Genomic DNA, 57,671 nt, shown 5'->3' with positions numbered 1-57,671 from the left:
GGCTACCGCCAGTGCCTGAGCTTGAGGCAGAATCTTTGCGACCGGCGGGGCGCTCGTGGGCTGGAGAGTGGAATCGGGGGTCGGAACTATTGTGGGAACCTCCACAGGTGCCGGAACATTCGTCGGCTCGGCGGGCGGTGCGGCCGTGGCCAGATCGTCGGCAGGAGCCGGGGTGCTGCTTGCCGTGGCGGGCGGCGCAGCTGGCGCCTGTTCGCCGGCAGCCGGGACATCCGCAGCTGGAGTGGCCTCGCTTGCCGGGACAAGGGCCGATTCCGTGGTCTCGGGAGCGGCTGTCAGTTCAGTTGCCGAAGCGGAGGCCACGGCACCGGCGCCTGCGCTGGCCACCAGGGCCAGGCCCAGCAGGCCGGCGGCGATCCGCAGCATGGCGGGCTTGGCTGGAACACGCGATGTGTCCGAAAAATGCTGGCCTTCGCGCCGCCGTCGGGCAGACGTGGGTAAACGCATAACAACTCCCCCAGAGAAATGTTGGTCGGCGCGGTGATGCGCAGGATCAACATTAGGGAGGCACCGATCATCAAAACACGAGTGGTGGACACCTCAATTTTTGGCGTCCGCCACTCCAATTTCTGCCCAAGCACTCACAAATTTGTGCCCCACCACTTAGTTTTTGAAAATGTGTCATTAGAGTGGTGTGGACCTGAACATGGCCGGATTTCCTTGCGGGGCCGCGGAAAAATCCCGGATACGCCAAACGCCCCACAGCATGTATTTGCTGCGGGGCGTTACGGTTAAAGTTATGACATTCGATCTGAGCTCGTCCCCCATTGTCCGGCTGGCGTGGGAGCGCGGCCTGAATCTGCCCGCGGACTCCTTGGTCAACGGCAACCAAAGCGGCCGCATCACCCACGCAGTCCAGAGCCCGTCCCTGACCTTCATCAGATTGTGGGATCAGTCAATCCTCACGGGCCCGCAGCATTTGTTGGACGTGGCGGAATCCTTGGACGACGACGAGCTCAGCGACCACTCGATCATGCTCCGTTTGACCAAAAACGACGGCGGACGAGGCTTGGGCACCCAGGGCCTGTACTACGCGGACGATCTGGCGCTGCACCAGCCCGCAGATACCGTCCACGTTTCAACCTCCAGCCAGGCGGCGCAAGAGCTGGAGGCTCTGTGCCCGCCCGACGACGTGAATGACGTGGGGCTCGCCCACCGGGCCCACAAGTTCACACTCATGGCCCATGGGGAGCCCGACGCCGGGCCGTTGGCTTGCAGCGCCTACTCCGAATACCAGGGGCTGCTGGCACAGGTGGGAACCTTGGTGTCGCCCGACTTTCGCCGGCAGGGCTTGGGTCGGCTGGCCACCAGCATTGCAGCCCATGAGGCCCTGGCAGCGGGCCTCATTGTGCAATGGCGGGCGGACATCAACAACGCCGCCGCCCATGCCCTGGCAACGTCAATGGGCTTTAGTGTTGCTGGCTTGCAGACGCAGGTTTCCCTGCAGACGGATCAAACTCGGCGTAAATAGCATCCACGGGGCGCGGCTTGGCAAACAAGATTGCCATGGCGGCACCCAGCAGCACCACGGCCGCCGGCAGGATGGTTGACTGAGCCATGGCCGTTGAGAACCCCGCATGCAGGGCCTCGGGCAGTTGACCGCCCATCCCCTGGGCGCCTTCGGCGGACCCTGCCGGCAATTCGGCGCTGAGCCGGGCGGTGATGAGCACGGCAATGGCCGCGCTGCCCAGGACCGCTCCGATCTGCCGGGTCGTGTTGTAGATGCCTGCACCTGCGCCTGCCTCGCGCGGCCCCAAGTTGCGGGTGGCCGTGGTCGAAAGCGGCGCCCAAATACCTGAACTGGCAATGCCCAACAAACCACTGGGCAGCAGGAACAGCCAGATGGGGGTGTCGGCGCTCATCAGGGCAGCCGTCCACAGCAGCGAGACGGACATCAGGATGAAGCCCGTGAATGCCACGTAGCGCGGGTTGACGATGTCCACCAGCTTTCCAACGAAGGGCGCGAGGATGCCGGAGAACAAGGCCATGGGGATCATCATGAGGGCCGACTGGGTGGGCGTCATGCCGCGAACCAGCTGGTAGTAAAAGAACAGCGGCAGGCTCATGGCCGTGATGCTGAAGCCCATGGACATGATGGCCACATTGGCCAGCGAGAAGTTGCGGAACTTGAACAGGTGCAGCGGCACCAGCGGCTCGCCCTTGGTGACAGCCTGCCAAATGACGAACAGCACCAACACCACCACACCAGCAATGATCAGGCCCCAGACGGAGAAGGGTCCGGCAATGGTGCCCCAGTCGTACTTTTCGCCTTCCTGGATGCCAAACACCAGCATGAACAAGCCCACGGAGCTGAGCAGGATGCCCAACAGGTCAAACGTGTGGTTGTGTGTCGCCAGCTTGGGAACCAAGCGCCATGCCATGACAAAGGCGACGATACCCACCGGAACATTGACAAAGAAGATCCATTCCCAGCCAAGGCCGTCCACCAGCACGCCACCGAGGATGGGCCCAACCAGCATGGCAACACCTGCCGTGGCTCCCCAAAGACCCATGGCGGGGCCGCGCTTGTCCGGGGCGAAGATGCGGGTGATGACTGCCATGGTTTGCGGCGTCATCATGGCCGCACCCAGCCCCTGTACCGCGCGGGCCCAGATCAGCATGCCAATGTCGCCGGAGAGGCCGCACCAAAGCGAAGCCAGGGTGAAGACGCTCAGCCCCACCAGGTAGAGGTTCTTGGGCCCGTACTTGTCCCCCAGTCGTCCCGTCACCAGCAGCGGCACGGCATAGGCCAGCAGGTAGGCGCTGGTGACCCAGATGACCGAGTTGATGTCAGTGTTCAAGCCTTCCATGATCTTGGGATTGGCCACCGAGACAATGGTGGAATCGACAAGGATCATGAAGAAACCCAGAACAAGTGCCCATAACGCGGGCCACGGTTTTGCCACGATTTCCATGGGTGTTCCTTAATCTAAAAGAAGTTTTTGCTGTGCTTGCTCACCAAGGAATGGTGCCATGGGCGATGTTGGCCCGCAGGCCGCCCACCCATTGAATTTCTGCTCGCAGTTGATGTTGTTGATAGCCCACATCGATCCAATATTTTTCCGCCACTCCCCGGGATGTGGCCTGTGCGGCGTCGGCGTTCAGGATGGCAAGTCCAGCTTCCAGTGCTGTGAGGCGCGTTTCCAAAAGTCCAAGCACGACGCCGGACGGAAGATTATGTGCCTCACCCAGCGCCTGCGGGAAACAGGGATACTCATTGACGGGCGTCGACAAGAGTTCCTTGATCCGGCCCTCCAGCGCTGCTTTCCCTTCAGGGCAGACAGCATAGGTGGTCCGCTCCGGACGATTGCCGTCCCTGTCCGTGCCCGTCGGCTCCACCAGCCCGGCAGCCGCCAGGCGGCCCACCATGTGGTAGAGCGTGCCACGGCGGATTTTCACCAGCCGGTCCTCGTGGCGCTGCATAAGCAGCTGATACATCTCATAAGGATGCATGGGACGCTCCACCAGCAGCCCCAGGGCCGCCACGCCCAGTGGTGTCAACGGAGTTTTCCGCGCCACACGCACCACCTTTCCGCCCAAATAGTCCACATGAAGTATTCCACGTGGACTATTTGGGGGCAACGGTTTCCAGTCGTGAACTGGATCTCATTTAGCGTGGTGCGCGCAGGAAACCGGTTTGGCGGCCAACCACTTGGCCAGCGTCGGTGGCCACGATGATCTCCTGGCTGGCAGGATACTTCTCGCCGTCGTCGTCAACCATCAGCACAGCATCAGGGTCAACCGTCCGCTTGATGAGGGCAAGGGCAATGGGGCCCATTTCAAAGTGCTGCGCCACGGAGGTAACCCGCCCCACTACTCGGTCCTCCAAATACACCTCACTGCCGGGGGCTGGCAGCGTGTGCAGGGAACCATCCAACTGCAGGAACACCAGCCGTCGCGGCGGGTGTCCCAAATTGTGCACCCGAGCCACCGTCTCCTGGCCCTTGTAGCAACCCTTGGACAGGTGAACGGCCGTGCGCATCAGATCGAGTTCGTGCGGAATGGACTTCTCATCGGTTTCGGCTCCACGGCGCGGACGCCATGCAGCCAGACGGAGGGCCTCTGCAGCCCACACACCTGCGAGGGGGCGCTGGCCCACTGCCGTCTCCAGCTCGGCGGCAGGTACCAAGTATTCACGCCAGGGGCGCTCCAGCCCGGGGTGCTGGTCCTCGGCAATGGTGGCGTAGCTGTAACCGCCCACAGCAAGGTGCGGCCACGGATCAACCCAGACCAGGAGTTTGTCCCACTCGGGCACCTCGGTGACCGAGCCAAGCACCGCCCAGTTGGCGGAAACGTCAGTGATTTCCACGCGCAGCATGAACTTCATGGAATTGAGCCACTGCGCCAGCGGTTCCGCCTCAGCGGTTTCCACCACCAGCCAAGTGGTCTCACCGTCGTCCACCACCCGGGCGTCATACTCGATGCGCCCCTGGACCGTCAGCAGCAAAAGCTCCGTGCCAGTATTGGGTGCCAGATTTGTCAGTTGCTGGGACGACAGTGTGTTGAGCCAGCTCAGCCGGTCCGGTCCGGACACGGTCACCACGCCCCTGTGGGAAAGGTCAACCAGAGCACTGCCGGGCTTGCCCAGATACCCCGCCAACAAGCGCTGCTCACGGTTGGGATCCCCATAATGGGCGGCCACACCAGCATCAAGGCCGCCAGCCTGCACGGCACCTGATCGGTTCAACAAAGGACTCAAATAGCTCATAACGGGTGCAACGCCTTCTTTAGGTGACCTATTCCGCGCCCGTCGCATCGCGAGTTCTTGTGCCGACGCGCAGCGACGGTGGGGGCTGGCGGCGTGGTGGGCGCCGCCGCGGACACACCGACGAAGTCGTGTGTGGCCCGGTGCGGGCACCAGCCCCCACCGCGCGAAAGCGTCGGCACAAGACCTCGACCGACAGGGTCCGGCGCCGGAAGTGTTACGGCGTGACTTTTTTCAGGGCTGCTGATGCGTGGGCGTCGAGGGATTTGCCGTTGGCGGCGACGTCCCAGCGCCAGTACAAATCGCCGTTGACCAGGCCGAAGATGCGGGTGGCAGCGGTGTAGTCCTTGGCTCCTGCACCGCGCATAACGGCGTCGGTGGAGAGCCGGATTTGGGGGCCTTTGATGGAGCCGTAGTACAGCTCGGAAATGCCGCCGGGGTGGACAATGTTGACCATGATATCGAAGCCGCCATCGGCGTTGCGCAAGGCTTCTACATCGTCGGCCGTTCGCAACGCGGGCACAATGTCCGCGGGAATCAGGCCAGGGCCGCCGTCGGCGTCGTTCAATATCCTGTCAAGCTGCCAAAAGCCAGTCTCAACGGACAGGGGACGCAAAACAGTCCCCTCCTCATCGGTGAGCCACGACTCCGCCGTGTACTTCAGATACGGCAGGCCGTTGGCCTTGAAGGTGACGGTTTGGGTGAAGTATTCGGAGTCTTCTTCGCCTGAACCGAGACGACCAGCGCCAGTCCAGGTGCCAAGGAGCCAGGAAAGTGGCACCAGCTCCGGAGTCAGGTCCGAGGGAATTTCAATAGGCATGGCGAATTACTGCTGGCCCTTGAAAAGGCGCCACACCACCAGACCCGCGAACCAGGCCATGGCCACGCCGGCCAACACCAAAAGGCAAATGAAGAAAATTTCCAAGGCAAGTATGCTCATGATGCCATCCTACAATGTTCCTGACGGGGGATATCGACGAAGTGACGCGCCGGTCCTAGGACAAGAGCATTTTTTCTACGAAATACACCAGTGCACCCATCGACAATACGGGCGCCAGCGCCGCAGCCACCGAACCGAAACTTAGCTTCTGGTGGCCGGTGAGTGTCCGCAGTCGCCGGAAAGCTGCCACTACTGCTGCCACCAGAACGCCCAGCACAATGGCCGGAAGAATGCGCACATCGGAGAACATGAGCGCTGCCATGGGGCCCGCCAAAGCGGCCAGCACAATGGCCAACGGTGCCACCACCCTGTCCGGCCACGGCAGCATTCCGACCATGAGGGCCACTGCGGCACTGACGGCCACGATCAGCGTCATTCCGGGTTCACCCAGGAACCTGAACGAGGCCACCCAGCCGCACGTAAACCCCGTGATGACCACGCCAGCGCCGGAACCCAGGGTGGATTCCAGCCGGTGCTTTTGTCCTGTGCCGCGAATCAGTTGCACCACCATGATGGCGCCGAATCCAACGGCGATGAAGATGGGCGTCCACACCAGATAGTCGACGCCGCTGGTGAGTCCCGCCGTCAGCGCGGCAACCGCTCCGGTCAGAGCGATGACAGTGCCCAGTGTCTTCTTGGCCGGGATCCCCAAATAGTACGGCCAGCCATAACCAAAAACGGCGGCCAGCCCAATGCTGACTCCCACTGCATAGCCAAGCCCCAAATAGTGCCCGGCCACCAGCAGAGCTAGTGCAAGGATTCCAATAAGACCGGCTGTAGATGACTTCACACATCAATCCTGCCCTATTCTGCCGGTACACTGTGGAACAACCCCGTGGCGGAGGCGTTTAGTTTTTTGCCCCACACCCCGCAGGGCTCGTCAGTGGTTCGTCGCTCAAAGATGCGCATACACAGCACTTTGTTAGGAATACATGTCGCAGATTTTATTGCTGACCAATAACCACGGTTCGTCCGTGGATGTTTTGCCTGCGCTGGAACTTTTGAGCCACCACGTACACATTCTCCCCGCCGTACCAACGGCCCTGCTGGATGCCAAGCCCTCCGACCTGATCATGGTCGACGCCCGAAAAGACCTTGTTGGTTCCCGTTCCTTGACCCAACTTTTACGCGCCACAGGAATCAGCGTGCCGTTGCTGCTGGTGTTGACCGAAGGCGGAATGGCCGCCGTGACGGCCTCATGGGCTGCCGACGACGTCATCTTGGAATCCGCGGGACCGGCTGAAGTTGAAGCACGGATTCGCTTGGCGTTGACCCGCGCGGCGAGTGCCGAAGATGGCACCCATCAGGAAATCCAGGCCGCCGGGATTGTTATTGACGAAGACAGCTACACAGCCCGAGTGCACGGCACGGCATTGAATTTGACCTACAAGGAATTTGAACTGCTGAAGTACCTTGCCCAACACCCGGGACGGGTCTTTACCCGGGCCCAGCTGCTCAATGAGGTGTGGGGCTACGACTATTACGGGGGCACCCGCACCGTGGACGTTCACGTTCGGCGCCTGCGCGCCAAGCTCGGCTCCGAGAACGAGAGCCTGATCAGCACCGTTCGCAACGTTGGGTACCGGCTCACGGTTTCACGCCAGCCCGACGGCGACATGGCTGACGTTTAGCGCTTGCGAACTGTTGGGCAGAACGCAGAAGGCCCGCAGCAATTGCTGCGGGCCTTCACTATTTGGTGGAGGACATACGGGTCGAACGTATCGAGGACACCCCACTGGTGCATCCCCCCAGTCAAACAACAAGCTGCATGGGTTTCCCCGTCCAGCTGCCCTCAAACTCTATGCCACCACCTTGCCCGCATGCAAACCCGCACCCATCGCAGGCAGCCTTGCACCCGCCCCAGACTCCTCTGCCCGAGAACTATTTACGCGGAGTCTCGCGCTAGCTGACATAGGCCTACTAGGCTGTTGCTATGAGCCCCGCAAAGACTGACAGCTGGCCAGTGACCATAATCGCAGGAGCCCCCGGCCCTGAGATTCGCCGAGAGATCCAGACGGTGATTGACGCGGCCGAAGACGCCGACGGCAACCCGCCATTCTCGGAACAAACACTGGTGGAACTCAAATCCACCCAGGCAGGCCCGCACAGCGTCCTGACGCTACTTACCTACGCCCCCGAGGACGCCTCCCCAACTGTGGGCGAGGACCTGGCCGGCGTTGCCATTGTGGTCCTCGATGGCAATGAGGGCGTGCTGGAGCTGGTGGTGCACCCTGCCTACCGGAACGACGGTGTGGGCGCTATTTTGGCGGACAAGCTGGTTGAGGTCCGTGGGTTGCAAGGCATCAAAGCCTGGTCCCACGGCGACCATGAGGCCGCCGCCGATCTTGCCGCCAGCTACGGGTATAGGGCCATCCGTGAACTGTGGCGCATGCGTCTGGTCAGGCAGGCGCCGCAATTCGCACAGCCGGTCGAGCCGGTTCAAGCGGACTACCCAACCCCCGACGGCGTGAGCTTGCGAACATTTGTGCCGAACCAAGACGAAGACGCGTGGCTGGCAGCCAACGCGGCTGCCTTTGCCCACCACCCCGAGCAGGGCTCGCTAACGCGCTCCGACTTGCGGGCCCGCATGGACGAGGACTGGTTTGATCCGGCAGGTTTCTTCCTGGCCGTCAATGGGGCCGATGAGATTCTGGGGTTCCACTGGACAAAAATTCACCCCGCACGCTCCGGCCAGGCGGCCATGGGTGAGGTTTACGTGGTGGGAGTGACGCCGGCCGCTCAAGGAATGGGGCTCGGCAAGACCCTCACCCGGGCGGGCATTGACTACCTGCACAACGCCGGTTTGCGCGCCATTATGCTTTACGTAGACGCCGACAATGAGGCTGCTGTGGCACTGTACCGCAAGCTGGGATTCGCCAAGTGGGACTCCTCTGTCATGTACGGGCCCATGTCCGCCTAGACCCCATCCCTAGCCTGCACGCAGGAAATTTTCCCAGCTGTGACCCAAACTTGTACTGTTGTTTCAAAGCATCACCAACTATGAGGACTCGTCGATGAAGCGCGAATACAAGGGACCCGTGAACAGCATGGCATCCAACGGGCAGGAACGGTTCTTTTCGGGTGAAGTGCCGGCCTCACGGGCCACCCAGGACAGGATCGAGATCCCGGAGTTTGAGCCCACGCTCATCCCAGAGGGCGACATCAGCCCCGACAGGTTCCTTGACCGGGAGCTGAGCTGGTTGGCCTTCAACTCCCGCGTGCTCGAACTTGCCGAGGATCCGGATCTGCAGCTGTTGGAGCGGGTTAACTTCCTTTCCATTTTTGCCTCCAACCTGGATGAGTTCTTCATGGTGCGGGTGGCCGGCTTGAAGCGCCGCATTGCTACCGGCTTGGCCGTGCCCTCCCCCGCCGGGCTCAGCCCCGTCGAGGTCCTGGAACAGATCAGCGACGCCGCCCACGAGCTACAGGCCCGGCATGCGCACGTTTTTGCCAGTCAGATCCGCCCGGCCTTGGCCTACGAGCACATTCACTTGGTCCATTGGGAAGAACTTGATGACCCGTCCAAGGTGCAGCTCTCCAAAATGTTTGCCGAGAAGATGTTCCCCATCCTCACCCCACTGGCAGTGGATCCGGCCCACCCCTTCCCGTACATTTCCGGCCTGTCCCTGAACTTGGCCGTTGTGGTCCGCAACCCGGTCAGCGACAAGGAGCTCTTTGCCCGCGTCAAGGTGCCGGACCTGCTGCCGCGCCTTGTCTCGGTTGACGGCCCGCGCGCTGGCACCGTGCCGGGGCGTGTGGCGCGTTTCATCCCGCTGGAAGAGGTCATTGCCGAGCACCTGGACCAGTTGTTCCCGGGCATGGAAATTGTGGAGCACCACTCGTTCAGGGTGACCCGTAATGAGGACCTTGAGGTTGAAGAGGATGACGCCGAGAACCTCCTGCAGGCGTTGGAGAAGGAACTGCTGCGACGCAAATTTGGTCCACCCGTGCGCCTTGAAGTCGCAACCGACATCAACCCCAGCATCTTGGCGTTGCTGGTGCGCGAGCTGGATGTGAACGAGACAGAAGTTTATTCACTGCCGGCACCTTTGGATCTGCGTGGCTTGTCCATCATTGGCAGCATCGACAGGCCGGATCTGCGCTATCCCAAGCATGTAGCCCACACCTCCCGTGACTTGAACGCCTCGGAGACGTCCAAGGCGGCCAACGTATTCGCGGCCATGCGCCGTCGTGACATCTTGTTGCACCACCCCTACGATTCCTTCTCCACCTCGGTGCAGGCGTTTCTTGAACAAGCTGCCGCCGATCCCAAGGTACGCGCCATCAAGCAGACCCTGTACAGGACATCGGGTGACTCCCCCATTGTGGATGCCCTGGTGGATGCCGCCGAGGCTGGCAAGCAGGTTTTGGCCTTGGTGGAAATCAAGGCCCGCTTTGATGAGCAGGCCAACATCTCCTGGGCCCGCAAGCTGGAACAGGCTGGCGTGCACGTGGTGTACGGCATTGTGGGCTTGAAAACCCACTGCAAACTCTCCTTGGTGGTTCGCCAGGAACAAGATGGATTGCGCCGTTACTGCCACATCGGCACAGGCAATTACCATCCCCGCACGGCCAGATACTACGAGGATCTGGGCCTGCTCACGGCGGACAACCAGGTGGGCGAGGATCTGTCCAAGCTTTTCAACCAGCTCTCCGGATACGCCCCCAAAACCACTTTTGACAGACTGCTGGTGGCACCGCGTTCGGTGCGTTCGGGCCTGATTGCACGCATCGACGCCGAGATCGCCAACAAGAAGGCCGGCTTGCCCGCCCAAGTGCGCATCAAGGTCAACTCCATGGTGGATGAGGCCATCATCGACTCCCTCTACCGCGCTTCGCAGGCGGGTGTGGATGTGGGTGTGATTGTGCGCGGCATCTGCTCATTGCGCCCAGGCGTTCCCGGACTTAGCGAAAACATCACCGTCCGCTCGGTGCTGGGCCGCTTCCTGGAACACTCGCGCGTCTTCACGTTTGCCAATGCCGGGGACCCCAAGGTCTACATTGGCTCCGCTGACATGATGCACCGAAACCTGGACCGCCGAGTTGAGGCGCTGGTAAGGCTCTCCAACCGGGAAGACATTGCAGAGGTCACCTCACTCCTGAACCGCTACCTGGACTCCGGGACTGCCAGCTGGCATCTGGACAACGACGGCGAGTGGACACGCCACCACCTCGACAGCGCGGGCAACCCCTTGCTCGATATCCAATCGTGGCTGCTGGCCAGCCGTTCACGCCAGCACTCAATCCTGCACCGGTAATGCGCAGCGCTGAACACATCGAAGACCCTGCGGTTGAGGGCACTGAAGTCTCCATCTATGCAGCCGGCGCGCTGTGCTGGCGACTGAAGAAGAAAAAACTGGAAGTTCTGCTCATTCACCGGCAGCGCTATGACGACTGGTCCTGGCCCAAGGGCAAATTGGACAAGGGCGAAACACTCCCCGAATGCGCTGTGCGTGAAGTGTTTGAGGAGGTGGGCCTGCCCATTACCTTGGGCATCCCGCTGCCGTCCATCCGCTATGCCGTAAAACCTGGCAACAAGGAAGTCCACTACTGGGCCGCCCGCGTGGATGACATGCCCCCGATCCCCGACGGCAAGGAAGTGGACGCTGTTATTTGGTGCAGTCCCACCAAGGCACGCGGGCTGCTGTCCAACCCCTCCGATGTGGAGCCGTTGGATGCATTGGTGACTGCCCATGGGGCTAACACCCTGGAAACGTGGCCGCTGCTGATAGTCCGTCACGCCAAGGCCAAGCCGCGTTCGGCATGGACACGGGCCGAGGGTGAACGCCCTCTGGCGGCAACGGGCAAGCGGCAGGCGCTGTATTTGCAACGCCTGCTCATGTCCTGGCGTCCGGGCAAGGTTTACACCAGCGGCTGGACAAGGTGCATTGCCACCATCTCCCCTTACGCGCAGGCAACCAAAGCCAAGGTAAAGGTGGTCCCGTGGTTGACGGAGGCCGACCACAAGCGGCATCCGGGCAAGGCCAGGTCGGTGATTGAAAAGTTGTTGACCCGATCCAGTGCGGCTGCCGTGTGCACCCACCGTCCCGTCATACCATCAGTCCTGGCCGCCTTGGCCGGGCACATGTCCCATGATTTGGCCCACGAGCTGCCCGTCTTGGACCCGCACCTGTCGCCCGGTGAGGTTCTGGTGGCCCACGTTTCGGTCGCAAATCCTGGCCGGATCGTTGCACTTGAGCAGCACAAGCCTTACGAGGACTAGCGGCACACTGGGAGCAATTTGTAGTAATTCGACATGTTCTTCCCCATTGACGGCCTAAGGTACGTAACATTGGAGCGAATAAGGGATTTCGCTTGCCAACGTCGCCGTAAAGGATATATAGCATGCCGTCACTCGATTCACTGCCAGTATTGGACTTCTCCCGGCTCAGCGCCGGCCCGGAGGAGGCCACCCAGTTCCGAAATGACCTGCGTGATGCCATGCATGAGGTGGGGTTCCTGTACCTGGCCGGCCATGGCGTACCCCAAGAACTCACGGACGCCATGCTTTCGGTTTCCCGCCGGTTCTTTGATCTACCCGAGGACGTAAAGCTCGCCGTAGAGAACATCCACAGCCCCCAATTCCGCGGCTACACCCGCATGGGTGGCGAGCTCACCGACGGGGGCGTGGATTGGCGCGAGCAGATTGACATCGGCGTGGATCGCGACATTGTTGCCCCAGGCCCCGGGGTGGCTGACTACTGGCGCTTGGAAGGCCCCAATCTGTGGCCCGAAGGGCTGCCGGAGATGCGCGCTGTCGTCTCCGAATGGACCGAGCGGCTCAGCGCCATCTCACTGGAACTCCTGCGGGCCCTGGCCCTCTCACTGGGGGCACCCGGGGACACCTTTGATGCAGCATTCGCGGCCCAGGCTTTCCCTGTGCTCAAGATTGTGCGTTACCCCGGCGAGTCTGACCCGGAGCCCAAGCAGGGTGTGGGCTCGCACCGCGACGGCGGCGTGCTGACACTTCTACTCGTGGAACCTGAAAAGGGTGGGCTCCAGGTGGAGTATCAGGGCAAATGGATCGACGCGCCGCAGGTGCCTGGCACCTTTGTGGTCAATATTGGCGAGATGCTTGAGCTGGCAACGAACGGTTACCTCAAGGCGACCTTGCACCGGGTCATCTCCCCGCTGCGAGGCACCGACCGGATCTCCCTGCCGTTCTTCTTCAATCCTGCACTGGATTCGACCATGCCCCAGCTCGCCGTCAGCCCGGAATTTCAGTCCAAAGCCCGCGGATTGTCTGTTGACCCGGGCAACAGCCCCATCCTTCAGACGTACGGCGACAACGCCCTTCGCTACCGGATCCGGGCACACCCCAACGTTGTTGCCGCCCAGCATGCGGACCTATTGGCGGACTAAGCCCGGCCGCCGCCAATCCGAATAACGGCGTCACAGTGCGCTTCGCCCTTTCCCACACCTTCTTTGTACCTTACTCTTGATACAAAGATTCTTGATGGGGGAAATGATGGCTCCAAATCCGCTCGCGCCAACGTTCATGGAAATGGTCATGTCACTGGGCGTCCCACTGGCGCTGCTGTGCGTGCTGTTCTATTCTGTGCTGCGTTTTGCCGTGTGGACACCTCGCGGCGGGCCATCGTTGGAGCGCATTCGCAAGCACGCCCTGTGGACGGGTGTCATCGCTTGGGCATTCAGCAGCCTTTCGGCCGCAGGACAAGCCGGCATCTCCCATTACGGCCAGTCGACCGAATCGATGGAACCGTGGGGGCTCATCCCATGGACAGCCCTCCTCACCCCAGTTGCAGCGGTTCTTATCATCCACACCATCGGGCAGGCCACGTGGCCGGCGCCGAAGTCCGCAAAGCGTAAGGCCAGCCTGGAATTCCGACGAGTGCGCGATTATGTGGAGCCGGCACTCGGCTGGACCGTATTGGGCGTTTTCCTGGTGAGCGCAGCGGTCATGCCCTTCGTTGCCGCCGCCCGCAGCTTTGGCGCAATTGACCGTCCCGCACCCGGCTCCGTCGGACTCTGGACCCTTGGCCGGGTGGACGGCTGGGCCATGGCGATTGCCCTCTCCTCGGCGCTGGTTCTCCTGGCTGCAGGCACGCTGCTCGTCATGCGACTCATCGCCTCGCGACGATCACTTGAAGCGCTGAGTCCCAAGCAGAACAACACCCTGCGTGTCATCGGCATGAACCGGTTGCTGCGGGTGTCAGCCACTGTGGCTTCAGGCCTATCCGCGATTGCAGGGAACTACTTGGTGCAGCCGGTTCCGGGCAGCGATGTGCTGTCCTACACAAATTGGTTGGGACTGGTCAACATGGCCGTCCTGGTCACGATGTTGTTTTGGAAGCCGCCGACCCTGGATCCGGTGTCACCCTTCAAGTCGGTGCCCCTGGCCGCAGCGGAACAACCCAGCCGCGAGAGCGTTGCGGCTGCAAAGCTGATGGATTCCACGGTGGTGGTGCTGATTCCGGCCATGGCGGCCGGGGTCTTACTCGGTTTGGTTGTACGGCCCTGGCTGGGGTCGATGGGCATCGTCACGGCAACCCTTGCCTGCATGGTGTTGGCCCATTTGGCACTGGAAGGGGTCCTGAAACGGAACTACTCAGTTCGGCGGCATTCCGGCGTCGGGCGGACAGTCACCCTGACCGGGGCCCTGCCACGGTACACCTGGGCAGCATTTGGGCTCAGTGCAATGGGGCTTGCCGGTGCCTTTGTGTATGCCTCGGCCGTTGCCACTGGAACGACACCGCTCAGATGGGACGGCAGTCCCAACCCCATTGCCATCTATTGGGTGACCAGCCTCCTGGCGGCTTTCATCCTGCTGGCGGGTGCCGCGGCCATGTGGTTCGTGCTTACGCGACCAGAGCTGAACCAAGTGCCGGCCGCTCTTGACGACACTCTGCGCCGCAGGTCCCTGTTTCGCATCGCTCGAACGGTTGCGAGCTGCTGGTTCGCTCTGGCGGGCCTGTTGCTGTCCATGGCGGGACCGCCAACCAGCACAAACCCGCTGGCACCACAATTCGACCCGGGCGCCCTGGCTGCCCTCTGCTTTGCGCTGTCGCTCATGCTGCTGTTCTTGCCGGCCAGGGGCTACACGCCCGCTGATTTTGCGCCGCCCGCCCCAGTCCAGTCCAGCAACACGAGTCCGAGCAAGTAGCCCACCGTGGAAGCGCAAATCGTCATTGACCTGGAAACGGCCACCCCGCCGTACGAGCAGGTGCAAACGCAAATAGCATCGCTCATTGCCGTGGGCGAACTTCGCGCCGGCACCCGCTTGCCCACCGTCCGCAGCTTGGCTGCCGATCTTGGCGTTGCTGCGGGCACCGTGGCCCGGGCCTACAAGGGGCTCGAAGCCACCGGCTTTGTCACTACCAACCGCAGGCAGGGAACCGTTGTTGCCCGGTCACGTCAGGCTCGACCACCGACTGATCCGGGAGCGTCCGGGGAGGTGATGGCCGCCGTCGACCATCTCCTGGCGGTGGGCGAGCGTGCCGGGCTGGATGGAAAGACGTTGATCTCACTTCTTCAAGGGCGACTGAACCAGCGGGGCTCCCAGTAGACTTGTGCGCGTGACTATTTTGACCCCTTATGAGGACATGCTGCGCGATGTGCTGGCCAACGGTACCGCGAAGTCGGACCGCACCGGCACCGGAACGCGGAGCGTTTTTGGCCGCCAGCTGCGCTTTGACCTGAACGAGAGTTTCCCGCTGATCACCACCAAGCGCGTGCATTTCAAGTCCGTGGCGCTGGAACTTTTGTGGTTCCTGCGCGGCGACTCGAACGTGGGCTGGCTGCAGGAGAACGGTGTCAAGATTTGGAATGAATGGGCGGACGACGCCGGAGAGCTGGGTCCTGTCTATGGCGTCCAGTGGCGCTCCTGGCCCACTCCGGACGGCGAGCACATTGACCAGATTGCCCAAGTCATGGAATCGCTGCAAAGCAACCCGGATTCTCGCCGCCACATTGTCTCAGCCTGGAACGTGGGCGAGCTGAAAAACATGGCGCTGCCGCCGTGCCACGCATTTTTCCAGTTTTATGTTGCCCCCACCGAGGACGGCCGCGGCAAGCTTAGCTGCCAGCTGTACCAGCGTTCCGCCGACACCTTCCTGGGCGTGCCGTTCAACGTTGCCTCCTACGCCCTGCTGACCATGATGGTGGCGCAGCAATTGGACATGGAGCCGGGTGAATTCATTTGGACCGGCGGCGACGTCCATATTTATGACGACCACCTGACGCAGGTTGCCGAGCAGCTGTCCCGCGAACCATACCCGTACCCGCAGCTGCGTTTCACCCGCAAGCCCGAGTCAATTTTTGACTATTCCTTTGACGATTTTGAGCTGGTCAACTACCAGCACCACCCCACAATTAAGGCACCGATCGCTGTATGAGTGACACACCTGCTTTGCACATTCCCACTTTTTACCGCTTCAGCCAGCCCATTGTTGGCATGATCTGGGCGCAGACAAACGGTGGCGTCATTGGTGCCGATGGCGGCATGCCTTGGCACTTGCCGGAAGACATGGCCCATTTCAAGCGGGTAACCACGGGTCACCCCGTGGTCATGGGCCGGCGCACGTGGGAATCGTTCCCGGAAAAGTACCGGCCGCTGCCGGATCGGACCAACATTGTGGTGACCCGCCAAGAAGGCTGGAGTGCAACGCCCGAGGCAAGTGGCGCCGTCGTCCTTGATTCGTTGGAAGAGGCGCTCGTGGAAGCGCAGTTCTCCCCCGGCGGCGATGAGGTGTGGGTTATTGGCGGTGGACAGGTTTATGCGCAGGCCCAGGAGCACTGCAACGTTGCGGTGATTACTGTCATCAACTCGGATGTTTCCGGGGACACGCAGGCGCCGGGGCTGGGGCACGAATGGTCGTTCCGCGGCGCGTCGCCGCTGGAGGGCTGGCACACGTCCAAGAACGGCACCGAATATCGGATCACCCTCTGGGCCAAGGGCGACACGGAGTTCCAGGCGGAATAGTCATGGCAGACGGTTCAGAGCAGCGCGAGTCCCCCAACGGGGCGAACCATGACCCCAACCCGTTCAACGTGCGCCAGTACGAACAGGAGTATGGGCCGGGCGGGGTGCCACCGGATTACACATTCCAGGCAAAGACACCACTGCAAAATCCGAACGCCATCCGCTTTCTGGGCGTTGTCTTGTTCGTCATTGCTTGCGTCCCGATCTACCCGGCCACAATTTCCGGCTTCGCCTTGCCCGGCAGCATTTATGCCGGCCTGGTCTTTTTGGGAGCCGCCACGGCAGGCGTCTGGGCCTTCATCGTTGCCAACCGCCGGCAGAAGTGGCTCATCGCCAAGCGCGTGCCGCGCAAGGATTGGTAGTCCGGACGTAAACTGCGCGCTCCACCGACTGGCGCCCTTTGAGAATTCGTTGCTACCAATGAGGAACCCATGACCCACATCGCTCCGAACCTTACGAGCCACACCACAACAACCTCATCCGTGACCGGAAGAGAATGCGGAGCCAGTACGGCCCCCACGCCTACACGCGCGGCATGTACGTCAGCGGATCCCAGACGCCGCTCAAGCCTCGCAACATCAGGATGCGTAGTTCCATCCCGATCGTATTCGCAGTTCCCGTGACGATCATCGGCATCTGGTTCTGGGCAAGTGGGGGCTATTTGTCTGGCGTGTTGCTGATACTCGGTTTCGCTGCCGTCCTGCTCTTTCTCAGCTGGATCGGATTCAGGACAGCCCGCCTCCGTGAAAAATGGGAACGCGAGAACCCGGAGCTGGCCAAGAACATCGACTACTGACGAACACTCGCAGGATTGGGAACATCAATGAGATCCAAAGCGGAGCGTGACCAGCGCTGGCACCAGAAGCAGCGCGAAAAACGCGAGAAGCACGAACAGCGGGAGCTGCGGGACGCCCAGACCATGGCGTGGCACGATGCGGCAGCTGCCAGCGGCCAGAAGCGTTACCTTGTACGCGCCAACAACGGCGAGCTGGTCAGCTACCTGCCCGAGGAATACGGTGTGTGGCGCGGTGGACAGGGGCCGGTGATTCGAACGGTTTGGGGCTGGGCAGTATCAACAGCAACCCTGCTATTTCTGAACGTTGTTATGATCCTTGCCATACTGGGCAGCGCCAGGGAGAATCCCGGAAACCTCCACGGGGGCCTGTGGTTCGGGTTCGCGCTCTCCCTGCTCATACTTGTGGTCATTGGCCGCTATCTGGTCATCGAGGCCAAGGCCACGCTCCTGCGCCGTCAAAGGGGTTTGCCCACACCCTCTGGAACACCCATGCTTGCCGAGAACCCGGTACCGGGGAACTACACACGCTAAGCCCTGCACGGAACGTGCACCGCGCCCGGCTGCACCTTCGCGCGGCGGTGCGAAACGCCGTCGTACGTGTTCATTGGGTGACACGGATTTGCCGCCAGTTTGCCCCTCCATCGTAAACTTGGGGCATGACCAATAACAGTGTTCCTTCCGTCGGCCTTGTCGGCTGGCGCGGCATGGTCGGTTCCGTTCTGCTGCAGCGCATGCAGGACGAAGGCGACTTCGGCGATATCAACCCCGTCTTCTTCTCAACCTCGAACGCCGGCGGCGCTGCCCCGGCGATTGCAGGCTCCGGCGACGCCGGCAAACTCGAAGACGCCTTTGATATTGACACTCTGGCGAAGCTTCCCATTATTGTCACAGCCCAGGGCGGGGACTACACCTCCCGCGTGCACACCGAGCTGCGCAACCGCGGCTGGGACGGCCTCTGGATGGACGCGGCCTCCACGCTGCGCATGAACAACGACTCCATCATTGTGCTTGACCCGATCAACCGCGGTGTGATCGACGCCGGGTTGGCTTCTGGAGTCAAGGACTTTGTAGGCGGAAACTGCACCGTCTCCTGCATGCTCATGGGCCTGGGCGGGCTGTTCAAGAACGGCCTGGTCGAGTGGGGCACCTCCATGACCTACCAGGCTGCCTCCGGTGGCGGCGCCCGCCACATGCGCGAGCTGCTGAACCAGTTCGGCACACTGAACTCCGAGGTTTCCTCCGAACTGGACAACCCGGCGTCGGCCATCCTGGAGATTGACCGCAAGGTCCTGGCCCACCAGCGCGAAGGCATCGACTCCTCGCAATTCGGCGTGCCGCTGGCCGGTTCCTTGATCCCCTGGATCGACGCCGATTTAGGCAACGGCCAGTCCAAGGAAGAGTGGAAGGCCGGGGTTGAGACCAACAAGATCCTGGGCACCTCTGCTTCCAACCGCGTGATCATGGACGGGCTGTGCGTGCGCATCGGCGCCATGCGCTCCCACTCGCAGGCCCTGACGCTGAAGCTCCGCGAGGACCTGTCAGTGGCGGAAATCGAGTCCCTGCTGGCCAACGACAACGAGTGGGCCAAGGTGGTTCCCAACACCAAGGAAGCCTCCATGGCTGACCTGACCCCCGTGGCTGCATCCGGCACCCTTGAGGTCCCCGTGGGCCGCATCCGCAAGATGGAAATGGGCCCGGAATACATCAGCGCGTTCACCGTGGGCGACCAGCTCCTCTGGGGTGCCGCCGAGCCGCTGCGCCGCATGCTGAAGATCGCCACCGGCACCCTCTAACCCCTCCTCCCAACTGAGACGCACTTGATGCTATAAATCACGCGATTTTTAGCATCAAGTGCGTCTCAGTTGGGGAGCAGGAAGCGTTTGTAGGCGGTTGCCGACTTTTCCAGCGACCTGGTTTGGTTCGGGCTTAGCTCACCAAAGAGTTCCGGAAGCACGACGCCGGCCAGTTGCCTTTGTTTTTCAGCCATACCTTGGGCTTTGCGCCAGGTTCCGGCCACCTTTCCGCCAGCCACGACCGTTGCCTTGAACACGCCGTTACCGCCCGGAACCGTCAGCGGGGCGTGGTGCGGAGCCAGAGCCGCACTGCGGTCGGTGTACCCCAAGAGGTACTCATCAAAGCCCGGCAGCAATAGCAGAGACCGTGTCCCGGGAACCGTCCCGCCGAGGAGCTCAGCCGTCTCAGGCGCCAGCCAGTAGCTGACGCCGTTGCACACCACGCTGGCCAGCTGATCGCCCAGCTGGGCCAACCCTGCGCTGATGTCCTTGAGCGTCAGCTTGGACCACCATTGAAAGTCCTTGATAGTGGCAGGACCATGGCTGCTGAAGTAACGCAGCGCCAGCTCGGCCAGGGCTTGTTCACGGTCCATGGCGCGCGGATTCTTGATCCACGCCTCCGCGCTGACAAAGAACTGGGAGTTGCCGTTCCCAGCCGCACTATTGATGGGCCCCTGCACCAAGGTTCCTTGGAGGCAGAGCAGAAACAAGAGGTGGTAGCCACGCTGGGCCTTCGTCCCTTGTCCTGCGCGCTCAAACGCGGTGAACAGCTCATCCCGGGACACTCGGCCGCCCTGCTCGGCCACCAGCGCCAAGGCGAGCTCCCGCACCTTGTCTACATCCGCCGTCGTGATTTCCAGCTCGCGGTGGCGGGTGGACATGCCGGACTCCATCCGCTCAGCCGTGAGGGACAAGATCCAGCCCAGGTCCTCTGCAAGCGTCACATGCAACGTGCCGCGCATGGGCCATGACCTCACCAGTTCACCGCTGTTGAACGCCGCTTCAACAGCGGCGCGGGTGCTCCCCGGTGAGCGCAGGCCGATCGACCACAGCACGCCGGGGAAATCCTGTCCTTGGAGTGCTGTCAAGGAACGCACAACGTCCCCCGGCCCCGGACCGGGACTGATGGACGTAGGCAGGATTCCCTGGGCGGCAAGCCGCAGCCGGGCCAGGACGGTGGGTGTGACACTGGGACTCATGCTCCCAATCTAGGCCCACCCACAGAACTGACCCGCAGAAAACGCCGAAAAATCAACGATTTTCGTGATTTTTCGGCGTTTTCTGCGGGTCAGTTGCTGGGCCCACGAGGGCGTGGGGATTAGCGGGCCGTGCGCATGTTGGCCGTGATGGGGCACTCGAACGGGTCGCGCTGGCCCAGGCCCACACGGTTCAGGTAGCGCATCACGATCATGTAGGACTGGCCCAACGTGGTCTCCGTGTACGTGATGTTCCGCTCGGCACAGTATTCGCGGACCATAGGCTGGACGGCCTTGAGGTTCTTGGAGGACATGGTGGGGAACAGGTGGTGCTCAATTTGGTAGTTCAAACCGCCCATGCCAACATCTACCCACCAACCGCCGGAAATGTTGCGGCTCATGAGGGTCTGGCGGCGCATGAAATCGATCTTGACGTCCTTGGGAACCAACGGCATGCCCTTGTGGTTAGGGGCGAACGCGCAGCCCATGTACAGGCCCAGCCCCATGATCTGCACGGCGACGAACGCCAAGCCGATACCCCAGCCGAGGAACCAGACGGTGAACGCGGGGAGCAGGACCAGGCGGACAACGAGCAGGGCGATCTCGGCCTTGCGTTCGGGCACAATCTGCTTGCGGTCCAGTACGCGCTTGACGGCGGCGATGTGCAGATCCAGCGCGGCGAGGGTCAGCAGCGGGAAGAAGAAGGCGCCCTGACGGCGGGCAAACCACTTGGCAAAGCCCGTGCGCTTGGCGGCATTCTCGGGATCAAACACGAGGGCGCCGGGATCAATGTCGCCGTCCACGCCGATCTTGTTCGGGTTCAGGTGGTGCTTGCCATGCTTGTTCATCCACCAGCCGTAGCTCAAGCCGACGAATAAATTGCCGGCAATGCGGGCCAGCCAAGCGTTCTTCTTCGCGGAAGCGAACACCTGACGGTGCGCGGCGTCGTGGGAAATGAAGGCGGTCTGGGTGCACATGAAGGCAAACAGCACGGCCGTAACCATCTGCCACCAGCTCTGGCCCAGTGTCAGGAACAGCGCCAACACGGCCAAGTAGCCAATGCTCTGGCGGACGATGCGCAAAACGTACCACTTGATGTCGCGTTCCATGAAGCCCGCGGCACGAACCTGCTCGGTCAGCTGGATGAAATCAGTGACGTGACGGTCCCGTGCCGGGCGTTTTTTTGCTGTCTTGGTGAGAGTGTCGCTCTCATCCAAGACATCCGGGCTATCAAGTGTTGCCGACGACATGGGTACTCCTCGTGCCGGGCTTCCCAAACAGAAGCGCCAAGCTAATAGAAAGGACAGATCTTTCCATTAACACTACGAAAAGCCCCGGAGCTGCACATCACACTCGGGAGCCGTCTTGACCCCCTACCCCGGTACGGGGTGACTGCCGTGGACTCGGCCAGCGCGGATGTTGGGCCCACGCGCCCGAGGGCCCCGCGGCGAGCGTGCGAGCCGTGGGAGGGCGTGGGGATTACAGCGAGCAGCCCACCAGCACCGGTTCAGGCACCAGGGTGATCCCAAATTTGCGTTCGACGCCGTCGCGAACCTCCCGCGCCACCGCCAAGATGTCCTCGGCCCGGGCCCCGCCACGGTTGGTGATGGCGAGGGTGTGCTTGGTGGAGAGGGAGGCGCGTGGCGGGGTCCCGGCGTCGTCCGACTGGCCGGCTGCTGGCACTTCGCCCAACAGGCCGTAGCCCTTGGCGAAACCGGCATGGTCAATCAGCCAGGCTGCACTGAGTTTCACCAGATCGCCCGCGGGATAGCGCGGCGCGTCGGCGGGGAGCGTGGCGGCGACCTCCGCGGAAACGATGGGGTTGGTGAAGAAGGAGCCGGTGGAGAAGGTGTCGCGGTCGGCGGGGTCCAGGACCATGCCCTTGGAGGCGCGCAGGGCCAGCACGGCACGGCGGACGTCCAGGGAGTTTGCCCGCTGGCCAATCTCGACGCCCAGCGTGCGGGCCAATTCGCCGTACTTGATGGGCGCGCTCATACGGCCCAGCAGGAGCTGAAATTCAACATTGAGCACCACGTAGCGAGGGGATCCGTTGACGGTGGTGGCCTTGAGCAGGGATTCCCGGTAACCGAACTGCAGCTCGGAGCTGGTGAAGGTGTGGACAGCGGTTTTCTCCCTGTCCCAGGTCCGCACTGCGGCGATGGTTTGGGAGACGTCGCAGCCATAGGCGCCTACATTTTGCACGGGCGTTGCGCCAGCGCTGCCGGGGATTCCTGACAGGGCTTCCAGCCCGCTCCAGGCATGCAAAACGCTCTGGTGAACAAAGTCGTCCCAGTCATGACCCGCTTGGACTACCACCGAGGCACCGCCGCAGGAATCCTGCGAATCAACGGCATAGCCCTGGCTGGCGATCTTCACCACGGTGCCATCGAAGCCTTCATCGGAGATGAGCAGATTGGAACCGCCGCCCAGGATTAGGAGCCGCTCACCGGTGCGGTCCGCTGCCGTGACGGCCTCAATGATTTCCGCCTCGTTGGTGGCCGCAACGTAATTCTTGACTGGGCCACCCACGTGCAACGTCGTTAGGGAACTTAGAAACTTTTGCTCATTCACAATTCCACATTAGCCGCACTGCGCTCATTGACTGTGTTCTCTAGGTACTTTGGTTTGCGCACCACCGGTGTCAGGAAGAAGGCCACCACCAACAGGCCCAGCACCGCCAGCAGCGAGTGCAGGACGCCCACATGTTCAGCCAGCAGGCCCAAGAGCGGCGGACCACCCAGGAATGCGCCATAGCCAACGGTGGAAACCACCGAAACGCGGGCCGCGGCGTGCTCCGGGTCGTCGGAGGCGGCCGACATTGCCACGGGGAAGCCCAAAGCTGAGCCCAGACCCCACAGGACCAGGGCACCCAAGGCAATCTCTGCCGAGGGTGCAAACACAAACAAGCCAAGTCCCACCACGGCCAGGGCGGCACCGGCCCGGAGTACCGCCACGCGGCCGTACTTATCCAGGAGCACGGTTCCGGCAAAGCGGCCAATGGTCATGGCGGAGACGAAGATGCCGTAGCCAATGGCACCAATCGAGTCCTTGGTGCCGTAGCCGTCCACCATGGCCAGGGCCACCCAGTCACCGGCTGCACCTTCAGCCAGACCCAGGCCCAGCACCAGGGCGCCCAACATCAAGGTGCGGGGGTCACGCCAAGCGGCGGCAATCTTGGCCTTGCCTGCGCGTTTGCCAGCCGCAGCCGCCTTGGCGTTGTGATCCTGCGTGCTCGAGGCCGTAATGACGGGGATGGGACCGGTGCCTGGCACCGCGCCGGAATCGCCCAGGTCAACCAGCGCAGCCGTTGAGGTTAGCTTGTCCGCCTGGTAGCAGCCGGCGCCTATCAGCACAGCAAGGCAAACTGCCACCGAAACCACTGACAGGTGAATCGCCACAGGGAGGTGAATGGATGCCGCCAGGGCGCCCAGCCCGGCGCCCGCGACCGTGCCAATGCTAAAGGAGCCGTGGAGCCGTGGCATGATGTGCCGCCCCAGCGCCCGCTCAACGGCGGCCCCTTCAATGTTTGAGGAGGTGTTCCAGCTGCCCGTGCCCAGGCCCACAATCACCAAGCCGGCACCCACCACATACGTTTCGGCGAACACCGTGGCACCTAGGCCCATGATGATGACGCCGACGGTCTGGATGATACTGCCCAGCCGTGAGGTCAGTTTGGAGCCAAGGCGCAGAACTACCAAGCCGGAGGCTGCCACCGAAACAAATGATCCCAGGGACATGCACAGCAGCATCAGCCCCACCTGGCCCGCGCTCAGGCCCAGATCGTCACGGATGGCGGGAATACGGGAAACCCAGGTGGCAAAGACCAGCCCGGAGCCGGCGTACGCGGTGACTACACCGTTACGCCAGGCTTTGACGCTGCTCACGCCAAGCGGACCGTGGCTTGTGCCTTGACCAAAACTTTTTGTCCGTCCAAGGTGACGGTCAGGTCGATCCTGGCGGTTCCGGCGTCGGAATCCAAGGCCCCAACAACGCCTGTCACAGCCACCACGGCACCGGGCCCACCCTCTAGGTCAGCAACGGGGACGGGCTTGGTGAAGCGTGTTCCATAAGATACGACGGCGGCCGGGTCGCCCACCCAGTCGGTCACCAACTGGACGGCAGCGCCCATGGTGAACATGCCGTGGGCAATGACACCGGGCAGTTCCACTTCGCGGGCAAAGCGCTCGTTCCAGTGGATCGGGTTGAAGTCCCCGGAAGCACCGGCATATTTGATGAGGTCTGCGCGGGAGATCTCAATGACGCGTGAACCAATCTCGGTCCCAACGCTCAAATCTGCAACGTTCAATGATGCTGTCGTCATTACTGTCCCTCCCCGCGAACCAAGATGGCTGACACTGTGGTGGCTACTGCCTCGCCGGTAACAGTGGAAATTTCTGCGCGGGTGGTGATCATGGCGCCACCACCCATGCCGCGGACGGCGTCCACGTGAAGTTCGGCAACCAGTTCGTCCCCGGCCACAATGGCCCGGTGATGCGTGAAGCGCTGTTCCGCGTGAACCACGCGGGAGAAGTCAATCCCGGAATCGGCGTCGTTGATCAGCAGGGCGTCGGCCCGCTGGGCCACAATGATGGCATAGGTGGGCGGAGCCACCAGATCCGCATGCCCCAATTCGTGGGCCGCGGCAACCTCAAAATGGGCTGCATGGGTGGCCTTGACCGCCCGGGCAAAGTCGCGGATGGATTCGCGGCCAACACTGTAAATTTCGCCTAAGCGGTAGCTGCGCCCCTGCAGCTCGGGATTGATACTCATGGGCTTAAGCGTATAGCCCGGCCATGCCTAAAAGCACACTACGACCGCGTGCCGGACCGCATCCTGTCCACCACCTCCAGGAGTGAGGCTACATCCACTTTTTCTTGGGCGTTTGCCGGACTTGCCACCACGGTGGGGAATCCAAAAAGTGTTGCATTGAAATACAACCCGTCACCCAGCAGCATCACCGCGCGGGCCACGGCAGGATCGCCAATATCGCTCAGGATCAGCTCGAACCATCGGGCATGCAGTTCGGCGAAAACGTGCCGGACGGCATCGTCGTCGCTTTGAATCAGCCGGTGGGCCGCCACTATGGCGCGGTCAAAGGGGGTGTCGCCAAAAACGCTGGTGCGCACGTAGTACTTGGCGCAGCCTTCGGGGTCCTGCGCCATCGCAGCAAAGTCCAGCTCGGCGTACCCTCGCAACTTCGCGAGAAGCCCTTCCGTCAAGGCTTCCTTGCTCTTGAAGTGATAGAGCAAGCCCCCCTTGGAAACGCCAGCGGCAGCAGCAACGGCGTCCAGGGTGGCTGCGCGCGGGCCATCGCCAATAAGCAGGTCCTCATAGGCAGAAAGCACCCGGTCACGGGCTGAGGGTTGTGTAGTCATTGGACAAGCCTACAAGAAGTGACGAACTAAACCGTCCAGACGGTACAGTAAACCGGCTGGACGGTATAGAATTGTTAGCATGGCGATATCAGTAAGCACATCAAAACTCGGTTCCTCCGACGGCCCGGCGCGTGCAGGCGTCCGTTCATGGATAGCACTGGCGGTCCTCATGCTGCCCGTTCTGCTGGTCTCCGTGGACAATACCGTGCTGAGCTTTGCCATCCCCTCGATCTCCCTGGCACTTGTTCCCTCCGCCTCGGAGCTGTTGTGGATCATCGACGTTTACCCCCTGGTCTTGGCAGCATTGCTGGTGCCCATGGGCAGCTTGGCCGATCGGTTCGGCCGGCGCAAGCTGCTGCTGATTGGTAGCACGGGCTTCGCCATCGTCTCGGTTTTTGCCGCGTTTGCCCCCACGGCCGGTGCCTTGATTGGCTACCGGGCACTGCTTGGTTTGTTTGGTGCCATGCTGATGCCATCAACACTGTCCCTGATCCGCAATTTGTTCCTGCACCCGGCTCAGCGACGCAAGGCCATTGCCATCTGGGCGGCCGGCTTCTCAGGCGGTGCCGCGCTGGGTCCCATTGTGGGCGGATTCATTCTGGAGCACTTCTGGTGGGGCGCCGTCTTCTTGATGTCGGTGCCGGTGCTGATCCCGCTGCTGATCCTGGCCCCGATCTTTGTGCCGGAGTCCAAGGATCCTGCCCCGGGCAAAATTGATGCCCTGAGCATTCTGTTGTCCTTCGGCGCCATGGTGCCCACCATTTTCGGCATCAAGGAAATTGCCCAGTCGGGTCTCTCCGTCACCAATATTGTCCTGATCGTGGCTGGACTGACCTTGGGCGCCGTGTTTGTGCGCCGTCAGCTCCGCCGCGAAAACCCGATGATGGACGTGACCCTGTTCAAGAACCCGGTCTTCAGTGGCGGTGTCATGGCGAATCTGCTGAGCATTTTTGCGCTGGTGGGATTCCTGTACTTCATCACCCAGCATCTGCAGCTGGTTGTGGGCCTCTCCCCCACCCACGCCGCCTTTGTGTTGGTGCCAGGTCTTGCCATCACCATCATCTCCGGTCTCCTGGCCGCATCATTGGCCAACCGGATCCGGCCGTCGTGGCTGGTGGCGGGTGGATTGCTACTGAACGCCATGGGCTTCTTGATCGTGTGGCTCAACACCGACGGTTCAGTGGCCGGCATCATTGCGGCCTTTGTTGTCCTGGGCGCCGGCGTTGGCATGGCGGAGACCATTTCCAACGACCTCATTCTCTCCGCTGCCCCGCCCGCCAAGGCTGGTGCTGCCTCGGCAATCTCGGAGACCGCCTACGAGGTGGGCTCAGTACTGGGAACGGCCATCTTGGGCAGCATCTTGGCTGCCGCGTACAGGATGAACGTGGTGCTCCCTGCTGGCGTGTCCGAGGCGGAGAGGGAAACCGCATCCCAAACCCTGGGTGGTGCCATTGATGTTGCCGGAACGTTGCCGGCCGCGCAAGGCGAGGCCCTGCTCAGCTCAGCCAAGCACGCCTTCGATTCCGGTTCCGGAACCGTGGCCATGGTGAGCGTTGCGCTCATGCTGGGTGCGGCACTGATGTGCCTGTGGGCCTTGCGCAGTGCCGTGGCCAACCCGGAGCCGGTGGACCACTAGGCCGCTCAAAGCCAGAACGCCGGCGGCGTGCCAAACGGGTGGGGACCTATGAAACTTCATGTGTCCCCACCCGTTTGGCACGCCGCCGCATGTTTTAAGCTTTGCTGCGCTTTTCCGCAGCCTTGAGTTCCTTGCGGATGTTGCGTCCGCGCAGGCCCAGGGACGCCATGTGCGCCAGCAGTCCGACGCCGATGAACGGCAGGGCGATGTAGGTCATGGAGGGTGTTGTTGTCAGGGCACCGATCACAATGATCACGATGCCGATGAAGGTCAGCCCCATGCCGCCAAAAACGGCGTATTTGTAGGCGGGCGGAGCGGTTTCCCAAAAGTCATTAAGCACCCGCTAAGTCTACCGGCCGAGGGCCCCGCCGCGGGCGGTGTGAGCGGCTGGGGTTTAGAAGAGCGATTCCTGCAGCGCCGGAACCACGGTTTGGTAGTCCCCGCAACGAATCTTGTGCCCCTTGAGCCCGCCCAGGTCCACCAGGAACGCCCCATCCACGCCGTCCAATCCCGCGAGGGCTGTGGGGCCCAGCATCGAGTCCAGCCGAATGCCGTGCCTGCCCGAATCCAGCGGTTGCGGGTACGCCGTGCGACGGCTTGGAATCGCCACAGCTTCCGAAAAGCCAATCCGCTGCCATTGCTCCTCCACCGCCTCAAACCCTTCCAGCGCCAGACCCGCCACATGTTCACGGACGACGTCGGCCATCGCCTTGTTCGTTTGTTCCAGGTGCAGGGGTGGCCGGGGATGCAAAAGCGCTGCAAACTTTGCCGCCCCGCGCACGAATTGAGTGGGTGGCAGGTTGGTGGACACGGCATCTTCAAGGTGCCGCACCACAGCACCATCCTGTGCGCGGGCCACGTAGCGGGCCACCAGCGCACCCTGCTCGGCCAGGCGGCTCCATTTGCTGCGCTCGGATGCCGTACCCACCTTGGTGGTGCCGTCGGCAAAGGTGGCAATGTAGAGCCAGTGCTGCTGAGCCAGATACGCCTTCAGTCCGGGCGGGGCGTGGCCGCTGCGGTGGAAGTCGTGCATGAGGCGCATCTGGTCCTTGGCGAAACAGGCACCGCACTGGAAGCCTCGTTCTGCGCCCTGCCCCGTGGGACATGCGAAGTGTTGGGGCTGGCCCGACTCCTCCACCCGGGTGAACCCCAGACAGAGGCGGGCCGGGACGCCATCGCCGGAAAGCACCTCAAACCTCAGCCACTGCCCCGGCAGCAACGGCAGCCTCGCATCGCCGTCGTGCGTTGTCAGGGTCAGCGCAGGACCCTGCGCATTCCAAGAGACGCCGCGGACCAGCCCACCATCCATCAAGTGGTTTAGAGTGCGGGCTGGACGCCGTAGGCGATGGCCAGCTTCATGATCTTCTCGGCGCGGCCCAGACGGGGCAGGTCGGAGCCGTCGCGGATCATGCCGCCGCGGGCGTTGAAATCGTTCATGAAGTCGGTAGCCCAGGCAACATCAGTAGGTGTGGGGCTGATGACTTCGTTGATGATGGTGGTCTGGTCGATGGCCAGGGCCAGCTTGCCTGTCATGCCCATGGAGACGGTGATGGCCGACTGTTCGCGCAGGATCGGGTGGTTGGTGCCCACTGTGGGTCCGTCAATGGGGCCCGGCAGGTTGCCCACACGGCTGGCGACAACGAGCTTGGCGCGCGGGTAGGCCATGGCTTCACGGTCGGCCGCCATGCCGGTGTCGCGGCGGAAGTCGCCGGAGCCGAACGCAAGGCGGAAGGCACCTTCGGCACGGGCAATGTTGTTGGCTTCCTCGATGCCGAGGGCGGATTCAACCAGGGCCAGGACACGGGTCTTGCCGTCGAGACGGTGGTAGGTTTCCTTGACCTGTTCGGCTTGTTCGGTCTTGGCCAGCATGACACCGAGCAGGCCGGGGGTGTTGCGCAAGCCTGCCACGTCGTCGGCCCAGAAGTTGGAGTGGACGTCGTTGATGCGGACCCAGGCTTGGCCGCCGTTGCGCAGCCAGTCGATGACGTCGCTGCGGGCGGCGTCCTTCTTCTTGGGATCCACTGCGTCTTCAATGTCGAGGACGACGGCGTCGGCGCGTGATGCTGCCGCCTCATCGAATATTTCCGGCCGAGTGGCCGGGACCAGGAGCCATGAGCGGGCAATTTCCGCCGGGATGTTGCGGGTGCGGACGGGCTTGGATGCGGCTTCGTTGCCAACGGTGCTAGACATGCTTCTACCGTATACGTCAACAGCCAAGGATTCGATGTGTCTTCCTACAATCCTTGCGTGTCATTACTGGCTGACTGCACCAGTCGCCTTCCCTTTTTCCAAGTAGTCCAAGAGCAGGTCGAAAGGCTGCTGTTGTCCCTGGTCCGCTGTGACATCGGCGTTAGGGTCGGGCCGGGAACCTGCCTCGGTCGTCATCGCATGCTCCAGCTGGTCTTGGCTGAGCGCAGAAAGCGACCAGCCAAGCGGCGCACCCAGTGCGGGCACGCTGTTGGGCGCAACCACCACCACGGATTGCCCACCCAGTGCTGTTGAGACGGACTCGGTGGCCTCCGCGCAAAGCTTGGCACTGGCTCCTGCCGGGTTCTCCTCACCCGGGGTCTCCACGGCTGGGACAGGACACACGTTGCCTGCTTCCTCCAGCCGCTGAATCCAGGACCTTGTTGCGGATTGGAGCTTCCTCGCGCCTAAACCGACCAGGGGCACTGCCAATTCGCCGGCGGCTTTCGGTGGGCGGCCTACGAGGTCCGCACCCGGGGAATTCTGCAGGAACACGAACACCGGCGCCACGAGATCAGCTGTGGCCTCGATGCCCGGGCAGGGAGGTGCGTTCCCTGGTGCTGGAAGATTCACCACGGCCAGCGCCGCCGTAACGCACGCATTGTGGCCCAATACCTCTTTTTGCAGGGCGGGCCACAAGTCGCTGATGGTTCCCAGCCCCGATCCCTCGGAGTAGCCGCCATCGATGAGTTGAAAGTTGGCACCGCCCTGGCAGTTGGTGGGCTTCCCGGCCTCGTCAAGCCTGACAGGATCACGTCCGGCAGGAGAAATAATGGGGAATCTGGCAGAAAGCAAGGCCGCCGAGGACCAGCGCAATGCCAGCGGGCAATCGGTCTGCCGGTCGAGCAGGTCAACAGTCAAGGGGAATCCTTGCGCACCGCTGCACTGAAATCCAGCATTACTGCCGGGGGCTGCCTTTCCCGGCAAATCAAGTTGGCTGATGACCACCCGGCAGTTGCTCCCGGCATCGGTGGAATTGAGCAGGAGGGCACCCGTGGGGCCTGCAGTGGTGGCGTCAAAGGCTTCTGCAAGCTTGGGAGCCGACACTTCCCACAGTGACTCCATGAGCCCGGCACGATCGTTCCACACGCGCGGTGCCGCGCCCCCGGTTGGGGCGCCCACCTGTGTGGGGATCAACAGGCCCGTGCCGGAGGCAATAACATCCCCCACAATGGCCCCCGAAACCGCAGCCGCCAAGGGGTTCGGTCCGGACAACGCTTCCATTCTCTCCACCGCACCGCTGGCCCCGTAGAGGTGACTCAAGGTCAATCCCACCGAGCCACCGCTGATTCCCGACGAGGCCATCACCACGTCACCGCCGCAGCCCCCCGTCTCCGCCAGCTTGTCAAAGGCCTGAACCGTCCAGCTCGCGGCCCGGATGCCGCCTCCTTCGGCTGCGACGAGCACCATGGGCCGAACCCGGATCGCAGCAGCCCCAGCGGATGGGCCCGGCGCAACATCCCGGGCCAGGTTCCGCCCGCACGCTGCACTGCGATCCAACCAATCCTTGAAAGCCTTCGCGACCCCGGGCCTCGTGGCAAGCACGGACGGGTCTTGGACGGACTCAAGATCCCGGATCTGGTGCAGGGCCGGATTGCCGCCACCGAATGACCCTACGGCGAGGACGATGGCAATGAGTGTCATGACCGGGGCTGCCCGGAGTCCCAGCGCTTCAAAGATCCGTGGTGGCCGCTGCCGCTGCAGGGCAACGGTGGCCAGCCCAATCACCATGGCCCAGGACCCGACTGCCAGCACCGCAGTTCCCGCGACACCGGCGGCCGTGCTGGTCCACACTGGCAGGAAGGCAAAGGCTGACACGATGATGGCGAACAGTGCCAGCAGGACCAACGAAATCCGGATCGTTGCCGACCCGGCGACCTCGCGGGGGTCCAAGAATTTTCCCCACGTGGCCCGGCACAATAATGCACCCGCCCCAAAGACGAGACCGGCCAGGGCAACTCCGAATGTCAGATAGAGGCCAGCCACCCATTGTTGACCCGCGTCCCACCTCAGAGACCCCGCGATACCCAAGGCGATCGGGGCGGTGAAGGAACGGACCAGTGCCATGCCGGAAAAGGCCAGAAAAACCATGGCCAGCACGTCGCCGCACCGCCACGCGTCCACGGCGCGTTGCCGGGAAGTCGGCCGTGGCGGGAGAGGCGCCACGGAGTCACCTCGATATTCCATCCATATGCTCACGAGGGCAACGAGCAGGGGCAACCCCATGGCCACTCCGGTGCGCCAGTCCACAGGGACTGTGTGCCCGCCTCCCAACAAAACGGCGCCAATGCCCAGTACCAGAAGGACCTGAGGAATCATCCACATCCAGTAGCGGGGCGCATTGTCGGGCACCTGCTGTTCGCCGGCGTATAGGGACCATGCCAGCTCGCTGCGGCGCCGCCCCAGGTAGAACAAGCCAAAGGACACCAAGAGCGCAGCCCAGCTCGTGATCAGAAATTTTCCCGGGCCCAAGTTGAGCCAGGCCCTCTGCGTGTCGGGCATTTGGTCATTGACGCCGGCAATTGGTAGCAGCGCCAGGGCCCCTATGAGCAGGACGGCGGCGAAGGCCAGACGGTGGAAAAACAAGGCGTTCCACGCGCGACCAACATTCCGCGAAACCCGCAGGCGCAGCCTGGCATATACAAAAACGGATGCCGCCAACGTCGCCAGCCCGGCCCATTTCAGGAATGTTGCCAGCACGGCCAACCACGCCAGCTCTGTCATCAACGCCAGACCCGGTTGTTCATCCAGGCCCAAGGCATAGTTGCCAACGAGCTGGGTGGCCACTTCCAGCAGTTCACCGAGGATGACGGTGCCGATGGCCAGCTTCGCCACCTTTCTGGAGCCAAAAAACCTGCTCAGTAAGGAAATGTAGAGCACCGCGAACAACACGTCGAGGCAGACGTAGATGGCCAGCAGGATCCTGACCTGGCTACAAATTCCCTCGTCCAGCCCCAACCAAATGCCCCAGTTTTCCCAGCCCAACTGCGGGTCAAGGCCTTGCAGGGAACTGGCCGAGCCCGAGCGGCCTGTCTCGGTGGCCGTATCGGCAATCAGGCGGTCCACCTCAGCCATGGCGATCCACACGGTCACGACCAGTAAGACCCGGGTCCCTGTAAACCAGCGCGTCAACCGCGCCAAGAGCGCCCGGTCGGGACGTTCGACAAGTGGGAGGGCATCCATGATCCGTGCAAGGAGTGCATTCATGACCGGCTCCTGACCCCGCAGAGAAACCAACACAGCATGTTCAGTACAGTGGACACCCGACGCCGTGCAAGGTCAAGGATTGACTTTCTAGTTCTCCGGCATGATCATGGTGCGCAGGTCCAGCTGGCGCAGCACCCTGTCCACCACCTCCGGGTCAGCCTCCGGTTCGTTGCGGGCGCTCAGGACCTCGGCCCGGGCGGCGTCCAGGGCAATGGTTTGCACAGCAATGGCCAATTCCCGGCCACGACGACGGCGCTCGTCAGCGTCTTCATTCTTCAGGCTGCCATCAAGGAGTTCCGCGTGCAGCCGTTTCATCTTTTCCTTGACCAGGGACAGCTTTTCCGGCGGCAGGTTCTTAATGATCTCGTTGTCCCGCAAGGCGGCAATGGCCGCGTCCTGGGCACGCAGGGCCAAGACCTTGGCCGCCTCACGTTCCTCCACGCCGTCGTCCGTGGCTTTCAGGACCCGCATGAGCCAGGGCAGCGTGAGCCCCGGCAGCACCAGCGTGGTCAGCAGCACGGCGCAGGCGACGACGATAATCTCATGCCGCGCGGGGAACGCTTCCCCGGTGGGCAGCACCGTGGGCAGCGCCAGGGCCAAGGCCAAAGTGGCCAGCCCGCGCATGCCGCACCAGGTGAGGATGATGACGTCCTTGAGGCTGGTGGGCGGAAGGTCGCCGTCGTGCTTCTTGGAAAGCAGCGCCAGCAGGCCAAACCAGAGGAAACGCACCACAATCACCAGAACGCTGACTGCCACGGCCGCGGGCAGCATGCCCCAAATATCCGAGCCCTCGGACTTGATGACTTCGCGAACTTCCAGCCCCACCAAGCCAAAGGCGAGCCCCGTCACGAGCAGCTCAACCACGTCCCAGAAGGCGGCACGGGTGATGCGCTCGGTGGCGTCCTCGGCCCGGGCATGGCGTTTGATCTCCAACGCGGTGACCACCACGGCGATGACGCCCGAGGCGTGGACTTCCTCGGCCAGGATGTACGCGGCAAAGGGAACAATGAGTGTCACGGCGCTGCGGGCCACGGAGGAGGTGATGAGCTTGGTGATCACGCCCGTCAGCCAGCCCATCAGCATGCCAACCGCCACGGCAACCACGGCGCCGAGAAGGAATTCACCCACCACGTCCACGCCGAACGGCTGACCGTCCATGGTGCTGGCCACGGCGGCCTGGAAGATGACGATGGCTGCGGCGTCGTTGAACAAACCTTCACTTTGCAGGACAGTGATCAGCCTGCGCGGCATGTGGACACGGCCGGCCACTGATTCCACGGCCACCGGGTCCGGCGGCGCACACATGGCGCCCAGGGCGATCGCAGCAGGTAGGCCAATGCCCGGAATCAACAGCCACGCCGCGCCTGCCACCATGGCCGTGGAGACAACCACCAGGGCAACGGCCAGCATGATTATGGTGCGCCACCGGACCCGGAAGACCGCCCACGAACTTTTCTGCGCCGTAGCGAACAACAAGGGTGGCAGGAAGATGGGCAGGATCAGCTCGGGGTTGATCCGCAGATCGGGGAACCCTGGGATGAAGGTCAGGGCTCCTGCCATGATGAGCATGAGCACCGGGTAGGGCAGCCTGAGCTTGTCCCCCAACCCGACGGCAAGCACTGTGGCGAATAAGAGTCCGATGATCAATACGAGCTGTTCCACGCAATGTATTTTACGGGGTCAGCACCTGGGCGCTTTACGGGGTCAGCACCTGGGCGATTGACTCGTGCCCGTCTGTGAACTCGATGGTTCGCATGATGGTTCTGGGATGCTGGAGCACGGCTGCTGCCACGAGGGCCACGTTGCCGCGCGAGGTGTTGGTGGATGCGGCAGGGTCGCGCTCCGCTGCCGGGGTGGGGTCAATCAAGCCCGTGGGTTCGTCCAGGGTCAAAGCGCCGGGGGCCAGGATGGTCCATGCTAGGGAACTTGCCGACCGCAGGTGCTCATCGGCGGCCGCTTTCGCTTCGGCGTAGGCGTGGAAGCTGTTCTCCGGCGGGACCCCGTGGTCCGTCCTGGCACCCAGGTAGGAGACCATGATGTATCTCTGGACGTCGGCTGCAACGGCCGCATCAATGGTGGCGATGGCCGCATCCCGGTCCACGGCGTACGTGCGCTCGGGGCTTCCACCGCCAGCACCGGCGGACCAGATGACAGCGTCTTGGCCGGCAAAGAGGTCGGCGAGCTCGTCAACCGAGGAGGAACCGACGTCGTGCACCACGGGCATGGCGCCGGTGGCCGCCACAGCGTCGATCTGGGCGGCATTGCGGATCACCGAGGTGACCTCCAGGCCCGCAGCTGTCAGCAATGGCGCCAGCAGCATCGCAATCTTCCCGTGCCCGCCAATTATCAGAACCTTCTTCATTGTTTCTCCCTCGCATTGGATTGAACCGTTGGGGGCAGCCTACGCCACGAGTCTCTGCGCGCACTGGGAGCCGGATCAATTCGGGGTCACTTGCCACCGCGAGATGTGGTTCCGGGGAAACAAGAAGGCCCCTTTCACACATAGTGCGAAAGGGGCCTTTCTGTAGCGGCACCGAGACTCGATCTCGGGACCTCACGATTATGAGTCGTGCGCTCTAACCAACTGAGCTATGCCGCCATAAATGAGAGTGGCCCGTGCCGCCCCGGACAAAACCGTCTTGACACGAGCCTTCTCATTTGCGAGCCCCCCACCGGAATCGATCCGGTGACCTCGTTCTTACCAAGAACGCGCTCTACCACTGAGCTAGGGGGGCAACGAGAGAATACTTTACCAGTGGATTGGCAGGAAGTGAAATCGAGGAACGCCCCTAACGCCACAAGCGGCGTACCCGGCACTCATTCGGCCCAAAAAGTCATAGAAAAGGCGTCCTGAAACCGCTAAAACTCAATGAACTTCGCCCTCTTGACGCATGATGAATGAGTTGCGTCACATGGGGTGGAATGCAAGAAAAGGGCCGGTTGTCTTTATGACAACCGGCCCTTTTTAGCACCCTAGGGCGTGGTTGTTACCACTTGCCCTTGCTGTTGAAGCTCTGGCCACCCTCGTGACGGGGACGACGGTCGCCGCCACCGTGACCTGTGTGGCCCTGGCCGCGATCGCTGCTGAAGCCGCGGTCGTTGCCACGCTCTGCGCCACGGTCTGCGCCGCGGTATCCGCCGCTGCGGTCGCCGTCGAACTTCTTTTTGAAGCCGCCCTGGCCGCGGTCGTTACGCTCGCCGCCGCCCTGGTAGGGAGCGCCTGTGCCTCCACCGGAGGGGCGACGGCCCTTGTCGAGCTCGAGGTTGATGAGCTCGCCGCTGATGCGGGTCTTGCTCAGTGCACGCCACTGGTCTTTGCTCAGCTCTGCCGGCAATTCCACCAAGGTGTGATCGGCGCGGATGTCAATGCCGCCGATCTGCGAAGAGGNCGGATGTCAATGCCGCCGATCTGCGAAGAGGACAGGCCGCCTTCGTTGGCAATGGCGCCAACAATGGAGCCGGGCATGACGCGCTGGCGACGGCCTACCGAGATACGGTAGGTGGCGTTGCCTTCGGTCAGGGTGCGGGTCGGGCCGCGGGAGCCGAAGCCGTCCTTGGAGCGTTCCTTCTTCTGGTATTCAGGTGCTGCCGGCAGGTCGTTGACCAGCAACGGCTGTCCGCCCTGTGCCATGACAGCCAAGGCTGCGGCAATCTCCGAGGCGGGAACGTCGTGCTCCTGCTCGTAGGAGGCGATCAGGTCGCGGAACTTGGCAACGTCCTGGCTGGCCAGGGTTTCGGTGATCTTCTCAGCGAACTTGCCCATGCGCAGGGTGTTGATGGTTTCGGCGCTGGGCAGGTGCATCTGATCCACCGGCTGGCGAGTAGCCTTCTCGATGGCGCGCAGCAAGTACTTCTCACGGGGAGTCATGAACAAGATCGCGTCACCTGAACGGCCAGCGCGGCCGGTACGACCAATGCGGTGAACGTAGGATTCGGTGTCATGCGGGATGTCGTAGTTGATGACGTGAGTGATGCGCTCCACGTCCAAACCACGGGCAGCAACGTCGGTGGCGACCAGGATATCGATCTTGCCGTCGCGGAGCGCCTCAATGGTGCGCTCACGCTGCTGCTGCGGGATGTCACCGTTGATGGCGGCAGCCAAGAAGCCGCGTGCCTTCAGTTTGTCAGCCAGGTCCTCGGTAGCCATCTTGGTGCGAACGAACGCGATAACGCCCTCGAACTGCTCAACCTCAAGCACGCGGGTCAGCGCATCGAGCTTGTGCGGGCCCATGACCTGCAGGTAACGCTGGCGGGTGTTGGCACCTGTGGTGGTCTTGGACTTTACAGTCACCTCGGCGGGGTTGTTCAGGTACTGCTTGGAGATACGGCGGATCTGGCCAGGCATCGTGGCGGAGAACAGGGCAACCTGCTTCTCCTTCGGTGTCTCAGCCAGAATCTTCTCTACATCTTCAGCAAAGCCCATGCGCAGCATCTCATCGGCTTCATCCAAGACCAGGTACTGCAGGTTGGACAAGTCCAAGGAACCCTTGGAGAGGTGGTCGATGACGCGGCCGGGGGTACCGACTACAACCTGTGCACCGCGGCGCAAACCGGCCAGCTGCGGGCCGTAAGCCGAGCCACCGTAAACGGGGAGAACGGAGAAGTTGTCCATGTACTTGGCGTACGAGGTGAAAGCTTCTGCAACCTGCAGGGCCAATTCACGGGTAGGTGCCAAAACCAGGATCTGGGTGTCCTTGGTGGGACCGTTGAGGTCCATCAGCTCAGCCATGCGGGACAGGGCGGGGACGGCGAATGCTGCAGTCTTGCCTGTACCGGTCTGCGCCAAACCAACAACGTCGCGGCCTTCAAGCAGCAACGGAATGGTGGCGGCCTGGATGGGTGAGGGCTTCTCGTAGCCAACGTCGCTCAGGGCAGACAGCACACGGCCGTCAATACCCAAGTCAGCGAAAGTAGTTTCGTTTTCTTCCTCGGTCTCCGGGGAAGTTTCTGTCAAGTTTTCGGGCATGGTCAAAATGTCCTCATTCATAGGGCCAAGCGGCGAGGTTGCCGCATTGCAGAAATCCAGCCGCTACTCGGCATCCCGGGCAGGATCTCGCGCCATGTATGCGCCGTTGGTACGGCCGCCGATGTTGAAAGTAACCAACACCGCATGGCGTTTCTTTGCCGGCAATCCCCTATGAACGCTACTTGCCCGCACAAAAACGTTGCGGGCCCCAAACACTTCAGGCTCCTGCCTCAAAAATTGGGCAGAAAATAAAAGGAGATACCGGAGTGGGGGATATTTAAATTGTAGGGCATACCTTACCGCCACGACAGAGCTAAAGTCGATGCCGACCAGTGAGGTTCGGCACATGCCCTGCCAGCTTCGAACAACGAGTCCGCAGCAATGGCTAAAAAAAGCGAATTTGCGGCGTTTTTCGGGGCCCACTCCCTCCTTGGGGGCAGGTAGGGATAACTACGGGCCAGTTTGCTCCTGGTGCCAGGCGCGGCGCGGACGTCCCAGGGAATGCTAAGTTGCGTGACCTGTTGTGTTTTTTTGCAGGATTCTTTCGAAGCGACTCCAATAGTGCTCGTTCAGGGTGAGCTCTCCGGCGTCGTGCAGTTCCTGCAAAGTACGCACGTGCTCCACAGTGGGGTCGCTAAAGAACTTGCCCACAGTGATGCCGTGGCTGGGGACATGCTCAACTGTGATGGTGTCCCCCGCTTGGACAGGGCCCCGTTCCAACACTCGCAAGTAAGTGCCCACTCGCCCGGCAACAGTAAAGCGCTTGACCCACTGCGGCTCATCCATGCGCTCCCCAAAAGTGGCGCAGGGGACGCGCGGGGACGTGACTTCCAGCAGGGCCTTGCCAATCCGCCAACGGGCGCCAATCACGGCGCCGGTGGTTTCAACGCCCTGGGTGCGCAAATTTTCGCCAAAAAGCCCCGGCGGAATAGCCCGTCCCAGCGCGGCGCTCCAGTAGTCGGCATCCTCCTGAGAGTAGGCGTAGACAGCCTGGTCAGGGCCACCGTGGTGCTCGGCGTCGGCCTGGACATCGCCAAACACGCCAAACGGGCGCAGCTTGACGGGCCCGTGAACCGCACGCTTGTCAATGGCCGTCACGCCAGAGCCCGTTGCAGTGGTGATGAGCTGGTGGACACGGCAAATGGCGAGGAGGGTGCCGGTGTGGGACGGTTCAACAGTCATGCATCCACCCTACGACAAGGTGCCGGGCCAACGATTGCACCGTTCTGCGGTGAACTCGCCACGGGTTTGCCGCACAACACTGTTCTGCGCCGAACTCAAGGTGGGTTCGGCGCAGAACAGTGCAGCCGGCGTCGTAGGTCCTAGGCGTTTACCAGATCCTCAACCGGATCTACCTCGGAGGCCCAGCGCGGCAGGAACGTGGCTACAATGGAGGCCAGGACCATCCCGCCGGCCATCCACCACATGGTGAACGTGTAGCCCTCGATGAACACGGCCGACTGGCTGGTGGCGGTGCTGGTTTCCAGTGAATTGAAGAAGATGGTGCCAATGATGGCAACACCCAGGGCACCGGCAAGCTGACTGGTGGTGTTGAACAGGCCCGAGGCGCTGCCGGCAAACTTGGTGGGAACTTCGGAGAGCACAAAGATGCCAACCGGTGCCACCACCATGCCGAAGCCTGCGCCGCTGAGGGCAAGCCCAGCCAGCAGGTGCCACGGGGTTACGGCCCCGCCCACTGCGTGAACCGTGAAGATCAGGACAACGAAGCCCGCGGCGATGACCAACGGACCCAGCTGCAGCACCACGCGGCCGATCTTGCGCGCCAGGATCGCGGCCGAGATGCCGGCCAGGACCGGGACCATGATGGAGAACGGAATCATGGTCAGCCCGGCCTTCAGGATGGGGTATTCCAGGCCCAGCTGCAGGAACAAGGTCTGAATCAGGAAGAAGCCGTTCATGGGGATGAAGAACAGGAACATCATGGCGATGCCGGCGGCAAACGGGCGGCTCTTGAACAAGGAAACGGCCACCAGGGGCTCGCCGCCGTTCTTTTCCTCACGGCGTTGCAGCAGCACAAAGCCCACCAGCACCAGTAAGCCAAAGGCCATCATCAGGAACGTCCAAATCGGCCAGTTTTCCTCCCGGCCCATGGTGAGCGGGTACAGGACGGCCAGCATGCCCACGGCAAGAATCACGACGCCGGACAGGTCAAGTTTGTGCCGCACGGGCGCCACCGACTCTGGCACGTACTTGACGGCGCAGATGACAGCAAAGATGCCTACAGGGATATTCACGAAGAAGATGGTGCGCCAGCCCCAGCCAAAAATGTCCGCATTGGTCAGAATGGCGCCCAGGATGGGGCCGGAGACCGCGGCAACACCGGCCAGGGCCGAGAACCCCGCCATGGCACCGGCACGCTCGGACGGCCTGTACATGACCTGAAGGCTTGAGAGCACCTGCGGGATCATGGCCGCGGAGGCAAAGCCCTGCAGGGCGCGGGAGGCAATAAGCATCTCCGGGTTCATGGCCATGCCACACAGTACGGAGGCCACCGTGAAGATCACCAGGCCGATGATGAATGTTTTCTTGCGGCCATAGATGTCGCCCACCCGGGAGCCGGTGATGAGACCAATGGCCAAGGCCAGCGTGTACGAGGCCACCATCCACTGCAGCTGCGCACTATTGGCGCCGAGCGCCCGTTCAATGTCCGGCAGGGCAACATTGACGATGGTGGCGTCCAAGAGCTCCATGAAGGAGGCCATGAACAACGAGATCAAGGCTATGGAGCGTGCCCTGCCGACGGGTGGTGCTGTGGTCTTCATGAGTTCCTTGTAAAAGATGTGCGAAAAGAGGTGGTGCCCTGCAATTCTGCCATCTCGAATTGGAACGTGCTTTCCCCTGGTGCGTCCTACGGCGCGAACCTGTACCCCATGCCCGCCTCGGTGAGCAGGTGCGCCGGATTGGCGGGATCGTTTTCCAGCTTGCGCCGCAACTGCGCCATGTAGACGCGCAGGTAGTGGGTTTCCTTGGCGTAGGCCGGACCCCACACCTCCGTAAGAATTTGCTGCTGGCTGACCAGGCGGCCGGGATTGCGCACCAACAGTTCCAGCACGCTCCATTCGGTGGGGGTCATCCGCACCGCCTCGCCGTGGCGGAAAACCTGCTTGTTGGCCAAATCCACGGTAAATTCAGCCGTCTCCACCCGTGGTTCGGCGGTCTGCGTGCCGGAACGCCGTGTGGCCGCCCGGAGCCTGGCCAGCAGTTCATCCAGACCAAAGGGTTTTGTCACGTAGTCGTCGGCGCCTGCGTCCAGCGCCTCCACTTTGTCGTGGGATCCGTGCCTGGCCGACAGCACAATGATGGGCACCTCGGTCCAGCCGCGCAACCCGGCAATCACATCCAGGCCGTCCATGTCCGGCAGCCCCAGGTCAAGGACGACGACGTCGATCGCCTGGGTTTGGGCGGCGGCCAGCGCCGTGGTCCCGTTGGGGGCCGGCACCACCGTGTAGCCGTGGGCGTGCAAGTTGATTTGGAGGGCGCGCAGAATCTGGGGTTCGTCGTCAACTACCAAAACCGTTGTCAAAGTTCAGTCCTCAAAGTGTCCTCATAATACCGGTGGAAAGCGGCATCCTAATGATCATGGTCAGGCCGCCGCCGGGGGTTTGTGCCGCTTCAAGCACGCCGCCCATAATTTCGGTAAAACCTTTGGCAACAGCCAGCCCCAGACCCACACCGGTGCCGCCCTGCGGACCGTAAGAGACGTCGTCGAGCCTTTGGAAGGGCTTGAACATGGCCATGACCTCAGCCGCTGGAACGCCCTTGCCATGATCCACCACGCGCAGTTCGCTGGCAGGGTGGCCGTTGATCGTGGCGCTGCCGCTGCCACCAATGGAACCCACCACCAGGATTTCCGAGTCGGGGGCGTACTTCACCGCGTTTTCCACAATGTTGGCAATGACCCGCTCCAGCAGGCCGGGATCGGCGTCGATGGCGGGCATATTGGGCGGCAGTTCCCGGCGCACCCGGTCCGAGGGGACACCATGCAAAGCCGCCGGCAATACTTCCTGCCACGCCACGGGCCCCACCACGGGGCTGACCATTTGAGCGCTCAGCCGGGACATGTCCAAAAGGTTGCCCACCAGGAGGTCCATCCTGTCCGAATAGTGCTCAATGGTGCCCAGCAGTTCGGCTTCGTCCTCGGGGCTGAACGTCACCTCATTCTGGCGCAGGCTGCTGACGGCCAGTTTGATGCCGGCCAGGGGTGTGCGCAGATCGTGGGACACCGCCCGCAAAACTGAGGTCCGGATGTTGTTGTCCTGGCTCAGTTGCAGGTTCTCGCGTTGGGTGACACTGAGCGCCTCGCGTTGTTCCAGGGCCAGCAGATGTGCACCAAAAGCGCTCAGCAGGCGCCTGTCACTGGCCGGCAAAATGCGCCCCGAAAGGCCCAGCATCCAGTGCTCGGACACCTCTTCAAGCGTGTCGGCCTGCTCGGGGATTTGCGGCGGTTCATCCCCCACGGAGGCTTCCATGCTCCAGCCGTTGCCGTCCTGGGCACTTGCGGGCTGGGCACCGGCTGACGTGGTGTTGCGAAATAGAGTCACCGCCCGCATGGCGAAATGGTCCCTGAGCTGTTCGAGCAGCACCTGCACGGTGTCCTGGGAGGCAAGGATTCCGCGGGCAAGTTCGCTCAAGGTGGCGGCCTCGGCGCCGGCCCTGATGGCTTCCCGCGAGCGCCGTGCGGATTGGTCAACAGCCAAGGCAACAGCCACGGCCACCAACAGGAAAACGGCCAGTGTCAGCAGATTTTCCGGGTCGCTGATGTTCAGGGTTCCCACGGGGGGTGCCGAGAAATAGTTCAGCAGCAAGCTCCCCCACACGGCGGCAAGCACCGCCGGCCACAGCCCACCCACAAGGGCAACGGCGACAGTCGCCGCCAGCTGGACAACCATGGTGGTCTGCAGGCTCAAGGCTCCCGTGAACAATTCCACGAGGATAGGGAGCGCCACAGCCAGGATAAATCCGGCCATGACGCGTTTTTTGTTTAGCTCACCCCGGTTGCGCACAGGTCCGCCGGAGCCACTCAGGGGGTGCGGGACCATGTGCACGTCCATGTCGCCGGCGTCGCGCACCACCCTCGCCCCCACACCTGGGCCATTGAGGAAGCCCAGGCGTGGTTTGCGGCGCGAGGAGCCGATGACTATTTGGGTGGCGCCCACATTCCTGGCAAAATCCAGCAGCGCAGCCGCGGGGTCCGCACCGCCCACAAAGTGGTAGGTGCCGCCCAGGTCCGTGACCAGTTGCCGCTGTCCTTCAAGGGCCGACGGCGCGTCCCCTGCAACGCCGTCGGACCGGGGCACGTGCACGGCGAGTAATTCTCCGCCGCTGACCCGGCTGAGGATACGGGCCGCACGGCGCAGCAGCACTTCGCCAACGGGTCCGCCGGGCAGCCCGACCACAACACGTTCGCGGGTGGGCCAGCTAGTGGCGATGCCGTGACTTTCCCTATAGGCAGCCACGCCTTCTTCCACCCTGTCGGCCAGCCACAGCAGCGCCAGTTCACGCAGCGCTGTGAGGTTTCCAAGCCTGAAGTAGTTGGCCAGCGCGGCGTCCACCTTGTCGGCGGCATACACGTGCCCGGTACTGAGCCGCTGGCGCAGCAGTTCCGGCGGGATGTCCACGAGCTCTATTTGGTCCGCCCGGCGCACAATGTCATCCGGCACGGTTTCTTGCTGGCGGACGCCGGTGATGGTCTCCACCACATCCCCCAGCGAGGCCAGGTGCTGGACGTTGACAGTTGAGTACACATTTATGCCCGCGGCAAGGAGCTCTTCCACATCCTGCCAGCGCTTGGCGTTGCCCGCCCCGGGAATGTTTGAGTGCGCGTATTCATCCACCAGGGCCAGGGCCGGCTTGCGGGCCAGCAGGGCTGCGAGGTCCAGTTCCGCAAAATCAGTGCCACGGTAGCTGATGACACGGGCCGGGAGGACCTCGAGTCCGGCAAGTTGCGCGCGGGTTTGCTCCCGGCCGTGGTCCAGGACAATGCCTGCCACCACGTCAACGCCTGCCGCGGCTTGGGCATGGCCTTCCTCCAGCATGGAGTAGGTCTTACCCACCCCGGGAGCTGCACCAAGGAAGATCCGCAATATGCCGCGCGTCATAGTTTATTCTCGCAGGCCTGTGGCGGTTTTCTGCACACCCGTCAGGGCAGCATTCAAGGTGGTGGTGTTCACCGATGGCTGGCCCAGAAAGGCGTTCACCCCGGTGCTGGTGTTCTGTGAAACCAGCTCCCGCACGGCTGCTTCGCTGAGCCCGTTGGCGGCCGCCACCCTCGGCACTTGCAGGGTTGCGTACGCCGGTGAAATGTCAGGATCCAGACCCGATCCACTGGCCGTGACTGCGTCGATGGGCACATCGCCCGGTGCTGCTTTCTCCCGTGCGGCCACCTCTGCCCGGTTGGTGGCAATCGCCTCCTCCAGTGCTGTCTGGTTGGGTCCCAGGTTGGTGGCCGACGACGTCGCCGGGTCCCATCCCACCGCCGAGGGCCGCGGGAAGAAGTAGGCGGTGCCGGTGACGGGCTGGGCCAGCAGCGAGGAGCCGGCAGCCTTGTCCCCGACTGTCAGAATGGAGCCGTTGGCCTGGGCCGGGGCCACTACCTGGCCCAAGCCAAAGATCAGCACCGGATAGGCCAGCCCCAAAAGCAGGGTGGCGCACAGCAGGAACCGCAAAGCCGTGAAAAGTTGACGTCCATAAGCGTTCATTGTGCTGTCCTTAATTTAGCGCTGGGCAATTGTGGGGATGAGTGAGACCAACAGGTCGATGAGCTTGATGCCGATGAACGGGGCGATGACGCCGCCCAGGCCAAAGATGAGCAGGTTCCGCGACAGGGCCTTGGCTGCCGAGACAGCCCGGTACTTCACCCCGCGCAGCGCCAACGGCACCAGCGCCACAATCACCAGGGCATTGAAGATGACAGCCGAGAGGATGGCGCTCTCGGGTGAGGCCAGCCCCATGATGTTCAGCAGCCCCAGCCCGGGGAACGTCGCCGCAAACAGGGCCGGCACAATGGCAAAGTACTTAGCAACGTCGTTCGCCACCGAAAAAGTGGTCAGCGATCCGCGCGTGATCAGCAACTGCTTGCCTATGCCCACAATGTCAATGAGCTTGGTGGGGTCCGAATCCAAATCCACCATGTTGGCCGCTTCCTTGGCCGCACTGGTGCCCGAATTCATGGCCACACCCACATCAGCCGCAGCCAGCGCCGGGGCATCATTGGTGCCATCGCCGGTCATGGCCACCAACCGGCCAGCCTCCTGCTCAGCCTTGATGACAGCCAGCTTGTCCTCCGGGGTGGCCTCGGCAACAAAGTCATCCACCCCGGCCTCAGCGGCAATGGCAGCGGCGGTGACCTTGTTGTCCCCGGTGATCATGATGGTCTTGATGCCCATGGCCCGCAATTCGGCGAAGCGTTCCTTCATCCCGGGCTTGACCACATCCGCCAGGTGAACCACACCCAAAACGTGCGCGCGCTCGCCGTCGTACGTGGCCACCAGCAGCGGGGTGCCACCTGTCCCGGAGATCGTCTGCACGGCGTTTTCGAGTTCCTGGGGCAGGAATCCGCCGCGTTCCTTTGCATAATGTTCGACGGCGGACGCCGCCCCCTTGCGCACCTCAAGGATGCTGTGGCCCGGGTTGGCGGGATGCCCCACCGGCAGGTTCAGTCCGCTCATTCGCGTGACGGCGCTGAACTCAATCACGTCAACATCCGGGGTGAGCGTTGCCGTTGCGTCCTGCGCAGCCTGCTTCTCTGGACCCTCGGCCAGATCCACAATGGAGCGGCCCTCGGGTGTCTCGTCTGCCAGCGAGGACAAGCGTGCCGTCTCGATGAGCAGTTGCTGGTTCACGCCGTCGGCCGCTATGAAGGCAACGGCTCGGCGATTGCCGTAGGTGATGGTGCCTGTCTTATCGAGCAGGAGGGTGGTGATGTCGCCGGCTGTTTCCACGGCCCGGCCTGAGGTGGCCAGGACGTTGCGTTGGATCAGCCTGTCCATGCCGGCGATGCCGATGGCCGGCACCAGCGCGCCGATGGTGGTGGGGATCAGGCAGACCAGCAACGCCACCAGAACCACCGGGGTGGGAAGTGCGCTGGCGAAGTTCGCCATGGGGGCCAGCGTCATGACGGCGACCACGAACACAATGGTCAGCGAGGCGAGCAGCACGTTCAACGCGATTTCGTTGGGCGTCTTTTGCCGGGTGGCGCCTTCCACCAGGGAGATCATCCTGTCCAGGAACGTCTTGCCGCTGGCCGCCGTGATGCGAATGACGATCCGGTCCGAGAGCACCATGGTGCCGCCCGTGACGGAGCTTCTATCCCCGCCCGATTCACGGATGACGGGGGCCGATTCGCCGGTGATGGCCGATTCGTCCACGCTGGCCAAGCCCTCAATGACGTCGCCGTCGCTGGGGATCAGGTCCCCCGCTTCACAGATCACGATGTCACCCACCTCGAGGTCGGTGCCGGGCACCAACTCCTCTTCATACTCGGCGTTACCCTCCCGACCCGCGCCGGACGCACCGGCGGGCACCAAGGCCCGGGTCCGGCGTCGTGCCATGACTGAGGTGCGGGCGGCACGCAGACTGTCAGCTTGGGCCTTGCCACGCCCCTCGGCAATGGCCTCGGACAAGTTGCCAAACAGTACAGTCAACCAAAGCCACACCGTGACAATGATGGAAAATACTGCCGAATCGGAGCCAATGGCCAGCTGCTGGACGCTAACTGCGGTGCAGACAATGGAGCCGATCAGCACGGTGAACATGACGGGCGAGTGAATCATTTGGCGGGGATCGAGCTTGCGGAAGGCCAGGGGCAGCGCCGCAAGGGTGTTATTCAGGTTCATTTCAGCAGTCCTTCAGCGGCCGGGCCCAGGGCGAGCGCGGGGAAGTAGGTAAGTGCGGTCAGGATCAAGGAGATGCCGCCCAACAGCACGGCAAAGAGCGGTCCGTGCGTGGCGAGTGTTCCCGTGGTTGCAGGGATTTTGCGTTGCTTCGCCAAGGAGCCTGCGAGCGCCAAAACCAGCGCTATGGGCAGGAATCGGCCGATCAGCATGGCCAGCGCCAGCATGGTGGCAAGCCCGGGACCTGCGCTGGTGATGCCACCAAAGGCGGAGCCGTTGTTGTTCGCGGCCGAGGTGAAGGCGTACAGGATTTCACTAAATCCGTGCGGGCCTTCGGCAGGGGCAGCTGCGGCCAGTGACGGGATGGCAACGGTGATGGCCGTGCCCAGCAATACCAGTGTGGGGGTGACCAGGATGTACAGGGCCACCAACTTCATCTGGGGCGCGCCAATCTTCTTGCCCAGGAACTCCGGGGTGCGCCCCACCATGAGGCCGCCAATGAACACCGCCACCACGGCCAGGATCAGCATTCCGTAGAGGCCTGAGCCCACGCCGCCGGGAGCAATCTCACCCAGCATCATGTTCAGCATGGCCAAGCCGCCGGCCAGGGGCGGCAGGGAATCGTGGGCAACGTTGACGGCGCCGGTTGAGGTGAGCGTGGTGGCTGTTGCGAACAAGGCGCTGGGTGCAACGCCCAGGCGCTGCTCAAATCCTTCACCCACGCTGGTGCCGTTGCCGTTGAAGGCGGCAATGGCCCACGCCATCAAGGTGGTGGAGGCCAGCCAGAACGCCACCATCACTGTCAGTACTGTGTAGCCCTGGCGTTTGTCGCCCACCATGCGTCCGTACATGGCCGGCAAGGAGAACGGGATCACCAGGATCAGGAACACCTGGAACAAGCTGCTGAATGCCGTGGGGTTTTCAAAGGGGTGGGCCGAGTTGGCGTTGAAGTAGCCGCCTCCATTGGTTCCCAGGAGCTTGATGGCTTCCTGCGAGGCCACCGGACCACCCGGAACCGTCTGCTGGGCGCCCGTGACGAGGGTGTGGATGCTGGTGCCGCCCCAGTTCTGGATGACGCCGGTGATCATCAGGACCACCGCGCCAATCACTGCCAGCGGTAGCAAGACGCGCAGGGTGCCGCGTGTCAGGTCGACCCAAAAGTTGCCGAGGTTGCTCGTTTGGGCCCTGGTGAAGCCGCGAATCAGGGCCACCACAACGGCCAGCCCCACAGCGGCACTGAGGAAGTTCTGCACAGCAAGGAGCATCATCTGTATCCCGAAGCCAAGAGTGGTTTCCGGGACATATGTCTGCCAGTTGGTGTTGGTGACAAAGGAGACTGCCGTGTTCATGGCAACCCACGGGTCAACGGCGCCCAGGCCCTGATTGAAGGGCAGGATTCCCTGCAGCAGCTGGCCAAGGAACAGCACCACGATGGAAACAATGCTGAATGCCAGCAGCGAGCGCAGATACACCTTCCAGTGCTGGTCAGCCTGCGGGTCGACGCCGGAGAGTTTGTAGAGTCCGCTTTCCACCGCCAAATGCTTGTGACTGGTGAACGTGTTCGCCAAGTACTTGCCCAGGGGCTGGTGCAGGGCAGCCAGCACCACTATCAAGACGGCCAGCTGGGTGGCCAGCGAGAAAATACTAAGGTCCATGGTGTCCGCTCACCACTTCTCGGGGCGGATGAGGGCAACCAGCAGGTACACCAGCAAGGCCAGCCCCACCAGCCCCAAAATTAACCACGTCGCTAAATCCACAACAGTCCTACTTTCACAATGTGCGTTGATGTCTTTCTCAATCGCACACCCGTGGCGTGGGCTTGGAGCTTGTTTTTACGTGTTCTTTACGCTGTTTAGGGCAATCTTGACGGCTTCCTGACAGCGCGCAGGATTCATGCGATTACGCCGAGAAACCGCCGTCGGCCTTGATCAGCTGGCCATTGACCCAGCGCCCGCCCGCCGAGAGCAGGAAAGCCACGGTGGGCGCAACATCAGCGGGGGTTCCCAGCCGCCCGCCCGCCCGGTTGCAGCGCCGTCATGGCCGCGCGGGTGGCCTCGTCCATCCAGCCGGTGTCCACCGGGCCGGGGTTGAGCACATTGGCGCTGATGCCCTGTCCGCCCAGCTCCCTGGCCGCCGCAATGACAATCCTGTCCAGGGCGCCCTTGGATGCGCCGTACGGCAGGTTGAACGCCGTGTGGTCGCTTGTCAGCGCAACGATGGCGCCGCCGTCGGGCGTGGCCTGCCGGGCAAAGGCCGCAATCAGCTGCCAGCTGGCGCGGGTGTTGACGGCAAAGTGCCGCTCAAAACTCTCCAGCGAGGTGTCCAGGATCCCCGAGTCCACCGACTCGCAGTGCGAGAGCACCATGCCCGCCAGGGGGCCGGCCTGCTGCGCAATTTGGGCCATGAGGCGTTCGACGGCGGAGGGGTCGCCAAGGTCGGCCGGCAGCGCCCACACCGTGGCGCCCGCGGCCTCAAGCTCCGCGGTGAGGGTGTCGATGTCCTCCGGCTGGATCCCCCAGGGCATGCGCTCGTCATACTCCTGCCAGTAGTTCAGGACCAGGTCCCAGCCATCCGCAGCGAGTGCGCGGGCAATCCCGGCGCCGATTCCCACTGTGCGGCCCACACCTGTAATCAAGGCAATTTTCTTGTGCATGGCCCCCAGCCTATGTGCGGGAGCCTCCGCCGCAGGGCAGCGTGAACTTATGCGCCGAGCTGGCGGCGGGTTCTGCGCATAAATACTTATGCGCAAGACTCGCTGCGAGTTCACCGCATAAGTTTACGATGTAGCTTGGAGGGGTCCCCATTGCTTAGCGAAAGGCCGTCATGACTCCCTCATTGCCCACACCGAAGCCCGGCGGAACATCTGAGGGCGGCTTTGTGCCGGGACGGGTTACGCGCAGGGCGGCCGCGCCGGCAGGAACGCCCGGAGCCATCCCCGCCAAGGCGGTCCCGGGCACCGGCGCCGGCAAGGCAGTCCCAGGCAAGGCGGGCAAAAAGCAGGCCAAGGCGGCAACGCCCGCCAAGGCCGCCGCGAACACGGCCTCGATCAGTGCCACCATTCGGGAGGCGGCCGCCGCCGCAAAACGGCGGGTCCTGGCCATCACCAACGCCCATGTGGTCCCCATTGATGGGGAACCGTTCACCGGGACTGTCCTGGTTGAAGGCGGCAAGATCCTGGGACTTGGCGCCTCCCTCCAGGTCCCCGAGGGCGCCGACATTGTGGATGCCAAGGGCCAGTGGCTGCTGCCCGGTTTTATCGACGCCCACGTGCACTTGGGCATGGACCCCGAAGGCGAGCTGGAGTCCGCCAGCGACGTCAATGAGATGACGGATCCCGTCATGGCGGGGGTCCGGGCCATTGACGCGGTGGACCCCTTTGACCCCGGCTTTGACGATGCCCTGGCCGGCGGCATCACGGCCGTCAACGTGAATCCCGGTTCCGGCAACCCGATCGGCGGGCTGGCGGTGGCGCTGCACACGCACGGGCGGTACATCGAGGAAATGGTGCTCCGCTCCCCCAGCGGGCTGAAGTCGGCCCTGGGCGAGAACCCCAAGACCGTGTACGGCGAGAAGAAGAAGACGCCCTCCACCCGGCTCGGCACGGCCCTGGTGATCCGGCAGGCATTCATGGCCGCGCAAAACTGGCTGGCGCAACCCGAACCGCGCCCCCGCGACGCCCACATGGAGGCCCTGGCCATGGTGCTCCGCAAGGAGATCCCCTGGCGCCAGCACTGCCACCGCGCCGACGACATTGCCACGGCCATCCGACTGGCCGACGAGTTCGGCTATGACCTGGTCATTGACCACGGCACGGAGGCCCATGTGCTGGGCGATGTCCTGGCCGCCCGCGGCACTCCTGTGCTGATTGGGCCGCTGTTCACCAGCAAGTCCAAGCCCGAATTGCGGGGCCGCTCCATTGCCAACCCGGGCAAGCTGGCCGCGGCCGGCGTCGAAATTTCCATCATCACCGACCACCCCGTGGTGCCCATCGGCTTCCTGGTCCACCAGGCCGCGTTCGCCGTGAAGGAAGGCCTGGACCGGGACACGGCCCTGCGCGCCATCACCATCAACCCGGCCAAGGCGCTGGGCCTGGACCACCGGATGGGCTCGCTCAAGGCGGGCAAGGATGCCGACCTGGTGCTGTGGAGCGGCGACCCCCTGGACATCATGTCTCGGGCGATGGGCGTGTTCATCGGCGGCAAGCAGGTTTACACGTACGACGCCGTTGCCCACGCAGGTGCCAGCGCCTCCCGCGTGTAGGGGCAACGTGTAGGGGCAAGACAAACTGACCCGCAGAAGTGGTCGAAAAAACACGATTTCGCGCTGTTTTTCGACCACTTCTGCGGGTCAGTTTGTCTTGGTGCGGCCTCGGTTAGGCCGGGAGCTGCAGCACTGCTCCGGTGAAGATAAGGTCCTGGTGGATCACTGTGTCGGCATTCGCCTGGAACAGGGTCTCCCACCCTCCTTCGATGCCCAGCTTGTCGGCAATGATGCTCAGGGTGTCGCCCGATTCGATGGTGTAGGTCTCACCACTCAGCGCAACGTCAATCGCGGCGGGAGCCTGTGCTGCGGGAGCCTGCTCCACTGGTGCTTGCTGGAGCGGGGGCTCGACGGGGGCCTGCTCCAGGGGCACTACCTCAGCGGACTGTGCAGCCACCGGGGCAGGCGCAGCTGGAACTGCAGCGGGTGAATAAGCTTCCCCGCCGCCACCGCTCAAGCCAAGCTGCGCGGCACAGGAAGGCCATGCTCCCCAGCCCTGTCCCGCCTGAACACGTTCTGCCACGGCTATCTGCTGTTCGCGGGAAGCATTTTCCGGTGAACCGGTTCCGCCGAAGGCAGCCCAGGTGCTGGGCGTAAATTGCAGGCCGCCGGAGAATCCGTTGCCCGTGTTGATGGCCCAGTTGCCGCCGCTTTCACACTGGGCGAGGGCATCCCAGGTGCCGCCGTCGGCCGCGTTAGCCCCGGTTCCAGCAACGGCCAGCCCGCCCCCGGCTAGGGCACCAATAGCCAAGACGCGGCCGATGTTGCGTGTAATTGTAGAGTTTTTCATCGATGCGTTCTCCCGAAGGCCACCTGCGCTCCATCCGTCCCCGGACATCCGTGCGCCACCGTCCAACCTGTAGATATGGAGGTTGTTTCCGTGGCCTTCCGCATGACGGTGTGCGGTGTTGGAAGGCCCGGGCATTCGTGGGGGCAAAAGGCGCCGCCCGCCCCGTAGGGCATAACCAACCCTAAAACGATATCGAATCGATACGCAAATCAGCTAAGTGTTACCTTACTGTCACTCATTTTCACAGCCCGATGGTGTATGTCGATGGCCGTCACCTCTACGTCTGGCGGTCATGCGTGCAGTTGCACGGGGTAAGGTGCGCTATGGTTCACGCGTGAGGAAATCCCCCAAGGCGGTCTCCAGTGCGGCGGCCGCCCAGCTCAGCTCCATCAATGGCTCCACCATCAGCGACACCTCCCACATGCGTGCCATCAACGCCCGGGCAATCTTTCAAGTCCTGCGCCGTGACGCGTGGGAACCGACCCTGACAGACCTCAAGGAAGCCACGGGGCTCTCACGCCCCACCCTGGAAGCAGGTTTGGCCGAGCTGGCTGCCAAGGGCTGGGTTGCAGAGCTGAGTCCTGTGGAGAAACCGCTGCATTCGGGGCGGCCGGCCAGGCGGTATCGTTTCCTTGCCGAGTCTGGTTGCGTGGCGGGAATCGATGTTGGCCCCAACAAAGTTGACCTGCATGTGGCCGATCTTCGCGGGGACCTGCTGGCAACCAGCAGGGTCTATCCCGCAGCCAATGCGCCACTGACCCCGACCATGGTGCACGCCATGCTCGCAGAGCTGCTGGACCGGCCGGCACTGGCAGGGCGAACCCTGCACATGGTAACGGTGGGCGTGCCTGGCGTGGTCAACAACGCCGGAGAACTAACCCATTCCTTTGTCATGCCCCATTGGGCCAATGTCGCGGTCCGCGAGGAACTGGCTGCCCTGATGGGTGCCGCCGTGCGCCTGGAAAATGACGCCAATCTGGCGACACAAACAGAATTCAGCATTGGCTCGGGCCAGCACAGCGACAGCATGATTTACCTGATGCTGGGCACCCGCATCAGCTCCGGGTCCATCATCAATGGGCGGCTGCACCGTGGCGCCCACGGCGCAGCCGGAGAAGTTGGCTCCCTGCCCACCCGCCTGTGGCCGGACGTCCGTCTGGAATTGTTGAGCGAGCTGCGCCAACGCCCTGCCACTGGCAGCGCCGAAACCGAGCGCAGCGACTCAGACCTGATGCAGGAAGTTTTTACCACGGCCTCAGCCGGTGATCCCGTGGCAACAGCGCGCGTCCGGAGATTTGTGGCGGGCATTGCCGACGCCCTGATGGTCCTGCTCTTGGCGCTGGACCCGGAGTTGGTGGTGGTGGGCGGCGGCACTGCCCGTGCCGGGGAGGCGCTTCTTGAGCCCCTTCAACAGGCCCTCAATGTGCGCACCCTGGTGCCCGTTCCGGTGGAACTTGCCACCCATGCCGACGGCGCGGTGGTAGAAGGGGCGCTGCTGACAGCCCTGGCAGATCTCAGGGCTGACGTCTTCGGCGGGTAGCGCCGCCGTGTTGGCGCCCGCGTGGTACCGGGCGTCCAGAACCACCCTCGAGAGCCTGATTGGCAGGTCCCAGTCGCCTAAGAGGTCCTACAACTGGTCGGATTTAAAGTGTGAGTAATATTACAATGCCTTTGCATTATTCACTTATGCTATCCATAACATTGCTCCCTCCGTCTTGCCAAGCACCAGAAGCCGCACAGGTGCCACGCATCCACTCCAGCAAAGGACCTTGCGTATGAAAACCTCACGATTTAGTTGGCGCAACTTAGTTGGCTTCGGTGCCGCCACAGCCGTCGTGGCTGTATCGGCTTCACTTTTGGGCCCCATCTCCCCCGCGGGTGCGGTACCCACAGCGCCACTCGCAGCCCAGATCGGCGCCGGAGCCGAGCCTGCCGCCACGGTCTTGGACAAATTGGTTGGAGCTGACGCCGGGAAATTCGATCTGAAGATCATCGCCAAAAATGCCGGCCAGGACACCTACAAGGTCACAGCCACTGGCGGCCGGGTGACCATTGAAGGCTCCACCCCCGCCACCATCCTTGCCGGCTTCAACGCCTATGTGGGCCAGGTCCTGCACCAGTCAACATCCTGGAACAGCAATTCCTTGAAACTGCCGGCAACGCTGCCGGGCACAGCGCTGATTCAGAACACGGCCAATGTCCAGCACCGCTTTGTCAACAACGACGTCGAGGACGGCTACACGGGCGCCTACCGTTCCCTGCAGCAGTGGAAGGACATGATTAACACCTTCGCCCTGCACGGCCTCAACGAGGTCTTCATGCCGGTGGGCGCTGAGGCGGTCTACTTGGATGTCCTGAAGCAGTTTGGCTACAGCGAGGCGGAAGTCCTCGCCTGGATCCCCCAATCGGCCCATCAGCCGTGGTGGTTGCTGCAGAACATGTCAGCAGATCCCCACCCGATCACGCTGAACACGGTCAACCAGCGCGCGGCCCTGGGCAAGGACATTGCCAATTACATCCGTTCACTGGGCATGGTGCCCGTTCTGCCGGGCTACTTCGGCACGGTTCCGGCCGGATTCAAGGCCAAGAACCCGACAGCCTCGGTGGTCCCGCAGGGCAATTGGGTGGGCGGCTACCAGCGCCCCGACTGGCTGGATCCCAACAACGTGGTGTTCCCACAGATCGCCAAGGCCTTCTACGACGCCTCCACTGCGCGCCTGGGCGCATCCTCCATGTACAAGATGGACCTGCTCCATGAGGGTGGCATCGCCGGAACCGTCAACGTTTCCACGGCAACAGTAGCCGTGGAAAAGGCCCTGCAAACAGCCCACATGGACGCCATTTGGGTGCTCTTGGGCTGGCAGAACAACCCGCCACAGGCCGTTGCCGCGGCGGCGAACCCGGCCACCACCTTCATCGTGGACGGCATCTCGGACCGGTACAACAACCAAAACCGTGACGCCACCTGGAAGGGCATCCCCTACGCTTTCGGCACCATCTGGAACTTTGGCGGGCACACCACCATGGGCTCGCAGCTGTCCGTCCAGAACACGCGCTACTTTGAATGGCTGAACAAGCCCGGCAGCGCCATGAAGGGGCTGGCCATCATGCCCGAGGGCGGCGACAACAATCCGGCAGCCTTCGACTTCTTTGCCGGCCTGGCCTGGCGCAGCGCCCCCACGGACCTCACCGCATGGTTCAGCGACTTCGCCCAGCGGCGCTACGGTGTGGCAGACGCCAACGCGGCAGCGGCTTGGGATGTGCTGCGACAGACCGCATACGACCTGCCCGCCAATGACGGCTGGAGTGAAGCTGCCGATGGCCTGTTTGGTGCCGCACCGTCGCTGACTGTCAACAAAGCGGCGGCCTGGTCCCCCGGCTCGCAGCGCTACAACATGGACACGTTCGCCACGGCACTGCCCAAGCTCCTGGCCGCCAGCCCGGCCGTCAAGGCCACCGACACCTACAAATACGACCTCATGGATGTTTCCCGCCAGGTGCTCTCCAACCTCTCCCGGACCATGCTGCCCAAGATCAAGAAGGCGTACGACGCCGGTGAGGTTGCCGAATTCGAAGAGCTCACCACCTTGTGGCTGGAGTCCATGGACCTCATGGACAAGATTGCCGGCACCAACTCCCAGCAGTTGCTGGGCAGCTGGATCAAACAGGCACGCGATTTCACCACAATTGCCGCGGACAAGGCAGGCATGGAAGCCGACCAGCGCTCCCTTGTCAGCCTCTGGTCCCCCGGCATGTCCAACCTCAACGACTATGCCAACCGTGAATGGAACGGCCTGGTGGGCGGTTACTACAAGGCCCGCTGGAGCGCCTACTTCACGTCCTTGGAGCAGAAGATGACGGGCAGCGGGCCCGGCACCGCCCCGAACTTCGCGGCCCTGGGTGCTGCGTTTATCAACGGCACGGGCCCCTACGAGCCCGCCGGAGGCTACCCAACCACCGCAACAGGTGACATGGTCGCCTTAGCGACTGACGCCGTCGTGCGCTACAACGAGGTCATCAACTTCATCCCGGCCTTGCCTGTGCTGCCCGCTCCCCCGGGCAATGGCAAGACCCAGCTGTCCGAGCTGCCGTTCGTGTCCAACGAGTCGGACGCGTCGCTGGGGCCGATTGGGCGCAACACAGCCATTGGCGACAACACCACCAAGGTGCGCAACAAGATCACCCTGGCCGGCATCGTATACGAGAAGGGCCTGGGCGTGAACTCGCCCTCCACGATCGTGTTCAACCTGGGCGGGAAGTGCACGAACTTCTCCGCAACAGCCGGCATCGACAGCACCATGGACGCCTCCGGCAAGACACCCAACGTGATTTTCAATGTGCTCGGCGACGGCACCAGCATCTACACCTCGGGCGCCTTCACGGGCACCACCGGAGCCGCACCGCAGGCGCCGGTGAAGATCTCCGTGGATGTCACAGGCGTGCAGCTGCTGACGTTGAACGTAGACCCGAACGGTGTGAATTGGTTTGACCGTGCCAACTGGGCCGACGCGATGGTTACATGCGGCGGGGACCAGCCCGCCCCGGCAGCCCCGGGGAACGGTGTGACCCAGTTGTCGCACCTGCCGTTCCTGGCTGCTGACTTTGATCCCGCGTTTGGTTTGGTTGCCCGCGACACCGAGATTGGCGACGCCGCAACCCGCGTGCGCCGTCCGTTGATGCTGAACAATGTCACTTACGCAACCGGTTTGGGCGTCCAAGCCCCCACAACGCTGGAGTTCAACGTGGGCGGGCGCTGCAGCGTCTTCCAGGCGTTGGCCGGCATTGACGGCACCATGGACCAGGCCGGCAAGACCCCGTCTGTCACGTTCATTGTCCTTGGCGACGGCGTTCAGCTCTTCACCAGCGGTGAGGTCACCGGTGGCGAGCCCAAGTCCATCAACGTCCCCATCAAGGGAGTCAAGAAGCTGACGCTGAAAGTCACCGAGGGCACTGTCAACTTCTTTGACAGGGCCAACTGGGCCAACGCCCGCGTCACCTGCGCCGATCCCGAGACTGCCCCGGTAACTACCGCCACTCTCCCGGCAGCGTCCGCCTCCGGGTGGCACACTGTTGCCCCCTCCCTGACCTTGACCACGGAGCCCGCCAAGGTTCTGCGGAGTGAGTACAAGCTTGGAGCAGGTGCATGGACTGTGTACACAGCACCCATCGCCCTGCCCGAAGGTGCTGCGAGCGTTTCCTACCGCTCCGTGGCTTTGGGTGGAACCGAGGAAACGGCCAAGACCTTGGGGACTGTCAAGGTGGACACCATCCGCCCCACGGTTGCCTCGAGCGTTTCCCAGCGCATGGTCACCTTCACCGGAGCCGATGCAGGCTCCGGTGTGGCGTCCATTGAGTCCAGTGCCGACGGCGGGGCCACCTGGCGCAGTTACAGTGCACCCATTGCAGCCGGCGACGTCGCGCTGACACTGACTTACCGGTCAAGGGACGTTGCCGGCAACACCTCTGCGCCGGTCACGCAGCTGGTCATTGACGCCGTCCCCACTCCCGGCGCAACCCCGTCGGCCACGGCTTCAGGATTGGCATCTGCCTCAGCAACCCCGAGTTCCACGGGATCCGCGACGGCGAGCGCCAGCGCAACGTCCACGGCAGGCAGCAGCACCCCGGGCGCCACGCCGTCGAACAGCACAAGCCCGACAGCCACAGCCGCTACAAGCGAGTTGTCCCACACCGGCGCAGGGTCAACCCCCTTGCTGATCATGGGCATGGTGGTTCTGCTGCTGGGAACCGTGCTGACCCTGGCGCGCCGCAGAGCACAGCACGGCTAACAGGCCAATAGCAACAACAACAGACGCTCCTTCAGAAGCGGTATCTGTCAACCTGTTTGAGAGAGATTGACGTTTTGTTGAGTTCGTTGTTTGGGGTCGTTGATGGCGACGTAGGCGTCGATCTGGGGTGCCATGGGTCGGCGGGTGAATCGTGAGGGATTG

The 57,671-nt window shown here is 62.8% G+C and carries 47 protein-coding genes, 2 tRNA genes and 2 pseudogenes (1 of these 51 running past the window's edge); 18 read left to right on the top strand and 33 right to left on the bottom strand.

The annotated features are described in order from the left end of the window. Positions 1–465: the start of an LPXTG cell wall anchor domain-containing protein gene (locus tag CVS28_RS18560; protein ID WP_133159201.1), read on the bottom strand. Its footprint begins 2,274 nt before the window's first position; 465 of the gene's 2,739 nt are visible here — the first part of the coding sequence; it begins with the start codon at positions 463–465; its stop codon lies beyond the left edge, outside the window. 292 nt (positions 466–757) lie between these two features. On the opposite strand from CVS28_RS18560, the gene CVS28_RS18555 reads away from it, so the two are divergent. Further along, positions 758–1,489: a GNAT family N-acetyltransferase gene (locus CVS28_RS18555; RefSeq protein ID WP_103465086.1), complete on the top strand. Its 732-nt coding sequence runs from the start codon at positions 758–760 to the stop codon at positions 1,487–1,489. On the opposite strand, the gene CVS28_RS18550 is transcribed toward CVS28_RS18555, so the two are convergent. From CVS28_RS18550 to CVS28_RS18530, 5 genes are all read right to left on the bottom strand, one after another. Further along, positions 1,428–2,933 carry a DHA2 family efflux MFS transporter permease subunit gene (locus CVS28_RS18550; protein ID WP_103482433.1) on the bottom strand — a complete coding sequence of 502 codons (1,506 nt, stop codon included), beginning with the start codon at positions 2,931–2,933 and terminating at the stop codon, positions 1,428–1,430. The genes CVS28_RS18555 and CVS28_RS18550 overlap by 62 nt on opposite strands. A 40-nt stretch (positions 2,934–2,973) precedes the next feature. Next, positions 2,974–3,537: a PadR family transcriptional regulator gene (locus CVS28_RS18545; RefSeq protein ID WP_103482443.1), complete on the bottom strand. Its 564-nt coding sequence runs from the start codon at positions 3,535–3,537 to the stop codon at positions 2,974–2,976. A 91-nt stretch (positions 3,538–3,628) separates the two neighbouring features. Next, entirely contained in the window at positions 3,629–4,726 is a 1,098-nt protein-coding gene (ygfZ, locus tag CVS28_RS18540; protein WP_103482432.1) for a CAF17-like 4Fe-4S cluster assembly/insertion protein YgfZ, read from the bottom strand. A 214-nt stretch (positions 4,727–4,940) separates the two neighbouring features. Then, complete coding sequence (locus CVS28_RS18535) at positions 4,941–5,543, bottom strand: heme-binding beta-barrel domain-containing protein (protein WP_103482431.1); 603 nt, start codon at positions 5,541–5,543, stop codon at positions 4,941–4,943. A gap of 175 nt (positions 5,544–5,718) precedes the next feature. Continuing rightward, positions 5,719–6,453 carry a permease gene (locus CVS28_RS18530; RefSeq protein WP_103482430.1) on the bottom strand — a complete coding sequence of 245 codons (735 nt, stop codon included), beginning with the start codon at positions 6,451–6,453 and terminating at the stop codon, positions 5,719–5,721. Between the two features lie 142 nt (positions 6,454–6,595). On the opposite strand from CVS28_RS18530, the gene CVS28_RS18525 reads away from it, so the two are divergent. The 13 genes from CVS28_RS18525 to asd all read left to right on the top strand — a co-directional run bounded on the left by CVS28_RS18525 (position 6,596) and on the right by asd (position 19,194). Beyond that, a complete protein-coding gene (locus CVS28_RS18525; RefSeq protein WP_103464895.1) occupies positions 6,596–7,294 on the top strand; it encodes a winged helix-turn-helix transcriptional regulator in 699 nt (232 codons plus the stop codon). Positions 7,295–7,596: 302 nt separating this feature from the next. Next, a complete protein-coding gene (gene mshD / locus CVS28_RS18520; RefSeq protein WP_103482429.1) occupies positions 7,597–8,583 on the top strand; it encodes a mycothiol synthase in 987 nt (328 codons plus the stop codon). Between the two features lie 127 nt (positions 8,584–8,710). Further along, a complete protein-coding gene (locus CVS28_RS18515; RefSeq protein ID WP_370739478.1) occupies positions 8,711–10,921 on the top strand; it encodes an RNA degradosome polyphosphate kinase in 2,211 nt (736 codons plus the stop codon). Continuing rightward, the gene (locus CVS28_RS18510; RefSeq protein ID WP_103482428.1) at positions 10,921–11,886 is read left to right on the top strand and encodes an NUDIX hydrolase; all 966 of its coding nucleotides are present in this window, start codon (positions 10,921–10,923) and stop codon (positions 11,884–11,886) included. Before CVS28_RS18515 ends, CVS28_RS18510 begins: the two co-directional genes overlap by 1 nt. 122 nt (positions 11,887–12,008) lie before the next feature. Then, positions 12,009–13,025: an isopenicillin N synthase family dioxygenase gene (locus CVS28_RS18505; protein ID WP_103482427.1), complete on the top strand. Its 1,017-nt coding sequence runs from the start codon at positions 12,009–12,011 to the stop codon at positions 13,023–13,025. Positions 13,026–13,128: 103 nt separating this feature from the next. Continuing rightward, positions 13,129–14,787, top strand: a complete 1,659-nt coding sequence (locus CVS28_RS18500) for a hypothetical protein (protein ID WP_207797261.1) — start codon at positions 13,129–13,131, stop codon at positions 14,785–14,787. Between the two features lie 6 nt (positions 14,788–14,793). Beyond that, positions 14,794–15,189 (top strand): GntR family transcriptional regulator, encoded by a 396-nt coding sequence (locus tag CVS28_RS18495; protein ID WP_103464900.1) that lies wholly within the window; start codon positions 14,794–14,796, stop codon positions 15,187–15,189. 10 nt (positions 15,190–15,199) lie between these two features. Beyond that, positions 15,200–16,018, top strand: a complete 819-nt coding sequence (locus CVS28_RS18490) for a thymidylate synthase (RefSeq protein WP_103482442.1) — start codon at positions 15,200–15,202, stop codon at positions 16,016–16,018. Then, entirely contained in the window at positions 16,015–16,605 is a 591-nt protein-coding gene (locus CVS28_RS18485) for a dihydrofolate reductase (protein ID WP_103482425.1), read from the top strand. Before CVS28_RS18490 ends, CVS28_RS18485 begins: the two co-directional genes overlap by 4 nt. A 2-nt stretch (positions 16,606–16,607) precedes the next feature. Then, the gene (locus CVS28_RS18480) at positions 16,608–16,967 is read left to right on the top strand and encodes a hypothetical protein (RefSeq protein WP_103482424.1); all 360 of its coding nucleotides are present in this window, start codon (positions 16,608–16,610) and stop codon (positions 16,965–16,967) included. Between the two features lie 134 nt (positions 16,968–17,101). Beyond that, positions 17,102–17,401, top strand: a complete 300-nt coding sequence (locus CVS28_RS18475; protein WP_103482423.1) for a hypothetical protein — start codon at positions 17,102–17,104, stop codon at positions 17,399–17,401. Between the two features lie 27 nt (positions 17,402–17,428). Next, positions 17,429–17,932 carry a hypothetical protein gene (locus tag CVS28_RS18470; RefSeq protein ID WP_103464904.1) on the top strand — a complete coding sequence of 168 codons (504 nt, stop codon included), beginning with the start codon at positions 17,429–17,431 and terminating at the stop codon, positions 17,930–17,932. Positions 17,933–18,057: 125 nt separating this feature from the next. Further along, positions 18,058–19,194: an aspartate-semialdehyde dehydrogenase gene (gene asd / locus CVS28_RS18465; protein WP_103464905.1), complete on the top strand. Its 1,137-nt coding sequence runs from the start codon at positions 18,058–18,060 to the stop codon at positions 19,192–19,194. A 65-nt stretch (positions 19,195–19,259) separates the two neighbouring features. Here asd and CVS28_RS18460 read toward each other — a convergent pair whose 3' ends face one another. From CVS28_RS18460 to CVS28_RS18430, 7 genes are all read right to left on the bottom strand, one after another. Next, positions 19,260–20,393 carry a winged helix DNA-binding domain-containing protein gene (locus CVS28_RS18460; protein ID WP_103482422.1) on the bottom strand — a complete coding sequence of 378 codons (1,134 nt, stop codon included), beginning with the start codon at positions 20,391–20,393 and terminating at the stop codon, positions 19,260–19,262. 119 nt (positions 20,394–20,512) lie between these two features. Next, positions 20,513–21,640 carry a fatty acid desaturase family protein gene (locus CVS28_RS18455; RefSeq protein ID WP_103464907.1) on the bottom strand — a complete coding sequence of 376 codons (1,128 nt, stop codon included), beginning with the start codon at positions 21,638–21,640 and terminating at the stop codon, positions 20,513–20,515. 229 nt (positions 21,641–21,869) lie between these two features. Continuing rightward, positions 21,870–22,961, bottom strand: a complete 1,092-nt coding sequence (locus tag CVS28_RS18450; protein WP_103482421.1) for a UDP-N-acetylmuramate dehydrogenase — start codon at positions 22,959–22,961, stop codon at positions 21,870–21,872. Next, positions 22,958–24,274: an MFS transporter gene (locus CVS28_RS18445; RefSeq protein WP_103482420.1), complete on the bottom strand. Its 1,317-nt coding sequence runs from the start codon at positions 24,272–24,274 to the stop codon at positions 22,958–22,960. The genes CVS28_RS18450 and CVS28_RS18445 overlap by 4 nt, the downstream gene beginning before the upstream one ends. Beyond that, a complete protein-coding gene (locus CVS28_RS18440; RefSeq protein WP_103482419.1) occupies positions 24,271–24,711 on the bottom strand; it encodes a MaoC family dehydratase in 441 nt (146 codons plus the stop codon). Before CVS28_RS18440 ends, CVS28_RS18445 begins: the two co-directional genes overlap by 4 nt. After that, the gene (locus CVS28_RS18435) at positions 24,711–25,160 is read right to left on the bottom strand and encodes an FAS1-like dehydratase domain-containing protein (RefSeq protein ID WP_103464911.1); all 450 of its coding nucleotides are present in this window, start codon (positions 25,158–25,160) and stop codon (positions 24,711–24,713) included. Before CVS28_RS18435 ends, CVS28_RS18440 begins: the two co-directional genes overlap by 1 nt. Positions 25,161–25,198: 38 nt before the next feature. After that, entirely contained in the window at positions 25,199–25,765 is a 567-nt protein-coding gene (locus tag CVS28_RS18430; RefSeq protein WP_103464912.1) for a TetR family transcriptional regulator, read from the bottom strand. A gap of 79 nt (positions 25,766–25,844) precedes the next feature. Between CVS28_RS18430 and CVS28_RS18425 the strand changes: the two genes are divergently transcribed. Continuing rightward, entirely contained in the window at positions 25,845–27,401 is a 1,557-nt protein-coding gene (locus CVS28_RS18425) for an MFS transporter (RefSeq protein WP_103464913.1), read from the top strand. A 94-nt stretch (positions 27,402–27,495) separates the two neighbouring features. On the opposite strand, the gene CVS28_RS18420 is transcribed toward CVS28_RS18425, so the two are convergent. The 19 genes and pseudogenes from CVS28_RS18420 to CVS28_RS18335 form a co-directional block, all read right to left on the bottom strand. Then, positions 27,496–27,741 (bottom strand): DUF3188 domain-containing protein, encoded by a 246-nt coding sequence (locus CVS28_RS18420; RefSeq protein WP_103464914.1) that lies wholly within the window; start codon positions 27,739–27,741, stop codon positions 27,496–27,498. A 54-nt stretch (positions 27,742–27,795) separates the two neighbouring features. Then, positions 27,796–28,710: a DUF2797 domain-containing protein gene (locus tag CVS28_RS18415; RefSeq protein WP_103482418.1), complete on the bottom strand. Its 915-nt coding sequence runs from the start codon at positions 28,708–28,710 to the stop codon at positions 27,796–27,798. An 8-nt stretch (positions 28,711–28,718) separates the two neighbouring features. Continuing rightward, entirely contained in the window at positions 28,719–29,591 is an 873-nt protein-coding gene (locus tag CVS28_RS18410) for an HpcH/HpaI aldolase/citrate lyase family protein (protein WP_103464916.1), read from the bottom strand. Positions 29,592–29,654: 63 nt separating this feature from the next. Then, on the bottom strand, positions 29,655–32,855 hold the full coding sequence (locus tag CVS28_RS18405) for a hypothetical protein (RefSeq protein ID WP_103482417.1): 3,201 nt from the start codon (positions 32,853–32,855) through the stop codon (positions 29,655–29,657). An 87-nt stretch (positions 32,856–32,942) separates the two neighbouring features. After that, positions 32,943–34,517: a Na+/H+ antiporter gene (locus CVS28_RS18400; protein WP_103464918.1), complete on the bottom strand. Its 1,575-nt coding sequence runs from the start codon at positions 34,515–34,517 to the stop codon at positions 32,943–32,945. A gap of 34 nt (positions 34,518–34,551) precedes the next feature. After that, entirely contained in the window at positions 34,552–35,217 is a 666-nt protein-coding gene (locus tag CVS28_RS18395; RefSeq protein ID WP_103464919.1) for an NAD(P)H-binding protein, read from the bottom strand. A gap of 163 nt (positions 35,218–35,380) precedes the next feature. Then, positions 35,381–35,454 (bottom strand) — tRNA-Met (locus CVS28_RS18390). A 64-nt stretch (positions 35,455–35,518) separates the two neighbouring features. Next, a tRNA-Thr gene (locus tag CVS28_RS18385) sits at positions 35,519–35,590 on the bottom strand. 252 nt (positions 35,591–35,842) lie between these two features. Beyond that, positions 35,843–37,842: pseudogene (locus CVS28_RS18380) on the bottom strand (DEAD/DEAH box helicase). A gap of 42 nt (positions 37,843–37,884) precedes the next feature. After that, positions 37,885–38,244 carry a hypothetical protein gene (locus tag CVS28_RS20015; RefSeq protein WP_207797260.1) on the bottom strand — a complete coding sequence of 120 codons (360 nt, stop codon included), beginning with the start codon at positions 38,242–38,244 and terminating at the stop codon, positions 37,885–37,887. 81 nt (positions 38,245–38,325) lie between these two features. Further along, on the bottom strand, positions 38,326–39,003 hold the full coding sequence (locus CVS28_RS18375) for an MOSC domain-containing protein (protein WP_103482416.1): 678 nt from the start codon (positions 39,001–39,003) through the stop codon (positions 38,326–38,328). 140 nt (positions 39,004–39,143) lie between these two features. Then, positions 39,144–40,604, bottom strand: a complete 1,461-nt coding sequence (locus CVS28_RS18370) for an MFS transporter (RefSeq protein ID WP_103482415.1) — start codon at positions 40,602–40,604, stop codon at positions 39,144–39,146. Positions 40,605–40,690: 86 nt separating this feature from the next. After that, positions 40,691–41,365 carry a response regulator gene (locus tag CVS28_RS18365; RefSeq protein ID WP_103464925.1) on the bottom strand — a complete coding sequence of 225 codons (675 nt, stop codon included), beginning with the start codon at positions 41,363–41,365 and terminating at the stop codon, positions 40,691–40,693. Positions 41,366–41,375: 10 nt separating this feature from the next. Further along, a complete protein-coding gene (locus CVS28_RS18360; RefSeq protein WP_103464926.1) occupies positions 41,376–43,940 on the bottom strand; it encodes a DUF4118 domain-containing protein in 2,565 nt (854 codons plus the stop codon). Positions 43,941–43,943: 3 nt separating this feature from the next. Continuing rightward, on the bottom strand, positions 43,944–44,540 hold the full coding sequence (gene kdpC, locus CVS28_RS18355) for a potassium-transporting ATPase subunit KdpC (RefSeq protein WP_103464927.1): 597 nt from the start codon (positions 44,538–44,540) through the stop codon (positions 43,944–43,946). A 15-nt stretch (positions 44,541–44,555) separates the two neighbouring features. Next, positions 44,556–46,676 carry a potassium-transporting ATPase subunit KdpB gene (gene kdpB / locus CVS28_RS18350; RefSeq protein WP_103464928.1) on the bottom strand — a complete coding sequence of 707 codons (2,121 nt, stop codon included), beginning with the start codon at positions 46,674–46,676 and terminating at the stop codon, positions 44,556–44,558. Next, complete coding sequence (gene kdpA, locus CVS28_RS18345) at positions 46,673–48,328, bottom strand: potassium-transporting ATPase subunit KdpA (RefSeq protein WP_103464929.1); 1,656 nt, start codon at positions 48,326–48,328, stop codon at positions 46,673–46,675. The genes kdpB and kdpA overlap by 4 nt, the downstream gene beginning before the upstream one ends. Positions 48,329–48,337: 9 nt before the next feature. Further along, positions 48,338–48,430: a K(+)-transporting ATPase subunit F gene (gene kdpF, locus CVS28_RS18340; protein WP_103482414.1), complete on the bottom strand. Its 93-nt coding sequence runs from the start codon at positions 48,428–48,430 to the stop codon at positions 48,338–48,340. 142 nt (positions 48,431–48,572) lie between these two features. Continuing rightward, positions 48,573–49,326: pseudogene (locus CVS28_RS18335) on the bottom strand (SDR family oxidoreductase). Between the two features lie 170 nt (positions 49,327–49,496). On the opposite strand from CVS28_RS18335, the gene CVS28_RS18330 reads away from it, so the two are divergent. Then, entirely contained in the window at positions 49,497–50,933 is a 1,437-nt protein-coding gene (locus tag CVS28_RS18330) for an amidohydrolase (RefSeq protein ID WP_207767459.1), read from the top strand. A 112-nt stretch (positions 50,934–51,045) separates the two neighbouring features. Here the strand turns inward: CVS28_RS18330 and CVS28_RS18325 are convergent, their stop codons facing one another. Further along, positions 51,046–51,723, bottom strand: coding sequence for a LysM peptidoglycan-binding domain-containing protein (locus CVS28_RS18325; RefSeq protein ID WP_103482413.1), 678 nt, complete (start codon positions 51,721–51,723; stop codon positions 51,046–51,048). Positions 51,724–52,057: 334 nt separating this feature from the next. Between CVS28_RS18325 and CVS28_RS18320 the strand changes: the two genes are divergently transcribed. After that, a complete protein-coding gene (locus tag CVS28_RS18320) occupies positions 52,058–53,263 on the top strand; it encodes an ROK family protein (protein ID WP_165788205.1) in 1,206 nt (401 codons plus the stop codon). 235 nt (positions 53,264–53,498) lie between these two features. Beyond that, a complete protein-coding gene (locus tag CVS28_RS18315) occupies positions 53,499–57,509 on the top strand; it encodes an alpha-N-acetylglucosaminidase TIM-barrel domain-containing protein (protein WP_103482411.1) in 4,011 nt (1,336 codons plus the stop codon). Positions 57,510–57,671: the final 162 nt, after the last annotated feature.

The sequence above is a fragment of the Arthrobacter glacialis genome (assembly GCF_002909415.1).
Lineage (GTDB): Bacteria > Actinomycetota > Actinomycetes > Actinomycetales > Micrococcaceae > Specibacter > Specibacter glacialis.
This window is presented reverse-complemented; position numbering and strand designations above follow the sequence as displayed.

Bases quoted from the DNA above. Each gene is read 5' to 3' on its own strand.
- CVS28_RS18555 (WP_103465086.1), top strand. From the start codon at position 758: ATGACATTCGATCTGAGCTCGTCCCCCATTGTCCGGCTGGCGTGGGAG.
- CVS28_RS18550 (WP_103482433.1), bottom strand. From the start codon at position 2,933: ATGGAAATCGTGGCAAAACCGTGGCCCGCGTTATGGGCACTTGTTCTG.
- ygfZ (WP_103482432.1), bottom strand. From the start codon at position 4,726: ATGAGCTATTTGAGTCCTTTGTTGAACCGATCAGGTGCCGTGCAGGCT.
- CVS28_RS18535 (WP_103482431.1), bottom strand. From the start codon at position 5,543: ATGCCTATTGAAATTCCCTCGGACCTGACTCCGGAGCTGGTGCCACTT.
- CVS28_RS18525 (WP_103464895.1), top strand. From the start codon at position 6,596: ATGTCGCAGATTTTATTGCTGACCAATAACCACGGTTCGTCCGTGGAT.
- mshD (WP_103482429.1), top strand. From the start codon at position 7,597: ATGAGCCCCGCAAAGACTGACAGCTGGCCAGTGACCATAATCGCAGGA.
- CVS28_RS18515 (WP_370739478.1), top strand. From the start codon at position 8,711: ATGGCATCCAACGGGCAGGAACGGTTCTTTTCGGGTGAAGTGCCGGCC.
- CVS28_RS18510 (WP_103482428.1), top strand. From the start codon at position 10,921: ATGCGCAGCGCTGAACACATCGAAGACCCTGCGGTTGAGGGCACTGAA.
- CVS28_RS18505 (WP_103482427.1), top strand. From the start codon at position 12,009: ATGCCGTCACTCGATTCACTGCCAGTATTGGACTTCTCCCGGCTCAGC.
- CVS28_RS18500 (WP_207797261.1), top strand. From the start codon at position 13,129: ATGATGGCTCCAAATCCGCTCGCGCCAACGTTCATGGAAATGGTCATG.
- CVS28_RS18485 (WP_103482425.1), top strand. From the start codon at position 16,015: ATGAGTGACACACCTGCTTTGCACATTCCCACTTTTTACCGCTTCAGC.
- CVS28_RS18480 (WP_103482424.1), top strand. From the start codon at position 16,608: ATGGCAGACGGTTCAGAGCAGCGCGAGTCCCCCAACGGGGCGAACCAT.
- CVS28_RS18475 (WP_103482423.1), top strand. From the start codon at position 17,102: ATGCGGAGCCAGTACGGCCCCCACGCCTACACGCGCGGCATGTACGTC.
- CVS28_RS18470 (WP_103464904.1), top strand. From the start codon at position 17,429: ATGAGATCCAAAGCGGAGCGTGACCAGCGCTGGCACCAGAAGCAGCGC.
- asd (WP_103464905.1), top strand. From the start codon at position 18,058: ATGACCAATAACAGTGTTCCTTCCGTCGGCCTTGTCGGCTGGCGCGGC.
- CVS28_RS18460 (WP_103482422.1), bottom strand. From the start codon at position 20,393: ATGAGTCCCAGTGTCACACCCACCGTCCTGGCCCGGCTGCGGCTTGCC.
- CVS28_RS18455 (WP_103464907.1), bottom strand. From the start codon at position 21,640: ATGTCGTCGGCAACACTTGATAGCCCGGATGTCTTGGATGAGAGCGAC.
- CVS28_RS18440 (WP_103482419.1), bottom strand. From the start codon at position 24,711: ATGACGACAGCATCATTGAACGTTGCAGATTTGAGCGTTGGGACCGAG.
- CVS28_RS18435 (WP_103464911.1), bottom strand. From the start codon at position 25,160: ATGAGTATCAATCCCGAGCTGCAGGGGCGCAGCTACCGCTTAGGCGAA.
- CVS28_RS18430 (WP_103464912.1), bottom strand. From the start codon at position 25,765: ATGACTACACAACCCTCAGCCCGTGACCGGGTGCTTTCTGCCTATGAG.
- CVS28_RS18425 (WP_103464913.1), top strand. From the start codon at position 25,845: ATGGCGATATCAGTAAGCACATCAAAACTCGGTTCCTCCGACGGCCCG.
- CVS28_RS18415 (WP_103482418.1), bottom strand. From the start codon at position 28,710: ATGGATGGTGGGCTGGTCCGCGGCGTCTCTTGGAATGCGCAGGGTCCT.
- CVS28_RS18410 (WP_103464916.1), bottom strand. From the start codon at position 29,591: ATGTCTAGCACCGTTGGCAACGAAGCCGCATCCAAGCCCGTCCGCACC.
- CVS28_RS18405 (WP_103482417.1), bottom strand. From the start codon at position 32,855: ATGAATGCACTCCTTGCACGGATCATGGATGCCCTCCCACTTGTCGAA.
- CVS28_RS18395 (WP_103464919.1), bottom strand. From the start codon at position 35,217: ATGAAGAAGGTTCTGATAATTGGCGGGCACGGGAAGATTGCGATGCTG.
- CVS28_RS18375 (WP_103482416.1), bottom strand. From the start codon at position 39,003: ATGACTGTTGAACCGTCCCACACCGGCACCCTCCTCGCCATTTGCCGT.
- CVS28_RS18370 (WP_103482415.1), bottom strand. From the start codon at position 40,604: ATGAAGACCACAGCACCACCCGTCGGCAGGGCACGCTCCATAGCCTTG.
- CVS28_RS18360 (WP_103464926.1), bottom strand. From the start codon at position 43,940: ATGACGCGCGGCATATTGCGGATCTTCCTTGGTGCAGCTCCCGGGGTG.
- kdpC (WP_103464927.1), bottom strand. From the start codon at position 44,540: ATGAACGCTTATGGACGTCAACTTTTCACGGCTTTGCGGTTCCTGCTG.
- kdpB (WP_103464928.1), bottom strand. From the start codon at position 46,676: ATGAACCTGAATAACACCCTTGCGGCGCTGCCCCTGGCCTTCCGCAAG.
- kdpA (WP_103464929.1), bottom strand. From the start codon at position 48,328: ATGGACCTTAGTATTTTCTCGCTGGCCACCCAGCTGGCCGTCTTGATA.
- CVS28_RS18330 (WP_207767459.1), top strand. From the start codon at position 49,497: ATGACTCCCTCATTGCCCACACCGAAGCCCGGCGGAACATCTGAGGGC.
- CVS28_RS18325 (WP_103482413.1), bottom strand. From the start codon at position 51,723: ATGAAAAACTCTACAATTACACGCAACATCGGCCGCGTCTTGGCTATT.
- CVS28_RS18315 (WP_103482411.1), top strand. From the start codon at position 53,499: ATGAAAACCTCACGATTTAGTTGGCGCAACTTAGTTGGCTTCGGTGCC.